Genomic DNA, 57,671 nt, shown 5'->3' on the forward strand with positions numbered 1-57,671 from the left:
CGGCAAACTACTATTAACAAATGTTGAATTTACAACGACGACGTTATGCAATATGCGCTGTGAGCATTGCGCTGTTGGTTACACGTTACAGCCGAAAGACCCAAATCCGCTTCCGATGGATCTTTTATTAAAACGATTAGATGAGATTCCTCATTTACGTTCTTTAAGTATTACTGGCGGAGAACCTATGCTTTCAAAAAAATCCGTCGACAACTATGTAACACCACTCTTAAAATACGCCCATGAACGAGGCGTTCGCACTCAAATCAACTCTAACTTAACTATAGATTTAGCACGTTACGAACAAATTATTCCTTATTTAGACGTGTTGCATATCTCTCATAACTGGGGAACAATTGATGACTTCGTTGAAGGCGGATTTGCAATGATGGAGCGTAAACCTACTTACGAACAACGTGCAAAATTATTCGAAAGAATGATTACAAATAGTAAGGCTCTATCAGATGCAGGTGTACTTGTATCTGCCGAAACAATGTTAAACAAAAGAACTCTACCACATATTGAACATATTCACCGCCAAATCGTCGAAGAGATGGGCTGTAAACGTCATGAAGTTCACCCAATGTATCCAAGTGACTTCGCGAGTAATCTAGAGATTTTAACAAAAGCTGAAATTCGTGATGCGATTGAGCATTTACTAGAAATTCGCGATGAAAATGTATGGATGTTATTTGGAACTTTACCTTTCTATGCTTGTAGCGATGACGAGCGAGACATTGCCACATTTAAAAAATTACAAGAGAGCAAAAATGTAACCGTTCGTAACGATCCAGATGGCCGTTCTCGTTTAAATGTAAATATTTTCGATGGAAATATTATTGTGACGGACTTTGGTGATGTTCCACTTCTAGGAAACATACAAACAAACACATTACAAGAAGCATATGACAAATGGAGTGCTTCAAAAACAGCAAAATCATTAAGCTGTCACTGTCCTGCAGTAAAATGTCTTGGACCAAATGTTCTTGTAAAAAACAGCTACTATCCGACAGAAGATTTCTTATCAAAAACAGCAAACATTACATTATAAAAAAACGTCAGCTTATAAGCTGACGTTTTTTTATGTTATTGCGAGTGGGAAGAAGAAATGAATTTAAAAAATAAATGATCATGAATTGGAATCGCCGCTCCAATTCCTTGAGAAGTAATATTTTTCACAACAAGTCTTTTTTGATTTCCCTTTAATACAAGATACACTTCTCCAAATGTTACTTTTCCCTTTTCATTTACTGCTGGTGTATAAGCGTATAAATATCCGAGTTGACTCGGACTAATATTATACACACGCTCATGTCCAGTACCATAACCAATAGTTGTTTTAAACGAAAGGGGCAATTGTACTTTTTCAAGCGCTTTGAGAAGCATCATTTTTTTCACATCTGCAGCATCTTTCATATCTGCTGTTAAATCGCCTTCAACCGTCTTTTGTGTTTCTTGCTTATAGCGAAGTGGATATAAACGGTCTCCTCCGCGATTATCATACACATTTCGATTCACTTGTTTATATTCCCAATTAATCGATGTGTCTACTGATTCATAATGTAAAGCCCATTGACCTAAATAAATTTTTGCCCGGTACCCTACTGCAAGCGGCGCATTTGAAATTGTCGTTTCATTAAACATCCGAATTAAGTCTGGATTTTCAATTTTAATATTAGCTGTTTTCAATAGTTCTTGAGCAAACTTACTTGGCTGTAAACGTGGCAAATCTTGCGCATCATTTGGAAATGTATTGTCTTTTGAAATATTTAAAACAGATGAAGGCATTTTTGTTCCTACTGTTGTCTTTGCAAAACTCATGTTAGGAAATAATAAAATAAACGAGACCATAGTTGAAAGACATATGCTGTATACTCGTTTCACCTGTCTGGCTCCTTCCTATGTAAAGGTATATATACTACTTTGTTTATTGTTTTCTCTGAGCACAATTGTTATGCCTATTTTTCATAATAAATAAAAACCAATTCCCATAATGACATACGCCGCTAGTAAAGTGCCGCCTTCAAACCAGTTTGTATCTCCATCATTTGAAATCGCAATCGTTAAGAAAACGGCTGTAATCATAGATACAAGTTCTGGTATGGTAAATACTAAAGGCATCCTCTGCGCGAAGAACATAGATAGCAATACTAGTACAGGAGCAACAAACATGGCGATTTGTAATGTAGAACCTATTGCAATTTCGACTGCAATATTTACTTTATTTTTATAAGCCATAATAATTGCAGATGCATGTTCCGCTGCATTTCCAACAATTGCAACGATAATAACCCCTATAAATAATTCTGACCAACCAAATGATTTTGCAACAGTTTCAAAAGTATGCACGAGCGCCTCTGATACATAAGCTACCGCCAGTGTTGCTATCGCTAAAATAAGGAGTGCCTTCCCTTTCGACCACTCTGGCTCTTCTTCATGCGCTACTTCGTCACTTTTATGTTGATATACACCACGGTGCGTAACTAACTTAAATAGTAATGCAGCAATGTACATGATAATCATAATAATAGAAACACCTATACTTAATTGATACGTCTTGCCAGCGTCCATCTTCATTGAAAAAATCTCTGGAATAACAAAGGCCACGACAACAGCAAATATTAATAAAGCTGAATTATGCCTTGCATCGTAAACGTTAAAGCTTTGCCTTTTATATTTAAGTCCACCTACAAAGAAGGATAGTCCTCCTACTAATAATAAATTTCCAAGTACAGAACCCGTTAAAGAAGCTAACACCACTTCAATTAACCCTGCTTGAAGTGCAAAAATTGAAATGATAAGTTCAACAGCATTACCGAAAGTAGCATTTAATAATCCGCCTATTCTAGGACCAGATACAATTGCTAAACTCTCTGTTGCTCTCCCCATAAAACCAGCTAACGCGATAATCGTAATACAATACACAGCGAACATAATTGTTTCTGGCCAATGAAGTGTTTTTCCAAGTACAGATAGTGGTACACCTATAAGTGCTACTATAAGAAATATTTTATTAAACATGCTTTTCACCCTTCCATCGTATGTATTTCTCCTCAATATTATTATTATTCTTCTCCTAACTTGTCCGATTTCATCACAATTACGTTTAAAAAATCGACTTGAAGAAAACAGTATGAAAGATATTTAAATTATCTTGTTTAAACAGAGAAAATATAAATTAGGAAAAGAGGTAAAGAATATGCACTTAAAAGAGAAAATTGCAACTATTATCCAAGGACAACGTACCGGTGTATTATCCACAGTACGTAACGAGAAACCGCATAGTGCCTTTATGATGTTTTTCCATGAAGATTTTGTACTATATGTTGCAACAGATCGACAATCAAAAAAGATAACAGATATTGAACAAAATCCTAATGTCCATGTACTACTCGGACGAGAAGGAAAAAAATTAGATGAAGATTATATTGAAGTTGAAGGATTAGCTTCAATCGAGGAAGACTCAACATTAAAAAACAAGTTTTGGAATAATAGCTTAAAACGTTGGTTACTCGGTCCTGAAGACCCTAATTACGTATTGATAAAAATCAATCCCGACACAATTTATTACATCGATGGTGCCGGTACGACGGAGCCTGAGTTTTTACGACTATAAAATAAAACAAGCCCCCTTTAGGTGGGCTTGTTTTGTCGAAAAGTTCTTTTGAAAAAACAATAAAATAGGTGGAACTTTCTAAAGATTCTGTTATATAATAGCAGTAACTTAAATAAACTGTATTAAAACAGATTGAGAGGAGAAATAAAATTGATGAAGAGAGAAGAACGCAAAAATATGATTGAGTTTATTGAAAAGAAGAAAGGGATTGAGCGTGACGAATTACTGTTTATGACAGACGATGAAGTAGAGCATATTTATAATGTAACGTACTTTTTATATGAGGAAATTGCAGAGTAGCATAATAATCCCCACCTTATTAAAAATATAAGGTGGGGATTATTTCGTTATTTAGCCCACTATTTGCGGGCAGTAAAACTCCCACCTTAAAATTCAAGTGGAGCAAGAAGTTAAGTTGGAGTCATGCTTCCTATAAACCTTAATTACTTCAACTTTATACATGAGAATCATTTTCATGTATAATACTGTAAGATTGGAGGGATTTTACTATGAGTTCGTGGCTCTTATTTGCACTATTATCAGCAATTGCTGCTGCCCTTGTATCGATTTTTGGAAAGTTTGGTTTAGACGGAATCGATGCAAACGTTGCAACAACAATTCGATCTATTATTATGGCATTATTTATGATAGGCGTTATTATCATACAAGGTAAATTTCAAAATATCGGCGACGTACTGCTAAATAAAAAAGCACTGCTATTTATCACATTAAGTGGGATTGCAGGTGCTTCTTCATGGCTATTTTATTTTCTTGCCCTCAAAACAGGAAAGGTTTCACAAGTAGCTCCTGTCGATAAATTAAGCGTCGTATTTTCTATCATTCTCGCTATGATTATCCTCGGTGAAAAGTTAAACTTTATGACCGGTGTTGGTGTAGTCTTTATTACAGCTGGTGTATTATTTATTGCTTTCAGCTAAAAAAACCGCTATTAGCGGTTTTTCTTTTTCTTTATGTAAAACCATACAACACATGTAACAACTGCTGAAATTAATAAAATCCATATTCCATAATGATGTAAACTATACTCAACGAAGCGCCACTTCTCGCCTAACTTCCAGCCAAGCCCAATAAAAACACTTATCCAAATGAGCGCACCACCGTAAGCGTACAAACAAAAACGCCAAAGTGTCAAATTTGATACCCCAGCAAAATATGCCGTTAAATGACGTACTCCCGGTATAAAATAACCAATCATTAAAAGAAATGGCCCATATTTTTCAAATAAAATATGTGTTTTTTCAATGTGATGTTCTTTAATTCTAATTTTCGGCCCATATTTCTTTAAAACAGGGAGCCCAAGTTTTAAACCTAATATGTAGCTTAACGTAATCCCTAACATCGCACCAGCCATCCCACTTAAAAAAGCAGCAGTTCCTGACATAACTCCTTTTGAAACATTATAACCAATAAAGGTCAATAAAAACTCGTCTGGTATCGGTAATCCGACAATCCCACCAGCCAAAGCTATAACAATTCCAAAATAGCCATAATGCGCGATTAACTCGCCAATATGTTGTTCCATTCGGAAGACACATCCTATGCACGATCGTTATTCCACATTGTACCCTTTCTATCTTTAAGGCAAACATGGTATACATATTCACTATACATTGTTTTTATAATGAACTCTACTTCTATTCTTTCCTTTAACAGAGATAAAGTGAAACTTTAATCAGTGGGGCTTTTCTTCATCCTCTACTAATTATTAATCTACGCCAATCTTGCTTCTACAGACATCCCGACTCCCACATAACTCACTTACATTCACCAATTTTGAGAGTAGATTCTTACTGCCCGCAAATGACCCGATAAAAAATAAAAATTCATATGCGTGTTTTTTTGTTACAATAAAGGAAAGTTACTTTTCGCAACGGTTTAACTCTCAAGAAAAATGATATATCTAGCAAAAACATAGTTTGGTCTATATAATGCAACTTCTACCTATTAAAAGAACATGAACCCTTTTACATACAACATCATTTTTCTAAATTATACAGGGGGGAACGAACATGACCATTGAAAATCAATTTATTCAAAAAGTTTACTATAAAACATTTTTAACAGAAGAAACTTCTACTCCTGCATCGGAAGTACTCGGTGAAGCATATATAAATGAATCTAAAAATGAATTCTCCAACATTTCTAATATTCGATTTGCTCAAGGTGAATTTTATTATCAAAATAAAGATTTTGAAGCAGCTATATTTAAATGGGAAAAAGTAAATAATGCTCTTGCACTTTGGGCAACAAAAAATATTGCAGATGCTTATTTTGAACTAGGATTTTTACCAAAGGCAGAAGAAATTTATCAATCCATTCAAACAGAAGATACAACTCTTACGATGGAGGTTTCCTTACAACTTCTTTCTCTTTATATCGAACAAGATCGTTTAGGACTTGCTTTTAAGACGATTAGTGAAGCTGTTGCATTCCAACCGGATTACCCAAATATTACTGCAATTGCACGTTCTTTCTATGAAAAACAAGAAGATTGGAACAACGCTATCGAACTAGCTGTTCAAGAAGGTATTCGAACACAATCTTTACACTGGTTTGATACGTTAATAAATTACATAAATAAAGGATTTACAAAAAATATTAAGCCTGAATATTTCTATGAGTCTTTAAAAGCTCTATATGCTGTTGATCAAGCTCAATTTAAAGAACTTGTTATTGCTCTTTGGAATAGCTATCAACATGAATCCTTATACCTTCCTTGGATTCAAAGTATTAATCATTTATTCTTGCATATTGAAACAGACAATAATGACGATTGGAATGAAATTTCTACTCGCTATCAAGAAACATACTTTGCATTAATTACCGGAAATCATTTTATGCATGAATTAAACGGACTTGTACCAAATTTATTAACAAATTGGTTCAGTTTAACGAAAGCAAAAGATTCTCTAGTTGTCTCTGCAGCAGTGTTAGCATGGAATGAAGTCTCACCTACAACTTTAGAATCATTACTCGTAAAAAGTGCTGGATCCTTACTTTCTAATACATCTGCTGAAGCAGATGTAAATATGGAAACAGTTTCTCATTTATTCGAAACAATCGCTGTGTGGGCTGAGAAAAATGATGTAGATTTAAGTCATCAATTTACGCTACTCGTCCATGAACTATGCGATTTAAATGTCACGCCACTACTAATAGCTGGAACTAGTGACCATGATAAAACATCATTTGTTAATTCAATATTAGGAGAGAACATCTTAAATGAAACTTTAACAACTCCTATTCTATTTAAAGACGCTAGTCAAACTGAAATAACAGAATTTACCGCGTTAGATATACGAAGTATCCCTAACCTTAATGAATTCCATCAAATAACGGCTACATCTGCTCAGTCGGAACTTGAGAAAAGATGTATAGAAATTAAGCTACCAAGTAGGTTTTTAAGAAAAAATAAGTTTACATTTCTTATTACACCATCCATTCAAGGACAATTGGATAAAAACAATGCATACTTTGAATACTTACAAGCAGCAGATAGTCTTGTTTACGTATTAAATTCTTCTTCACCATTGCATAGTGAAGAAATTGATACGTTAATTTATTTACGTGAACAAGTATCAAACTTACAAATTCACTTCGTATTACACACAAATAATACGACTACTAATGAAAAACTAATTAGTAAACTTAAAGTGCATTTTCCAGATGCACAATTCTTCCCATACTCTCCTTCGCAAGAGAGTAGCCAGCAACTTGGAGATGTAACAGAATCTATTCTCTCTAATCTTGCAAAACGCGATATAGAAAAAGAACGTATAGAAAAGCTAATATGGTTTACGCAAAAGACGATTGCTTATCTCATAAACGAACGTGTGGAATTAGAAAATACATTAGTAAAATCCGTACGCTGGAATAAACACATCTCAGTGAAACTTACTGGATTTATTAATAACCTTACTGCTCTTGAAAAAGATAAAATTCGCTCTATTACCGAATCCTATCTTTTAACGAAAGAAGAAATTACACGAGATATACATTCTCAAATTCCTGAATTATTACAGAGCTGCTCTGATCTTGTTCAAGAAGATAGTGATTTCAAACTAGTTCATGAAGAATTAAATGCTGCAATGAATGAACGAGTTCAAAAGCATGTACAACAGGTACTTCTTCCTAAATTTACTGGGTCTATTCAAGAATGGATTGAAACAGCACATAATGAATTTATTCAAGCTCAAGCTTATTTAGATGAAATGAGTGAAACATTTAATAAATTATATAAAGAAGAACGTATGAAACTTCCTTGCGATTTCAAATTATTAGATGATTGGAATCGAGATGTTGTACGAATGACAAATCGAATTACAGTAACAAACATCAATATTTTATTACGCTTTACACCGACACAGTTTTTCTTAAAAAGTGCCGGAAAATTATTTGGTAATATGCAAAAAAACCAATCTATGCTCGCCAACAAATATAAACAATATATTGAAACAGAAGACTATACAGAAATTGCTCACACAATTTCAAAACAATTCTTCCTACAATTTGAAGTATTTGAAGGGGCATTAGAACGCGATATCATGATGTTCTTTAAAGATCCACTTAGCATATTGAAACAAAATGTGGATGCAGCTCAACTTGAGATACAGGAAGATGAACAAACATTAGCAACGCTAAGAAGCAATCCAGAAACATATCATGATCCTTTAGCGTTATTTAAACTACAATTGCTACAACATAAATTCGTTTTAAGTACTACAAAGAAACATGAAGATATCTTTGTATCTAACGAATCTCCTACTGTTTAACAGAAAAACCAAGCAAACTAAAATTTGCTTGGTTTTTTTACTTTATTATTTTCATATGTTCAAACGGATAATAAATGCCTGCTAACTTTCCTAACACATCTTCTCTATCAATAAAACCTAAACCATTTCTACTATCTTTACTTATTAGGCGATTATCTCCCATAACAAAAATCTTATTTTTAGGAATTGTAATCGGTCCAAAGTCCTCTGTTAAATTCATAAGTTTTTTTTCTGCTTGTTTTTTATTACTATCCAAATACTCTTCATCTTTCACTTCAGAATTTACATATAATTGATCATTTCTCATCTCAATAATATCTCCTGGCAATCCAATCACTCTTTTGACATAAAAATTATCTGTTTTCACAACAATAATGTCTTCTCTCCCATAGCTTTCAAATTGTTTTGCTAACTTATTAACAATCACCTTATCTCCATCTTGCAACGTCGGCCTCATGGATGCTCCTTTTACAGTCGTAGGGAAAAACACAAAAATTTTCGCCAAAAACACCAATAAACATGCAATTGCAATCGTTCCAAAAAATTCACGCCAACATTTTTTCCTTTGCATCATTTCACCATCTCATCATCTTTTTACTTTTATTATAAATAATACGACTGATATTTTTCTATAAAATTCTGAATTATTAAATTATAATATTAGAAATTTCAAAATAACAATACTGATCAAATTAAACAAGCAAAAAAGATACTCTCAAAATAGTCTATCCACTATTTTTGAGAGTATCTTTTTATAATCCCACATATACAATACACATTTGAGCAGCTACATATGTAAACCAAATCCAAAGTGGCTCATACTTCAATTTGCGCCCTCCGATATCTGTCACGCCAATAATAAAATCAGAAATCACAAACAGTAAACCACCAAACGCTGGTATCCACCATATTCCTGTATTTTCATAATATAAGGCGAATGCAAAGCACGCCATTCCCCCAACCCACAATCCATAAATTAGAGCTCCTATCGTAAACAATTTATCCTGTTTATCATTTCGGATAAAGAAGAACCATCCTACAATTAGAAAGAGCCCATATACAAGTAAGCCAATCCAAAAACCATTCCATGAAATTCCTGTTTGCAAAAATGCTTTTACATAAAAACAATGAGCAAGGGCGAAAGTAACCATCCCACCAATTAATCGATGACCAATTGGAATCAACCCAGCCATAAACAAATCTCCCACAGTCGATAAAGTCATACCAAGTGCAACCCACGTACTATACTCTACAGATGGATCTTGTAACCATATCCAAATTGCACTACCTGTTAAAGAAAAACTAAGAATAAGACGGATTGCTAAAGGTAACGGCATATTAACTTTCGTTCTTTTTGTCTGCCCTATTGCATAAATTGCACCAATAAAAAAAAGAAGTATTTGCCCAATTAACACCACGTAAAGTAGATTCATAATATGTTCTCCTCAATAAATGCTTTTTGTATCTTTTTTCGTTACACTTAGTCTATTATCCTTTTTCTAAAAAAGAAGAACAGCACTGTTCTTCCATTGTAATCGCTTTTCTGCTCTCTATGCCACTTGTTTTTCTTGCTCTATTTTTTGCTTAGCTGGCGTCCGATTTACCACAATAATTCCCGCGGCTACACATGCTAAACCAAGTAGCACAAATGAATGAATTGCTTCACCTAAAATCATGCTCGATAATAACACACCAAATACGGGTATAAAGAACATATACATAGATACTTTTCCAACCTTGTTGTATTTCATAATTGTATTCCAAATGCAAAAACCAGCTGCAGATAAGAAAGATAAATAAATCAGCATAAGTAGTGCGTGTAGACTAAATGTAAATGGCATTACTCCAACTTGTAAAGCCCCTATACATAATAATCCTATAGAACCAAAAATCATTTGGTATGCTGTCATATAGCCAACATCTAATATTTTACTACCTTCTTTTGCTAATATGTTTCCATATGAATACAGCATTGCTGCACTAAGAAGTAATAAGCTTCCGATTCCAAAATGAAATGATAAGCTACCATCACTCGGCACATTTACTAAAATGACGCCACAAAAACCAATCGATACCCCAATTAATTTTCTCATATTGAGAGCATCATCTTTATATACAAAATGGGCGAGTAAAATTTGAAAGAATGATGATGTCCCTGAAATGATAGCTCCTTCAATCCCCGAACTATAACTCATTCCAATATAAAAACAGATATATTGAAGAAACGTTTGGAATAAACCAATTTGTATTAACTGTTTCCCCGTTCCTTTTTTGAAGCTCATATTTTTCCCTAACACTTTAAAAAAGAATAAAAGCATTACCCCAGATAACAAGAAACGATAACCAGCAAATAATATTTGCTCTCCAACTTCTTGTGGTTGAATTCCAAGTTCAACATAACTTAATTTAATAAAAGGAAATGCGCTTCCCCATAAAAAAGTTGCTACTATTGCAGCAATAAATACGCCAATCGGATGGGTAAAAAATTTCTCTGTCTTCACTTGTTGTCTTCCTTTCCGATCTTTTATGAACAATATTCATATATACCAGAGGAATTGCGAAAACACAAGTTTTCCGTTTATACTTGAAACAAAACCGTACCATCTCATAAAAACATATGATATACTATAGAATAATTACAATATAATAACGATTAAAAACAGATTCAACAGAAATGCTGCTATCCATTATGGATGGCAGCTTTCGTCGTTTTATAGGGGTTTCGATTTTGATTATTTTTCTCAATAAGAATTCGGAAGGAGCGAGTAGTAATGAACTCAGAAGTAAAAACGTTACAGGCAAAAGAAGCAATTTCCCATCCCTCTTTATGGGACACATTAAAAAAACATTATGAACTTGTATTTGCAGTAGCATCTGGTATTTTTATTTTAGTTGGCTGGTTATTCACAAAGAACGATGCAATGAATGTAGGTATTACTTGCTATATCCTTGCTTATATAGTTGGTGGATATGCAAAAGCGAAAGAAGGCATTGAAGATACGATTGAAGAAAAAGAGCTAAATGTTGAAATGCTAATGCTCTTTGCAGCTATTGGTGCTGCAATTATTGGCTACTGGGCAGAAGGGGCTATCTTAATCTTTATCTTTGCGCTCAGCGGTGCTATGGAATCTTATACGTTAAGTAAAAGCCAAAAAGAAATTTCCGCTCTTCTTGACTTACAACCTGAAGAAGCATTACGTATTTCCAACGGAACTGAAGAACGTGTTCCTGTTGGAGAGTTACAAATTAACGACATTATTTTAATTAAACCTGGTGAACGTGTTCCTGCTGACGGTACGATTCATAACGGTGAAACAAATATCGATGAGGCAGCAATCACAGGAGAACCTATTCCAAATGAGAAAAGACATGGCGATGAAGTATTTGCCGGTACTGTAAATTTACGTGGTGCTATCGAAGTTAAAATTACGAAGCCGAGCGATCAAACATTATTCCAAAAAATTATCCGTCTCGTCCAAAGTGCACAAAGTGAAAAATCACCATCACAACTATTCATCGAAAAGTTTGAAGGAACATACGTAAAAGGTGTACTACTCGTTGTTGCGCTTATGATGTTCGTTCCTCATTTCTTACTTGACTGGAGTTGGAATGAAACGTTTTATCGCGCTATGATCTTACTTGTAGTCGCATCTCCTTGTGCGCTCGTAGCTGCCATTACACCAGCTACGTTATCAGCCATTTCTAACGGAGCGAGAAACGGTATTCTCTTTAAAGGCGGTATACATTTAGAACGCCTTGCTTCTGTGAAAGCAATCGCGTTTGATAAAACAGGAACATTAACAGAAGGTAAACCTACCGTAACAGATGTATATGTTCGAGAAAATATAACAGAAAAAGAAGTACTTTCTATTACAGCATCAATTGAAAGTCACTCTACACATCCTTTAGCTGAATCCATTGTTAAATATGCACAACATGCGTACGACATTACATTAAAAAAACCAGAAAAGGTTGAAGATGTAACTGGTTTTGGTCTAAAAGGAAGATTGGAAAACATCGCTTATAAAATAGGTAAAGCTGACTTTATCGGTGAAGAAACAAAGACATTTCATAATGGTATTTCTGCCTCACTTGAAAAAGAAGGTAAAACTGTCGTTTATATTAGTGATGAGGGAGGCATTCTTGGACTTATCGCTTTAAAAGATACGCTTCGCCAAGAAACAATAGCTGCTATTCGTGATTTACAAAGCATTGGTGTCGAAGCAATTATGATTACTGGAGATAATGAAGAAACGGCAAAAGCAATTGCCTCTGAAAGTAATATAAAGGAATATTACGCATCATGCTTACCAGAAACAAAAGTTGAAACGATTAAAAAGTTAAAAGAAAAATACGGTACAGTAGCAATGGTCGGAGACGGTATAAATGATGCCCCTGCACTAGCTACTGCTAGCATTGGTGTCGCAATGGGAGAAGGAACAGATGTAGCTTTAGAAACTGCAGATGTTGTACTGATGAAGAACGAACTATCTCGCCTTTCCCAAGCAATTCGTTTATCAAAACGAATGAACCGTATTGTGAAGCAAAACGTAATCTTTTCGCTAGCCGTTATTGCCATGCTAATTTGTTCAAACTTCTTGCAATTTTTAGCTCTTCCATTCGGTGTTATTGGCCATGAAGGAAGTACGATTCTTGTCATTTTGAATGGCTTACGATTACTAAAAGGAAGCAAATAAAACGGGTCCCTCATAGAGGACCCGTTTTTTTTTAATGATAGCTATTATGACCGTTCGCACTGCTACTCGTTTTATGCTTTGGATGCGAACTGCTCTTTTGTTTATTATTACTTTTATTATTATGGTTCTTTTTATTATTACTCATGAAATATCCCCCCTGTTCCTTTTTATTATGGAACAAGAGCTCATTATTCATTACGGGAATTATTGTCACCGGTTCTATAATGGTGGAGTAAACCATTAATTTCACCGCCAAGTAAAATTACCCATCCAGTTAAATAAAACCATAACATTAAAATAATGATACCACCGAGACCACCATATGTATTGGCGTAATTCGCAAACTTATCTACATAATAAGCAAATGAGTAAGACACCACAATCCATCCTACAGTAGCAAATAACGCCCCTGAAATAACTTCTCTTCTTTTTAACTTTCGATCTGGTGCAAATGTATATAAGAAACTAAACAAAGCAAATAGTACGAAGAAACTCGCTACTAATCGTGTAATGCTCCATACGAAAGAAAAACTATCTGATAAACCGAGTGCTTTAAACACTGCTGCTCCAATAACTTGTCCGAATACCGGAACAATTAACGCAAAGACAATCATAAAAATAATAGCTAATGTAAACACAATTGATAACGCTCTTGTTGTAATAAAAGAACGTGTTTCCTTCACGTCATAAGCTCGGTTAAAAGCATTCATAACCGCATTAACACCATTTGAGGCAAACCATAACATGGATAATAAACCAAATGATAATAAACCACCATTTTGCTGGTTTACAACTTTATCTACATTTACCTCAATTAAGTTCATTGCATCATCTGGTACATAAACCTCTAATAAACTAAGCACATCCTCTGTTTGAATGGGAATAAATCCAAGAAGCGTAATTAAGAAAACGAGCCCAGGAAAAATTGCAAGCAAGAAGAAATAAGCGAGCTGTGCTGCCAAGCCCGCTACATCATCGCGCATCGTCCGGTCATATAAATCTTTACCAAACGAATAAGTACGATTTCTTCTCACCTTTTCTAAAATTTTTCTCATATATGTTTAAACGCTTTTCTTCTCTTCTTTATCTTGCTTTAACTCAATGTACGCTTCAGTTTTTTTTTCCACTGCATTTGAGTCTTTTATAAATAATTCACGCGCTTCTTTCATACCACCATCTTCAGCAACTACTGGCTCTTCTTCTGCTTTCAGCTCATCTACCTTTGGAGATACAGCTTGAATTTCAATCGTTTCTGGCTTTTCTTCTGGCTCAACTTTTTTCTTACTAAAAATTTCTTTCGTTTCTTTTAACGTCTCTACAACAGATGGCGTTAATTTTTTAATTTCTGCTACTTTCGCTTTTACCACATTGAAATCAGCAAGTTCGCGTCCTTTATCTGTAACAGTTTGCACTTTTTCTTTGATCTTTGCATTTTCACCAATTTCAATCATCTTTGTTTTTGCTTTTTCTGCTGTATTTTTTACTTTTTCACGGTTTTCTTTCTTTAACATGGATACAGCTACACCTGCCGCTACACCAATCGCAATGTTTCGAGCAATATTATTTTTCTTTGCCATATTCCTTCACCCTTTCATTTCTTATGTTAGAAAGTATTTCTTTCTAAGCTTCCTCATATTCCTTGTTCATTTCGAATGAAAGCTAATAGCTTTGCACACCCTTCTGTTACAAGGTCATATACTTCTTGGAAATTCCCTGTATAGTAAGGGTCAGGAACGTCTGTCCAGCCACCGTCTGGAACAAAGTCGGACAGTCTACCAATATAGCCTCCAGTTTTACCTAAACTTTTTAAATCTGCTATATTCTTGTTGTCCATGGCAATAATATAATCAAACTTTGTTAAGTCTTCTTTTTCTACTTGCCTTGCTTTAATTCCTTCAAAAGTGACTGCATTTTCTTTTAAAATTTTTTGTGTTCCTTTATGTGGCGGATGGCCAACATGCCAATCTCCAGTTCCTGCAGAATCAATGACAATTTTCTCTTCGAGTCCCTCTTTTACGACAAGATCTCGAAAAATCGCTTCTGCCATTGGAGAACGGCAAATGTTCCCAAGACAAACAAACAATACTTGAACCATGTTTTTGTTTCTTCCCTTCTTGGTGCATTTCTTCATATATACTTATAGTATAAACAACCAATTATTAAATATAAAGGAAATCCCTACTAATTTAATAGGATTGAAAAGATTCATTAACGAAAATGATAAAAAATGTTAAGATAGCCTTATGTTATTTTAAAGGGGGACACTTCGGTGGATTTATCCGTAAAGTCAGAAGAAAACGTTGAATATATGGTCGAAGCTATTAAAGAAAAATTACGTATGGTTAATGCTGGAGCGATGAGAGCTGCTAGTTTTAACGAAGAAATGTACGAAGATTTACGTGACATTTATGATCATGTTATGAAACGTGAAACTTTCAGCATTAGTGAAATGCAAGCTATTACAGAAGAATTAGGTACATTAATTAAAAAGTAAAAAAGCCTCTCTTATATGAGGCTCTTTTTTATTTCCAACAAATTCATGACAACTCTTCTCTTTCCCTCAACCAACTGTAAAATATTGTACAATAGAAGTAGAACCTCATCTTAGATTTTTTCTCCATACATACTACTCACAAATAATAGCAACACTACCATTGCTAACTGTTTTTACTGGAGGTGCTTACTTATGAGCAATTGGTACAGTAAGACGAAAGATCAAACATTAATTGACCTAGAAACAAACGAACAACACGGTTTAACAGATGAGATTGTAAGTGACCGTTTAAAGCAATACGGTTCTAATGAATTAGCTACAAAACAAAAACGCACTTTATGGCAGCGTATTTTCGCCCAAATTAATGACGTCCTCGTATATGTCCTTATTATTGCTGCCCTTATTTCTGCCTTTGTAGGTGAATGGGCGGATGCCAGTATTATCGCGCTCGTTGTAGTTTTAAATGCTGTTATCGGTGTTGTCCAAGAATCGAAAGCAGAACAAGCTTTAGAGGCATTGAAAAAGATGGCGACGCCTAAAGCTATCGTCAAGAGAAATGGTGAACTAAAAGAAATTCCATCTGAGCACGTCGTTCCAGGGGATATCGTTATGCTCGACGCCGGACGATATATCCCATGCGATTTACGCCTTATCGAAACCGCAAATTTAAAAGTTGAAGAATCTGCTCTAACTGGTGAATCTGTCCCTGTTGATAAAGATGCAATCTACCACCCTTCCATGCAAAGTGATGAGCAAGTACCACTCGGCGACCAAAAAAACATGGCCTTTATGTCTACTCTTGTAACATACGGAAGAGGCGTCGGTGTTGCTGTTGAAACTGGAATGAACTCACAAATTGGTAAGATTGCTACCCTGTTACATGAAGCAGACGATGATATGACACCACTTCAAAAAAGCTTAGCACAAGTCGGAAAATATTTAGGCTTTGTTGCTGTAGCTATTTGTATCGTGATGTTTCTCATCGGCTTTTTACAAGGACGAGATACACTAGAAATGTTTATGACTGCTATTAGTTTAGCCGTTGCAGCTATTCCAGAAGGCTTGCCAGCTATCGTTTCCATCGTTCTTGCAATTGGTGTGCAGCGTATGATTAAACAAAACGTCATCATCCGTAAACTTCCTGCTGTTGAAGCTCTCGGGTCTGTCACAATTATTTGTTCAGATAAAACAGGCACATTAACGCAAAACAAAATGACTGTTACTCACTTTTATAGTGATAACACATACGATCACTTAGAACATTTGAATGTAAATAATGATACGCAACGTCTATTGTTAGAGAATATGGTGCTATGTAATGATGCGTCTTACAATAACGAATCACAAACCGGGGACCCGACTGAAATTGCTCTTCTGGTGGCCGGAAGCACTTTTAACATGCAAAAAGATCATTTAGAAAAAATACATGAACGTGTTAACGAGCTACCTTTCGAATCAGATCGTAAAATGATGTCAACCGTGCATACATACGATGAAAACTGCTATAGCATGACGAAAGGTGCTATCGATAAGCTCTTACCTCGATGTAACCATATTTTTAAAAACGGGAAAATCGAGATTTTAACTGATTCTGATAAAAATCAAATATTAGAATCTGCCGGAGCAATGTCTCAAGAAGCTTTAAGAGTACTTTCATTCGCATTTAAAAAATACAATTCAAACGATGTGGATATAAATCATCTTGAAGAAAATCTTATCTTTATCGGTCTTGTCGGTATGATTGATCCACCGCGAACTGAAGTGAAAGATTCAATTACAGAATGTAAAAAAGCCGGTATTCGCACAGTTATGATTACCGGTGACCATAAAGATACCGCCTTTGCAATTGCCAAAGAACTTGGCATTGCTGAAGAAATATCTGAAATTATGATTGGAACTGAATTAGATAACATTTCAGATACAGAACTAGCTAGCAAAATTAATCATTTAAATGTATTCGCTAGAGTCTCTCCAGAGCATAAAGTGAAAATTGTAAAGGCATTACGCGCAAAAGGAAATATCGTTTCTATGACTGGTGATGGTGTCAATGATGCACCATCTTTAAAGCAAGCTGATGTTGGCGTAGCGATGGGCATTACAGGAACAGATGTCGCAAAAGGAGCAGCTGATGTCGTGTTAACAGATGATAATTTCTCATCTATCGTGAAAGCTGTTGAGGAAGGTAGAAATATTTATCGTAACATAAAAAAATCAATTCTCTTCCTACTCTCTTGTAACTTTGGAGAAATTATCGCTTTATTTTTAGCGATTTTACTTGGCTGGGCAACACCCCTACGACCTATTCATATTTTGTGGGTAAATTTAATTACAGATACACTGCCTGCATTATCACTTGGGGTTGATCCTGAAGATCCAGATGTGATGAAGGAAAAACCACGACATGCGAAAGAAAGCCTATTTAGTGGTAGCGTTCCTTTTCTTATTTTCAATGGGGCTGTCATTGGGATTTTAACGTTAATAGCCTTTATCGCCGGAGCAAAATTCTATACTGGAGATACAAATTTATTCCCTCTTTTCCCAGAGCGAATTGATGAGGATGCTCTATTACATGCCCAAACGATGGCATTTGTCGTTCTTAGTTTTTCTCAGCTTGTTCATTCATTTAACTTGCGTTCAAGAACGAAATCGATTTTTTCAATTGGGATCTTTACAAATAAATATTTAGTCTTCTCCCTTCTTATCGGTGTTCTTATGCAAGTTTGTATCATCTCCATCCCGCCCCTTGCAAATATATTCGGTGTACATGCATTAACGATGCGAGATTGGGGATTTGTTCTCTTATTAAGTATCATTCCACTTGTTGTGAATGAAATTATTAAATTAGTGAAGAGAAACTAAAAGGCAATGAGGACTATTCCTCATTGCCTTTTCATTTATCCTTGTAATTCTTTTTTGATATTCTCTGTTAATGTAGCCATACGCTTGCGACTTTCTTCACGCTCACGTTTATTTTGTTCTTCAATTTGTTGTGTTTCTTGCATACCTCTTGAAATAATGTTCCAAGTTTCCTCAAGTGTTTCCATTTTAATACTAGAAGAACCTGATAATCTCGCTACTTCTACACTTTGCGTTGCGATATTTTGTGCATTTTTCTTAAGTAATTCATTTGTACGGCGATCAAGTTCAGCCATAGAATCTGCAACAAGCTTTTGACGTTTCGCATTTACTGCTTGAATGATACCATTTTTAAAGATAGGAATCGTCGTAATAAATGCTGTATTGATTTTACCAATTAATTTATTATTACCACGTTGAATCATGCGAATTTGTGGTGCTGTAAGTAGCGCAACCATACGAGCTTTTTCTAAATCATCAATACGTTGCTCTAAAATTTCAACCGAGTTTTTAAGCGACTCTAATTCAATACCTGCTAATTGATCATTATTACGCACGCGCTCTTCATACATCGGAACTAATTCTGTATTTAAACGCTCTAATAACATTTCTCCTGCTACTACATACTTCTCTAAGTCTAAATAATATTTTAAGTTTTGCTCATACAAGCCATCTAACGTACCAATTGATTTTTTCATCTCATCTTGGTACTTCGTAATTTCCACATAAACTTTATCAATTTCGCGGCCCATCGTTTGATATTTACTAAAGATTTGTTCTATCATTTTATCCGCTTTTTTGAACATGCGCGAGAAGAAACCACTTTTTTCTTCCGCAAAGTCTTTACTATCAAATCTGTCCATAATTTTACCAAGTTGCTTTAACAATTCACCAGAATCTTCTATCTTTGATAGAGACATTGTATGTAAAATTTGATCAGCGAAACGTGAAATTTCCATAGAAGGTTCTTTTCCAAGTTCAATTAATTCCAGTTGATCTTTAATATCTACTGCGTTATAAATACGTTGCACATCTGCATCTTGTCTAAGTTGCAAGCGAACATCTTGTGCGGTTTGCTCATTCAATTCAGTTTTCGAATCTAGTACGACTGGGTTATTCATATGGTATTCTCCCTTTCCTTATAAAAATGGACGAAATAGTCCTTTTATTGTTTGTGATAAATTTTTATAGGCTGATGAGCCATGAAACTCAAGATCGAAATTAACTTCTTCAAGCCAATGGGAATCGAATGCTCCTGCTTCAACATACGGTTCAATATCGTTTCTGCCCGTGGGATTGAAATGGAATACATCTACTCCAATTTGATTCAAAAATAGTAATAAAACAGCGTCAGAACGAGTTAATTCTCCACTCTTCTCATTATTAAATATAACAATTTTCGGTACATCTTGTGAATAATCAAATTTCTCAAGCTGTTCTAAAATATTAGGTGGTATTTGAGAAAGTTGTGCGAAAACATACAGTGCTACATCTTGTTTCGTTTCTTTCGCAATTGGTTTGCATATTTCACTTTCGCACGTATGGATAATCGCCTCTGCAATCCCATGTTGTAAACCTTCCGGTAAACGCTTATGCGGCCACCAATGGCTATTCATAATTAGATCAGGATGTAATTTCCCAGCTCGGTCCAATGCATCTCGATAATGATATTGGAAATTTGCTTTTTGCTCTTTCGTAAATGGGAATGTATTAATTAATAAACTGTTATCAAATGATGTAACAACCTTTAATCGTTGAAAATATTCTTTATCATTCTTTGAAACGCCTGATATTTTCGCAAATAAAGAAGGAATATAAATATGTTTATTTTCAACAAAGAATGTTGGACGTACAAATGCCTTTTCTTTCGTAATTAAAAAGAGTTCATCATATGTCGTTTTTAACGTACGTGCTACAGGTGTATACGAACGAAATTGCCACGGTTTATATAATAGTGAATTATCGTGGTGAAGTACTTGTTCAATTTCTTTCGAAGCTTGATACGCTACTGTTGCAACACGCTCACGTCGACGATCAGGGAATGGTTCAAGCGAAATGCGACCCGGATGAGATACAACAAAAGTTCTTCCCTCTTCATCAATATTTTCAAATCCATCTTTTCCTTCGGGGTGATAATAAAGCACATCACAACCGAGCATAATAAGAAAATATAAGAAATATATACGGCTTTCCTGTGCATCACCATACCAAACGATACGCGGCATTTGTTTCTTATAATTAATCGTAGAGAACCACTTCGCTACGTAATTTTCGCTTAGTTTAATTATGTCGATTAAGAAACGACGGAAACCTTCTGTCTTTAACGACTGATTATGTTGTTTCTCATATAATTTCAATACTGAAATGAACGTCGCATGTATGTAATGCTGTAAATCAGGATTGTCTACTTTCGGTAAAAGTTGTTTCCCAGATAAATGTGCAACTAGCCTATTTACTGTCAGACCATTTGGTGCTTCTTGATGTAATCCGAACACTTCTTGAATATGACGAAGCTTTTCCGAATCAATCACTTTGTTTAAATTTTGTTCGTGTAAAACTTCGATTCCTTTCGCTTCACTATAATCAAACAGTTCATTAAAATATTCATCTACATCATTAGGAACGCCAAGGATTCGACATGCTATATAACTAAATTTCATTTCATTCTCTGTCAGCTCATATTGTGGGCGTTTTTCTAAAAGTGTTTCAAATTGCTTTAAATCTGATTCATCTTTTAATGCATATGGTTGAAGTGTAAAACGTGAAAACACAACAGTTCACCTCCAAAAACATTTACGTTTTTTCTAAATCTTTCTTCTATTATAAACTATTTTTGGTTATAAAAAATGGGCGCTCGTAAAACGAGCAAACCCATTTCAATTATTTATTGTCTTCTTTAGTAGCTGCAACTTCTTCTTTAGCTTGTCCAGAATTCTTCATGTAGTGAATTATAAATGTTGCTCCAAATGCTACAACTAAAATAATGAAGAACAGTGTATGACTAATATGAATATCAATTAGAGACAATAGCATCTTCGATGCGATAATTAAGATTAAAATATATGCTGTCGTTTCAAGCTCTGGAATACGCTCTAACAATTTTAAGAATACACCAGCGATACCACGCATCATTAAAATACCTAGCATTCCGCCTAATAATAAAATCCAAACTTCATTAGATACACCAAATGCAGCAAGTACGCTATCTACAGAGAACGCGATATCCATTAATTCAACCATCGCAACTGTTCCCCAGAAGACACCGAACATTCTAAAGAAAATACTGTTTTGATTCATACCGTGAGCTTCGTCTTCTTCACTTGCACCTTTACGCTTATCAATAAAGTATTTTACTGATAACCAAGCAAGGTAAAGTGCACCAAGAAGTTTTACCCACCATAATTTAATTAAGAACATTCCAATTCCAATCGCAATAAAGCGGAACACATAAGCTCCAATAAGTCCATAGAATAATGCTTTTTTACGTTTTTCTTCCGGAAGGTGTTTTACCATTACTGCTAACACAAGTGCGTTATCGGCAGATAACAAACCTTCAAGTACAACAAGTGTACCTATTAATCCCCAAGATACTGGATCTTGCAACACTTTAATCCACATGTCCAAGTCGAAAAACTGAGCATACGTATCAAGGATTCCTTGCAAAATACTCATCTTACCTTTATCCCCTATTCTTTGCTAGATTTATAGAAAGGTCAAAAAAAGGAAACGAATATCGTTTCCTTTCTATGCATCCAAGCCATACGCTCTTACAAGCGCACCTAAACCACCTTGGAATCCACTTCCTACTGCATTAAACTTCCACTGTCCATTATGACGGTATAATTCACAAAAGACAACTGCTGTTTCAATGGAGAAATCTTCCCCTAAATCAAAACGAAGAACTTCTTCATTCGTCTCTTCATTTGCTAAACGAACAAACGCATTTCCTACTTGTCCAAAGTTTTGACTACGGCCTTCTGCATCATAAATCGTAACTGTAATAGCAATTCTGTGCACATCTGCTGGAACTTTCTTTAAGTCCACAACAAGTTGCTCATCGTCACCTTCACCTTCACCTGTACGGTTATCTCCTGTATGTAAAACAGATCCACAAGGAGACTGTAAATTATTATAGAAGATAAAATCAGTTTCCTTCGTACATTTTCCGTTTGCATCTAATAAAAAGGCAGATGCATCTAAATCGAAATCTGATCCACCGTCATAAGATTTAATATCCCATCCAAGACCAATTACTGCTTTTGTTAAACCAGGGCTTGTCTTACCCAAATCAATTTTCTGTCCTTTTTGTAATTGAATAACCATCTATATTCACCTCTATATTTTTATCTTTAAAAATATATCCATCGGTAAACATACATTTCACCGATGGATATATAAATTAAATCTATTACTCTACGTCTAAACCAAAGTTATTACATAGAGACGCTAATCCACCTTGGAATCCACTTCCGATTGCATTGAATTTCCAGTCACCTGCATGACGGTATAATTCACCTACTACTACGGCTGTTTCAATAGAGAAATCTTCTCCTAAATCGTAACGAATTAATTCTGCATTCTTTTCTTCATCTAAAATACGTACGAAAGAGTTAGAAACTTGTCCGAAGTTTTGGCTACGACCTTCTCCATCATAGATTGTAATTGTGAAACAAATACGTTCGATATGTGCAGGTACATTTTTCAAATCTACTTTGATCGATTCGTCATCGCCTTCACCTTCGCCAGTTCGGTTATCTCCTAAATGCTCGACAGCACCATTCGCACCTTTTGGGTTATTATAGAAGACGAAATCCTCTGCACCTGAAACTTTACCGTTAGCGCCTACTAAGAAAATACTAACATCTAAATCGAAATCGTTTTGTCCGTCATAACGATTCGTATCCCAACCTAGTCCTACAAGAACTTTTGAAAGACCCGGATTCGTTTTTGTTAAGTCTACCTTTTGTCCTTTTTTCAATGAAATTGATGCCATATTCAATTCCTCCTCGGTTTATTTTATTGATAACGTGATACAATCTCACTTAAGTTTTTATCTTGTGTGCCTTCTCCAACAGCTGAAAACTTCCATTCACTTCCGTGACGATACATTTCACCTGCAATTAGAGTCGTTTTGCCAGCATAATTATCCGATAAATTATAGCGTGCTAATTCTTCACCAGTTTGCGGGTTTTGAATACGAATATATGCATTACGAATCATCCCGAAATCTTGACGACGATTTACACAGTCATAAATATTTACAACGAATACTAAACGATTAATACGGCTCGGAACTTTATGTAATTCTACGAAAATTGTTTCGTCATCACCAGCGCCTTCACCTGTTAAATTATCTCCTGAATGAATAATACTACCACAAGTAGAAAGTTTATTTCCGAAGTAAACTAAATCATTTTTGTTTAAAAAACGATCTCCTTCTAACATAACAACAGATGCATCACAATCTACATTTGGTTTACTTCCAAATAATGAAGACAGAAATCCACCTGATTGCCCAATTGGATCCCAGCCTAAGCCAACCTGTAGTTTTGCTACTTTTGGTTGTCCTTTCGTTAAATCGATCTTTTGACCTTTTTCTAAAATAATAGGCATGAAGTTTCTCCCTTTCTACAAAGCATTTTCCAAATCGGAAAATATTGTATTCTTCTCTTATATTGTAGCATTATTTACCTAGCGATAAAAAGGATAAATTCTCAGTTATATGAAAACATTCATATAATTTACTTATGATGATGTAAGAAGTGGTAAATAGCACCAATCATTCCTGCACAATTACCGTTTTGTGCAAGTTCAATCTCACAATTATTATAAATCTCTTGATTTAAGTATTTACTGACCTCTTCTTTTACTTCTTTTAAAAACTCATTTCCTCTATCGGTAATTCCTCCACCAATAATAATCTTTTCTGGATTGAAAATATAAGCAAGATTACTAATTCCGATTGCCAAATGTTTAAAGAAGATCCTAACTGCTTGAGCAACTTCCCGATCTCCTTTATCATACAACTCGAAAATTAATCTCCCATTCCACTCACCTTTGCCTTTATATTTTCTGACAAGACGAATTAATCCTGAAATCGAGGCAACCTCTTCAAACGGTTTTCCTTCTATTAACATATTCCCCCATTCACCAGCACTAAATGAATGCCCTCGGTACAATTCTCCGTCTATAAAAATCGCTCCCCCAATCCCTGTTCCAAGGGTGAGCATAATAAAGTTCTCTTTCTCTCTTCCACTACCATTCCATTTTTCTCCAAACGCTGCACAATTCACATCATTGTCAATCGATACTGGAACTTTTAATATCTCTTGCAATCTATCAATAATAGGAATAGTACGATATCCCGGAATATGATCCGCACCTCCCGTCACAATTCCTTTATTAATATCAACAATCCCCGTGGTGCTAATACCAATTCCTGCAATAGTATGTTCATTCATTATTTTTTTTGATACATATATAAGTTTTTGAATAGTTTGTTCTCCGCCTAAATGAATTTCTGTTGCAACTGTTTTACGCTTTAATACTCTCCCTATTTCTGAAACAATGCCATACTTAATTTCCGTACCGCCAATATCAAACGCTATATACTCTTTCATCTACTGCCACTTCCTCTACCGTTCTGAATGTAAATTCTCCGCCTCTACTATTTGTAGGAAATCTACATTAACTCTTTTCTGCTTTGAGAAATACACCACCTTTTTCTATATATAGTTTTTTTTGCATAAAACTCTTTTTCCTAAGAAATATTACAAAGGGATGTATTTTAGATGGAATATTAATTTCTTAGGAGGAAAACCATGACGAAAATCTTCATTTTAGCATCAACACTCTCTTTATCTTTTTTTAGCGGTTTAAATATTGGTAATGCTGCAACTGAAAACTTCCGCCCATTAACAAACGCTATTGTACAAAATAGTGATCATTTTGCAGAAGGAAACTCAAAGGATAATAATAAACCTCCAGGAAATAACGGTTCTCAGAACGATAGTGGTTCTGGTGACAACGGTTCTGGCGGCAATGGTTCTGGCGGCAGTGGCTCTGGCGACAATGGTTCCGGCGGTAACGGCTCTGGCGGCAATGGTTCCGGCGGTAACGGTTCTGGTGGCAGTGGCTCTGGTGGCAATGGTTCCGGCGGTAACGGCTCTGGCGGCAATGGTTCCGGCGGTAACGGTTCTGGTGGCAGTGGCTCTGGTGGCAATGGTTCCGGCGGTAACGGCTCTGGTGGTAACGGTTCTGGCGGCAATGGTTCCGGCGGTAACGGTTCTGGTGGCAGTAGCTCTGGTGACAACGGTTCTGGTGGCAGTAGCTCTGGTGACAACGGTTCTGGCGGCAACGGTTCTGGTGGCAGTAGCTCTGGTGACAACGGTTCTGGCGGCAACGGCTCTGGTGGCAACGGCTCTGGTGGCAATGGTTCTGGTGGCAATGGCTCTGGTGGCAATGGCTCTGGTGGCAATGGCTCTGGTGGCAATGGTTCTGGTGGCAATGGCTCTGGTGGCAATGGTTCTGGTGGCAATGGCTCTGGTGGCAATGGCTCTGGTGGCAATGGCTCTGGTGGCAATGGCTCTGGTGGCAATGGCTCTGGTGGCAATGGCTCTGGTGGCAATGGCTCTGGTGGCAATGGCTCTAAAGGCGGTAATCGTGTTAAAGGCGATAGCAGTTCTCAAGGTGGTAATGGCTCTCAGGGCGGTAACCGTGTTAAAGGCGATAGCAGTGGAAACGGCTCTCAAGGTGGCAATGTAAAAGATAATGCGAAAAAACAAGGCGATAAGTTACCGAATACGGCAACACATTATCCTGCATCTATTTTAATGGGGCTTTCAACATTCCTAATTGGTATGTTACTATTTATTCGCCGTAAAAACGCAAAATAAAACACATCCTTCCATCTAAAAAATACATGAAATAAATTGTAAAAACTAAAAGGACTTTAGGTTGCATTTTATTATGCAGCCTAAAGTCCTTTTTATCACCTATCAGAAGGATTATTAATACGCTTTTCCCCAATACACCATTTGTTTAGCTTCTTTACCACAACAAATACATTCGTCAGCTAAATGCTCTTGCTCAAAAGGCATACAACGTGAAGATACTCCAACTTCTTCTTTTAGTTTCTCTTCACAAGCTAATTCTCCGCACCACATTGCCTTAATAAATCCTTGCTTTTCATCAGCTACTTGTTTCATCTCTTCAAAATTCGTCGCACTATACGTATTCTCATCGCGAAATACTTTTGCCTTATTAAATAAAGAGTCATGAATTTCCTCAAGTAGTGCTGGAATACGTTCTTCTAATTGATCCATTGATATAAATTCTTTTTCTTTCGTATCTCTTCTTACAAGTACAACTTGATTCTTTTCAATATCTTTAGGCCCAACTTCTAATCGAATTGGAATGCCCTTCATTTCATACTCATTAAATTTCCAGCCCGGTGTTTTATTACTAGCATCTATTTTCACGCGTGCAACTTTTTGAATATGTCCTTGTAACTCTGTTGCTTTCGCTAAAACTCCTTCTTTATGCTGAGCAATTGGTACGATAACAACTTGCACTGGAGCAACTTTTGGTGGCATTACAAGTCCATTATTATCGCTATGAACCATAATTAGCCCACCTATCATTCTTGTTGATACACCCCAAGATGTTTGGTGTACATATTGCCACTTACCGTTACGATCTAAAAATTTAATATCAAATGCTTCAGAGAAATTCGTTCCAAAGTTATGGGATGTTCCTGTTTGAAGTGCTTTCCCATCATGCATTAAGCTTTCAATTGTATAAGTTGCCTTTGCTCCAGCAAACTTCTCTTTTTCTGTTTTTTGTCCTTTAATAACTGGTATCGCTAAATAATCCTCACAGAAAGAAGCATATAAGTTTAAAATATTTAATGTTTCAGCCTGCGATTCTTCTGCTGTTTCATGGATTGTATGACCCTCTTGCCATAAAAATTCTGTCGTACGAAGGAATGGCCTAGTTGTCTTCTCCCAACGAACTACTGAACACCACTGGTTGTATAATTTTGGCAAATCATTATAGGATTGCACAATTTTTGAAAAATGCTCACAGAATAAAGTTTCAGATGTAGGACGTACACAAAGTCTTTCCGCTAACTTTTCATCTCCGCCATGCGTAACCCATGCTACTTCAGGAGCAAACCCTTCAACATGATCCTTCTCTTTTTGCAATAAACTCTCTGGGATAAACATTGGCATATATACATTTTCATGGCCAGTTTCTTTTAGCTTCTCATCCATCACCTTCTGCATATTCTCCCATAAGGCATAACCATATGGACGTAAAATCATGCACCCTTTTACACTTGAATAATCAACCAGTTCGGCTTTTTTTACAATATCGGTATACCACTGCGCAAAGTCCTCTTCCATCTTCGTAATGGCTTGCACTTGTTCTTTTGCCATAGTCAGTCTTCCTCCTTCTTCCAGAAAATACAAAAAAGCCCGCGTCCCTAAATAGGGACCGAGCTTTGCCGGCGTTACCACCCTGATTCATACACAAAAATTGTATATGCTCTCTTCTTGATAACGGGAAATTCCCGCTGCATATGCAGAACTCAAAGGCAGGTTCCATATTGCCTTTTTAAGAATCTTTCAGCCTGGCGGATTCTCTCTCTGCTAAAAAGGTTGAACATGTACTAGTCCTTTTTCATCGTTATAATGAAATAAATTTGTTGATTATCATAATACAAATTCTTTTTTAAAACAATAGCTAATTTTCTTATTATTATATATTCTTTTCGTTTTTTACAGTTTTATACGTAGCTTTTTCGAGAGATTTTTACAAGTTGATGTGCAATCATACCAATAAGTGTACCTAGTAGAACGAAGAAACCAATAAATCCATATCCCATTCCTTCCCACCCACCAATAACCATCATGGTAACAGGAAATGATGCTAAGCAAAGAAGTATTACAATCAGTGCAAATATAATATCAAACTGTTTGTCTGGAAAACGTTTCTTTAGTAAATATGAAATAGCAAATACAAGGAGAATTGTGATGCCACCAATGATGTAAAATATACCGAATCCATCTAACCAGTCCATACTATTCCCTCCGTCCGTAGATTCCCTTATACTTATTATATGTTTAATTTTTCTGAAAATAAACAATAAATTTTATTCGAAAACATATTTTTATTACTAGGTATTAATAGTAATATATAAGAATAGGTTTTATATAATTAGGAGGATTACTTTATCGATAAAGCATTAACGAATCGTGTCATTATTTTATCATTCGACTGTTTATCAGCTTTAGATTTTCCTATACTACAAAAACTACCTCATTTCCAATCTCTAATAAAAAAGGGCACGGTTGTCGAAAAAGTAGAACCAATTTATCCTTCTGTAACATATCCAAGCCACTCAACAATCGTAACCGGTAATTATCCTAACAAGCACGGTGTTGTTAGTAATACGTTACTTCAACCAGGACGTGAATCACCTGATTGGCATTGGTACCGAAAATCGATAAAAGGAACAACATTGTATGATGAAGCGCGTAAAGCAAATTTAACGACAGCTGCCCTTCTATGGCCTGTTACTGGGAGAGCAAACATTGATTACAATTTACCAGAAATTTTCCCCAATAGACCGTGGCAAAATCAAGTGTTAGTTTCCTTATTTAGCGGTAGCCCACTATACCAATTAGATTTAAATCGTCGTTTCGGCCATATAAGAAATGGTTTATCACAACCAGAGCTGGATGATTTCGTCCTCGCCTCTGCTGTACACACCATTCAGACGAAAAAGCCTAATGTTATGTTCGTACATTTCACTGATTTAGACACGCAAAGACATTATCATGGCTTTGAATCTAACGAAACAATAGCTGCAATTCATAGACATGATGAGCGGCTAGGGAAAATTATTCAAACTTTAAAAGACAGTGATCTATACGAAGAAAGTACAATTATTGCCCTTGGTGATCATAGCGCTTTAAGTGAAAACAAATCCATCCAATTAAATGTGCTATTCCATCAAAGAGGACTTATATCTCTTAATAAAAAAGGCAAATTAGTAGACTGGAAAGCCTATTGCCAAAGTTGTGATGGCTCTGCCTATGTATATGTGAAAGACAAAAATGATACGGATACAATTCGAGAAGTACAACTACTCCTTGAAGAACTGCTGCAAAATAAACAGAATGGAATTGAATTTATACTTCATGATGAAGCTGCGAAAGACTGCGGTGCAGATGGTAATTGTTTATTTATGTTAGAAGCGCAAGAGGGGTATTATTTCACTGAAAACTATACAGGAGATTTTATAAAAGAAATTACTGAAAAAGATGTTACGCCTAGTAAAAAATATACATTTGGTACGCATGGATACTCTCCAACAAAACCTAACTATGAAACAATTTTTATCGCTGCTGGAAAAGGAATAAAAACCGGCGTTACCGTCCCGTATATGAGACTTATTGATGAAGGTCCAACTATCGCTAGACTACTCGGTTTACACTTAGGCGAAACAGACGGAGCAATTGTAGAGGATTTACTCCAATTGTAAAGAACTGTGTATATATGTAAAAGTTATGTAAAATTCATCACTGTTTCTCTTTTTATAATTTTTATTTTTGTACACTGTTAGTAAAACAAATTTAAGGGGGAACATTATATGAAAAAAATGTCCAGACAAGAAAAAAGCTGGATATTATACGATTGGGCGAACTCGGTATATTCGCTCGTCATTACAACTGCATTATTTCCAATTTACTTTAAAGCAGCTGCAAAAGAAGCTGGACTATCCGGGGCAACTTCAACAGCATATTGGGGATATGCAAACTCGTTCGCTACACTTTTAATTTCTATACTTGCTCCTATTCTCGGCACAGTTGCTGATTATAAAGGATTTAAAAAACGATTTTTCACATTCTTCTTTGGACTCGGTATCGTATTTACAAGTATGTTAGCAGTCGTTCCAACATCTCAGTGGTACTTATTATTAGGATGCTATATGCTCGCCTTAGTCGGTTTTGCTGGAGCAAACATTTTTTATGATGCATTTTTAGTAGATGTCACTTCTGAAGATAGAATGGATCGAATTTCTACGCGAGGTTTCGCATTAGGCTATATTGGGAGTACTATTCCTTTCATCGGTTGTATCGCTCTTATTATTCTTTCTCAAAAAGGAACTATCCCTTTATCTGTTGGTATTGCTAGTCAAATTTCATTTGCGATAACAGCTCTTTGGTGGGGGTTATTTACGATTCCAATGCTAAAAAACGTAGAGCAAAAGCACTATATTGAACGTCACCCTAGACCAATTACAATGAGCTTCAAACGCCTTGCTGCTACTTTTAAAAATATTAAAGAATATAAAACTGTATTCATGTTCCTAATCGCTTACTTTTTCTATATTGATGGGGTCGATACAATTATTACCATGTCCACCGCTTACGGAACAGATCTCGGTATCAGTGCAACGAATCTATTAATCATATTATTTGTAACACAAATTGTCGCTTGTCCATTTGCTTTATTATATGGAAAATTATCAGCAACATTTACAGGTAAAAAAATGCTATATGTCGGTATCATTATTTATATCATCATTTGCATATATGCTTATTTCTTAAAAACGACACTTGATTTTTGGATTTTAGCAATGTTAGTTGCTACATCTCAAGGTGGTATTCAAGCACTAAGTCGTTCATACTTTGCAAAACTAGTACCAAAAGAATCTGCTAATGAATTCTTCGGATTTTATAATATCTTTGGTAAGTTCGCCGCAATTATGGGCCCGGTATTAGTCGGTGTTACAACGCAATTAACAGGAAAAACAAACGCTGGTGTTCTTAGTATTATTGTTCTGTTTATTATCGGTGGATTCTTATTAACTAGAGTTCCAGAAAATAATACATCCGTTACACCAACTAGTCCAAAGACTAAAACACTATAAGAAAAGATCCTCTTCTCATGAGAAGAGGATCTTTTTTATTTTTAACGGTGCGCCTTATAATAAACGACTCTACTGCTTGTACAAAAATAATTTATCAACAGTTGTTCCTAATACTTCAGCTAAACGGAATGCTAACGCTAAGCTTGGATCATATTTATTATTCTCAATTGCATTTATCGTCTGTCTAGAAACCTTGCATTTATCAGCTAATGCGCCTTGTGAAATATTATTTTCAGTGCGTAATTCATAGATTTGATTTTTCACACCATTGCTCCTAACCTGTAAAATCGTTTTTACAACATCAGTATATAATTGGCTCATATAGTTGTCAAAAGTTCCTCAAAGAAAAAGGGAGCAATTTTGCTCCCTTAAAATAGTTATTTCGAAGCTAACGAATTTGTTAGTTTCTCTTTATTAACGACATCTTCTTTCTTTATTTGCATACGTAGAACTGGCCCTATCGCTAATAAAACAAGTGCCATTGCTATACAAAACACAATAACTAGTGAAGTTAGTTCCTTTAATCCTCCAGCTAGTGAAGTTCCAATTAGCATTGCCCCCATAAACAGTGGTAAAATCGTCCCGTTTACTCTTCCAACCATATTTTCTGGTACAAGTTGAATCATAAGCGTACCGACAACGATATTAACACAAGCTAAACAAATACCTGTTCCAAATCTCATGAAACTAGTAATCCAAAATGATGTAGATAGCCCTTCTACTAAAAATGACATCGCTAATATGCTCATACCGAATACGAACATCTTTTTCGGATTCACTTTTGAAGCGAAAACTGCAGCAACAATACCACCGATTAACATACCTATTCCATCAGCTGCTGCTAAATATTGAACAGCTTCTTTTTCCATGCCTAAACGTTCAATTACAAGGAATACTTCTAATGGATTCGTTAATCCAACAGCTAAACCCATAATAGTAAAAGTGATCGTAATCATACGTAAATTTTTCGTGTGAAGAACGTATTTCCATCCTTCTTTTATATCATTTTTTAATGAATCTCTTGCCACTTTCTCTTTTTCAACCCATTTTGGTAAAAATGAAAGGGCGATAGCAGATAACAAAAATAAAATGATTAAGCTATATAGTGACGTAAATAAACCAAGTTGTGTATACACAAGCGATCCTACCACTGGCCCAAAAATTAGAAATAATGACTGTAATGTTTGGTTAAATGCAATCGCATTTGCTACCTCTTCTTCTTTTACATAGCGCTTAAATATACGCGAAGATGAGGGCTGAGAAAACTGACCTACAATCGCGGAAATGAGTGTTGCAAAAAATATAGCCTGCCAATAATCCAGCTTTAACAACAGGACAATTCCTATAATAGACAGTACACTCAACACATCTCCAGCGACCATTGTTCTTTTCGGATTCCAGCGATCTGCTAATGCACCACCAATGAACGAGAAAATAAAGATAGGTGCATACTCCATGACAGATAATAGAGACACTGAAACTGGATCATTATTTGTCCGCTCCATTATGAAATATAAAAGAGCCATATTTCTGATCCAAATTGCAAATTGTTGTAAAATATCAGATGCCATAACGAGCATAAATGCTCGGTTTTTAAATAAAGCTTTCACTTTCATTCCCCTTCCATAAACCGACCGTTCGGTCTAATTTGTTTTGTAAGAAAAGCAACTGACTTATTATTCAGCTGCCATTCCTTTTAACAATACATCTATTGCCTTTTTATAAATACGTTTCAGCTCTTTATAATCTAACTCGTAGTAAAGTACTCCAAGCCCTGATAATAATCCGTTCACAATATACATAAGATCACGAGTATTATCTTCACGGAACTCTCCAGACTGTATACCTGCTTCAATTAATTTTTCAAACATAACATATGATTCTCTAGTTAAAGCTAACAGTTCATCCAGAATCTCTTTACTTACAACTTGGCTCATAGAGAATTCCTCTATTGCATTTGAAATTGGTTGCTGTATGTCCTCTACATGATATTCCGCGAGACCATATAGTTTTTCAGTACTAGTACTATACAACTTCTCTTTTTCATTCCATTTTTCAACCCAATCATACGTATGCTGTTTCACTACAAATAAAAATAATTCTTCTTTACTTTTAAAGTGATAATAAATACTTCCTTTACTTCGCTCTGTAATTTCACAAATCTCTTCCATAGATGTAGCTGCGTAGCCCTTCTGTGAAAATAGACTTTCTGCTTTATATGCAATTTCTTTCTTTATCTCTTCTGCGCTTCTTCTCATATTCACACCTCTTTAAACCGACCGTTCAGTCTAATAATAACAAATCAAAAACCTCTATCGCAAGAGGCTATATTCCTTATTTAAGAAAATGTACTTTCAAACCAAGTTCGAATCATATGTATTGTTCCAAATTTAAATGTTAATTTAACAAGAAATACGCCTCCCGCAGCTAATAAAAATAACACTACTTTCCCCTTATTTTTCACTCTCGGTTCCCTTTTCATTTCCATTCCCCTTAGTATGTTAAAAATATTAATCAAACGTTTGTTTAACTGTGTTTATGCATATGTAAGCCAACTAATCAAACGTTTGTTTAAAAAGAAATACGCCTATATAAGGCGCATTTTCATCAATCACCACCACCGCAGCTTCCCCCGCTATCTCCCCCAAAAGACCCTCCACAATCATGTGAACCGCCATCATGCGAGCTATCATTATCAGATCCAGCAAAGAAAAATAATGGTGATGAGCTGTTAGATGAATTATGGATGTTATTTTGTTTTGTAAGATTTACCTTCTTTTTGTTCGATCGAACTGCTGTTACGATTATTCCAACTACAACAAATAATAGTATGACGATAATAAATTCCATATAAAAGCCTCCCTTATTCCTCGAATAATTGAATGGTTCTCTCTAGATTTTCAAGTGAAATGAAGCGCGATTCTCGAAGGATCTCTTTTCCATTATAAAATAATAAAATTGTCGGTCCTGTAAATACGGCATATCGCCCCGCAATCTCTTGCATGTCTTGTAGTAATATCTCTATTTTCTCTACGTAATCATAATTCTCTAATACGCAATTTACTTTTCTTAGCATAACATCACAAACACCACAATTTTCCGTTTTAATAAACAGAAGTACCAATTGTTGTTCTTCGATATAGGTCGCTATTTCTTCTATCGTTTTAAATGTAGTCATCTTATCCCTCTTAGCGTAATTTACGAAATACTTTGTCTTGATACATACGAAAAGCTGAACTATCTTTAATCTTTCTCTTTTCCATTACCTGCTGAAAACGTAACGTTTTTATTGTTAACTCTTCTCGTAATTTCTTTCTCTCTTCTTCATCATAACAGCAGGCAATTAGATCCTCTATTTTTAATATATCTTTTTGTAGTTCCATCTCTGGTGGAATCATTCCCGCATTTTTTAAAATTTTATAACTCATTCTAAGTTCTGGAGGTACCATTGAAAAATCTTCTAATTGTAGTGGTTTTCCTTTTCCCGGAAGATAATCAAGATCACCATTCCGTATTGCTTGGCGAATTTTTTCTTCAGCAATGTTCAAAAACACATCCACACTATTCCCTCCTTTACATATTTTTACTATTATTTTACATGATATTTCCTTATCTTTCTACGTCTTTAATAATTGGCTCCATACAATTTTTTCTCAAATTTATTTATAATGAGCTATTTCCTCCCATACCGACCTTTCGTTTTCATATATAGTTTGTATTCAAGCCTTTTTGTATTGAGAAAGTCTTTTTCAACTTAATAAAGCGTTTACACTAAATCTTACATTTGTTACGATTTAATCACCCCCAGCTCCCTTGTATAGACTTCGTGATGTCTGATCATTTTATCTAGACGTTTCATACGTCTAGATTCATTTTGATTTATTGGCGTATGCCTTTAAATATATCTTTTATTTTGAAAGGAGAAATGGCTATGAGGTCTCAAAAATTCACACTGCTATTACTATCTCTACTACTTTTCTTACCTCTTTTTCTCACAAATTTTATTACTCCAAATCTCGCATTAGCAGATTCACCAAAGCAAAGTCAAAAAATTGTTGGGTACTTTCCTTCGTGGGGCGTTTACGGACGTAATTATCAAGTTGCTGACATTGATGCATCAAAACTTACTCACCTTAACTATGCTTTCGCGGATATTTGTTGGAATGGAAAACATGGAAATCCTTCTACCCATCCGGATAATCCAAATAAACAAACGTGGAACTGTAAAGAATCTGGTGTACCATTGCAAAATAAAGAGGTTCCTAATGGTACTCTCGTACTCGGTGAACCATGGGCTGATGTTACCAAATCGTATCCTGGCTCAGGTACAACTTGGGAAGATTGCGATAAATATGCCCGTTGCGGAAATTTCGGAGAACTAAAACGATTAAAAGCTAAATATCCTCATTTAAAAACAATAATTTCCGTTGGTGGCTGGACTTGGTCTAACCGCTTTTCTGATATGGCCGCTGATGAAAAGACAAGAAAAGTATTTGCCGAATCTACAGTAGCTTTTCTTCGCGCATATGGATTTGATGGCGTAGATTTAGACTGGGAATATCCGGGCGTTGAAACAATTCCTGGTGGTAGTTATCGTCCTGAAGATAAACAAAATTTCACTCTTCTTCTTCAAGACGTCCGAAATGCTTTGAATAAAGCAGGTGCTGAAGATGGCAAACAATATTTACTAACAATCGCGTCAGGTGCAAGTCAACGCTACGCTGATCATACAGAGCTAAAGAAAATTTCTCAAATACTCGATTGGATTAATATTATGACATATGATTTCCACGGTGGATGGGAAGCTACTTCTAATCATAATGCAGCTCTATACAAGGATCCAAATGACCCAGCAGCAAATACGAATTTTTACGTAGATGGTGCTATAGACGTTTATACCAATGAAGGTGTTCCAGTGGATAAACTAGTATTAGGCGTACCTTTTTACGGACGTGGCTGGAAAAGTTGTGGAAAAGAAAATAACGGACAATATCAACCTTGCAAACCAGGTAGTGATGGGAAACTTGCTTCTAAAGGTACTTGGGATGATTATTCTACCGGTGACACAGGTGTGTATGATTACGGTGATTTAGCAGCCAATTACGTTAATAAAAATGGTTTTGTACGCTACTGGAATGACACAGCTAAAGTACCTTACTTATATAATGCGACTACAGGCACATTTATTAGCTACGATGACAATGAATCTATGGAATATAAAACAGACTATATAAAGACGAAGGGTTTAAGTGGAGCAATGTTTTGGGAACTAAGCGGGGATTGCCGTACAAGTCCAAAATATAGTTGTAGTGGTCCAAAATTACTTGATACGCTAGTAAAAGAATTACTTGGTGGACCTATTAGTCAAAAAGATACTGAGCCACCAACAAATGTTAAAAATATTGTAGTTACGAATAAAAATTCAAGCTCAGTTCAATTAAGTTGGACTGCATCCACTGATAACGTAGGCGTTACTGAATACGAAATTACTGCCGGAGAAGAAAAATGGAGTGCAACAACAAATAGCATTACAATTAAAAACTTAAAACCTAATACGGAATACACATTTTCAGTAATTGCCAAAGATGCTACTGGAAATAAATCACAACCTACCGCTCTTACTGTCAAAACAGATGAAGCTAATACGACACCTCCTGATGGAAATGGCACTGCTACATTTTCAGTCACTTCGAATTGGGGCAGCGGTTATAACTTCTCGATTATAATCAAAAATAATGGAACGACCCCTATTAAAAATTGGAAATTAGAATTTGATTATAGCGGCAATTTAACACAAGTTTGGGATTCTAAAATTAATAGTAAAACAAATAATCATTATGTAATTACGAACGCAGGATGGAATGGCGAAATTCCTCCTGGCGGATCTATTACAATTGGTGGTGCAGGAACAGGTAATCCTGCCGAACTTTTAAATGCCGTCATTAGCGAAAACTAGACGTAATATCCATTAATTATTTCACTAAAGTTTGAATTTAGGTTTGAGCAATACCTCCTAAATTCAAACTTTTAATTTTATGAAAAATAAAAAGCATCACAATAACCTATTATAATTAATTTCTAATATGAAGTTGATATGAAGTTAATTTGAATTTTACATGAATTTCCTTTAATTTCCATTGTCTTCCTATAATATCCACATTATTCTTTACATATAGGAATTATTTTCATTCCACTTTGAACTATCTATATATATAAAGAAAGATAGTCACCTGTTAGGGAAAGGCTTTCGTATTATTATAAATATAACAAAAGAAAAAGCACGCTTATAAGCGCACCATAAGAGTGCTTCTTCATACAATTCTCATGTAAGAGTTCTCGAAAATCATGTTAATCACAAAGAAAAGACATTAGCTCATAAAAGCTAATGTCTTTTCTTTATTCATATTGTTCAGCATTCCACTCTTCTATATTCCATACTTTTGTTATCCACGATTCATAGAAAGAAGGTTCATGTGAGACAATTAAAACCGTTCCTTTATATTGTTGTAACGCTTCTTTTAAAGCCATCTTAGTTTCTACATCCAAATGATTAGTCGGTTCGTCTAAAATTAAAACATTGCTTTTCGTTGCGATGAGTTCACATAAACGCACTTTCGTTTGCTCTCCACCGCTTAATAAATGAATAGGTTTTAATACATGTTCTTCTTTCAATCCACACTTCGCTAATGCTTGGCGCACTTCTTTCTTTGTCATATCTGGTCGCTCTGCCCAAACTTTCTCTAATGGTGTTATTTCTGAAGCAAACTCTTCCTGTGCAAAATAAGCAGGATTTACTCGTTCCCCAACAAAAATTGAACCGCTTAGCGGCTTTATTTGACCTAATAACGTCTTTAACATTGTCGTTTTTCCAATACCGTTATGACCAACAACAGCTATCTTTTCTCCTTTTTTCACTTGTAAATTCAAGCCTGGAAATAACGGCTCACTATAACCCACTCTTAGTTTCTCAGCCTGTAATATACGACTTACTGGTTCATTATAAACAGTAAAAGCAAAACGGGACCGAGGTATATTATTAACCTTTTCAACCCTTTGCATTTTCTCCAATACTTTCTCTCGACTTTTTGCCTGTTTTGCTTTTCGAATCTTATTTTGTAACTACTCAGCTTCTTCAAATAAAAAAACAGGCCAAATACATGTTTCCGATTCGAAAACATGAAAAGAAAATACTCCAATCAGAGAAAGAATCTATGCCAAATAGAGAAATTCTCTTATGAAGTCGTGTTATTCCAAGGAACCGTTCTAGTTTCTATGACTTGGTTTATCGCTTGTAAGACCGATTGTTTTTGTTTTTTCATGGTACTCATAAAGCTTCGTATCTGACAAAAAGATTCTGCGCCTTTCTTACTTCGGAAAGTCCCAGACACTTTCTGTTTTACTTTCGTCATCCGAATATCCCGTTCTGCTTGATTGTTATCAAATGGAATGGCTGGATGTTCTAAAAACGCTAGAATTCTGTCAGAATACTTGACGAAGCGATTCCATAAATTTTGAGAAGGCGTCTGCTTTCCTTTCTTCTTTTGTTTCGTGGAAAGAATCTGTTGTTCTTTCAATATGGATTGATACATAATAAACAGATTCTTTTGCGTCGCTTTTGGCATGGTACCTTCGGATTGCTTTTTCATCGTCAACGCTTGCGTTAGAAATTTCTGCATCTGTTGTGCCCATTGTTCTCCAGTACTATCTATAATTCCTTGTAAATCTCGTAAGAGATGGGCATTACATAAAACGTGACGACAATCTGTATACGCATCATACGATTTCCAACCATCATGCATCGCAATTCCAGAAAAAGATGGCAAGATTTCTCCAGCATCCATTGCTTCTTTTCCACGTTTTTGATGAATATGTTGCAATGTCACCTCCGGTGTACTGGCAGTATGTAACCATTGTGTTTTGTTTTCTACACGCATACCAGTTTCATCAAAATGGACAACAGGAGACTGCAGAATCTTTTCCTTTACTTCTTTTATGAATGGCTGCAATTGAGAAGCGAAAGCCTGTGTATGATTTACCAGGGTTCCTTCGCTTATAGAATGTCCAAAACAATCCTGAAAGAATTCTTTTGTTCGCTTCAAAGAAATGCATTGATAATGCGTTAAATAGGGAATCAGTCTTTTTATATTTGGACCATATTGAACAGGACGAGATACTGTCGAAGGAAATTGGGCTTCTTGGATAGAATGGCAATGTGGGCATTCTTTCTGTTCTACTTTATGTTCTGTCACTTCGATCTGAATAGGTGGTAAGTCATACACTTGGCGAATGCGATACCCTTTTACAGGCTCGTGGTTCAAGGAAGTATGACAACAAGTACAATATGTAGGAGAATGTGTAATCGTATGATCTGGAGTCGCTGTCAAACCAAGAGTATGTCCCTTGTGGCCCAACTGGCCACCCGTTTGACGATGAGACGGTTTGCGCAAACTTTTTGTAACGGGCTTACCCAAACCATCTGTAGAAGGTGGCTTATGACTATTTTTGGAGTTTTTTTTTGAAGCATTTTCTAGTTCTTGTATACGTTTTTCTAACTTAGAAAATGTTTCTTCAAATAAAGAAATAACAGCTTCAGGTCCTTTTTTATATGTATCTAAAATAATTTTTCGATCGACCATAAGATTCACCTCCCCTGTTTGATATACTCAGTATTTACAAATGGGAGGCATATGAAACTAGTAAAATTTAAAAAAGACACCGAAAGGTGGCTGAGTAGTTACCTTATTTTTTTGAATAAATGTTTCTAACTGAGCAATTTCTTTTTGTTGTTTCACATACGCCGATTGTAATTGTTTCCTTTGTACTTGGTAACTTTGTAAAAACTTTTCATAATCCCCTACATATCGCTTAACTTTTCGTTCTTCTAGATGGTAAATGACATTCGTAATATTGTTCAAAAATACTTCATCATGCGAAATGATAATATAAGCTTTTTCGTACAGTTTCAAGTACGATTGCAACCATTCTATATGTGCTGTATCTAAATAGTTCGTTGGTTCATCTAGCAATAAAACATCAGCTTTTTCTAGAAGAAGCTTTCCTAGTAATAACTTTGTCCGCTGTCCTCCACTTAACTTTGAAACATCCTTTTCCAATCCTATTTCAAACAGCCCTAAACCAATTGCCACTTCTTCAATTTCTGTATGAATTTGATAGAAATTAGAGTTTTCCAATATAGTTTGTAACTCTCCATACCTTACTAACAATTTTTCTACTTCTACTGCTTCAGCCATCTCTTCTGCAATTTTTAACATTTCATATTCAATCGCATACAAGTTAGAAAATGCACTTTGCAAGTATCCTGCAATTGTTATTCCTTCTTGTAAATCTATATGCTGCTGCAAAAATCCAACCTTTACATGTGGAAACCATTCAATGTTCCCATCATCATGTATAAGTTCTCCTGTTAAAATTCTTAGCAGTGTTGATTTTCCAATCCCATTTTTCCCTACTAACCCAACATGCTCCCCCTTTAATAATCGAAAGCATGCATTATATAAGATGGTTTTCTCACCATACGAATGACTTAAATTTTCTACTGTTAATATACTCATTTTTTTCTCTCCTTTACTTATCGTCCATAAGCTAAATAGAGAGACCAACAGTATGAATCCTTATTTAATTATGCATATAAAAATGGGTAAGGTGAATACACCTTACCCATTACATATTATCGTAAAAAAGGATTAAGGTTCTTTACCTGCTGTCTTCAATTTAGCTTAATCTTAAAAAATGGGCAGACTTCTCCCATATCAAGCTAAAACCATTTGAAGAACAGTTGATAAAGTCATTTTATCCTTTCACTCCTTTAACATTTGTTATATTAAGAGTATAAACTACTCTGTTATATTCTATTCTCTATTTTCCCTTTTGTTCCTTCTCCATCTTTTCATATTCTAAAAAAAGCCTCTTAACAGTAATTATACTAACAACTGTTAAAAGGCTTTTTCTATTTTTTCATATAAGGAGCTAACACACTTAAAATCTCTTCTTTATCCTTTTTTAATTCGAGTGATGTTAACATATCCATCGTTCTCGGTCTAGGTAATTTCACTTGTACCTCGCCAACAATTGACGCTGGTCTTTGAGATAAAATAAATACGCGATCTGAAAGCAAGATTGCCTCATCTAAGTCATGTGTAACCATAACGATTGTTTGCTTCTCTTGATGCCAAGAGTTTAAAAGCCAGCTATGTACTTCCATTTTTGTAAATGCATCTAACTTTCCAAAAGGCTCATCAAGCAGCATAATTGGCTTTTCACATAAATATGTGCGCAGAAAACTAATTCTTTGACGCATACCACCAGACAATTCATCTGGATAATGGTCTGCATATTCATCTAGTTCGAACTGCTTTAATGCTTCCATTCCTTCTGTCAGCCTTTGTTTTTTCGGCTTTCCTTCAATTTCTAACGGAAGAACGATATTTTGCAAAGCTGATCGCCACGGTAGTAATAAATCTTGTTGTGGCATATAACTAACAACATCTTGCTCTTGTACTTGCTTATCTTTATACATTACGTTCCCGCTTGTTGGTTTTTCAACATTTGCAATCATGTTTAATAATGTGCTTTTCCCGCAACCACTCGGTCCTACAAAGGAAACAAACTCTCCCTCTTGTATAGAGGCACTAATATTCTCTAATACATTCTTTCCGTCGAAAGATTTCACTATATTTTTTATTTGTAATCCGCTCATTTTTCACTTGGAAGGAATTCATTTGTAAAAGCATCTTTTACATCGATTTTCTTTTTAATAACTTTGTTGTCATATAAGAAATTCATGTAATTCGTCCAAATTTCTTCCTTCTGTACTCCCCATGCTTTCGCATCATCTTGATACTTCGTACTTAACCATTTCTGGCTTTCTTGAACTAAATCTTTATTTACATCTGGAACAGCTTTAATTAGAATATCAGCAGCTTCTTTCGGTTCCTTAATTGCAAAATTATAACCTTCTGTTGTTGCACTCATAAACTTTTTCACAAAGTCTTTATCTTGCTTCGTATGTTTTTCACTCGTAATAATAACAGGACTATAGAAATCAAGCGCTGGATCTAAGTCCTTCACCATAATCGTATTTAACTCTTTTCCTTGGCGCTTCGCTTCAATACCATCCCAACCGTAATAAATCCATTCGAAATCTGCATCACGACCGATTGATTTAAAGAAATCTGTTTGTCCTAAGATGATTTTTTCAACTTTATTAAAATCAGCTTGATGCTTATCCATAATCGTCTTTAATGTCGCTTCTTCCGCTGGTCCTCCCCAGCCGCCATAACGTTTACCTTCAAAATCTTTCGGTGACGTCATATTATCTTTCTTAAGCGATGCAAACGCTGAAGTGTTATGCTGAATAATCGCTCCTACAGATACAACAGGAATTCCTTCCACACGAGCTAATGTTACATTTTCTTGTGCGCTTATTGCGAAGTCTGCTTTTCCTGATGCTATCATTTGCTCTGCTGTTACATTGTCACCCGGTTGAATAATTTCTACATCTAATCCTTGCTTTTTGTAATAATCTTTCGTTTGTGCTACATATAAGCCAGTATGATTCGTATTTGGAAACCAATCTAATACTACTTTTACTTTTTGATCTTTACTTGCACTTTCTTCTTTCTTCGCCGGATTACATCCAGCCACACCTACCGCTAATAAGGCAGCTAACATAACTTTCAAACCTTTTTTCATTTTCTGCCGTCCTTTCTATATATCCATGGTGCTGTTATTCTTGCCATAAACTCTACGATAAAATACAGGCACAATGTCACCATAACGATGATTGCTGCAACACCAAATACTCGAGCAGTCAAAAATGATTTTGTAGCCCTCGTAAGCATAACGCCTAATCCTTCACTTGCACCGAGCCATTCTCCGATAATTGCCCCCATTACGCTATATGTAACTGCAATTTTTAAGCCTGAGAAAAAGTATGGAAGCACTGCTGGAAATTTTACTTTCTGGTAAACTTGCCATTTCGTCGCCTTCATTGTTTGTAACAGCTTCAACATGTTTTTATCTACTGTTTGAAAACCTTCTAAAATACTAAGCGCAATTGGGAAGAAACAAACGAGTATTACGACCATTACTTTCGGCAACATCCCATATCCAAACCAAATAATAAATAGTGGTGCAAGTACAACAATTGGAATTGTTTGCGAAATAACGAGCAATGGATTTATTAAAATACGAAATAACGGTATAACGTCCATAATAATTGCGATGCTCGTCCCCAATAAAATTGCAAAGAATAGTCCAATTATAACTTCCTGCAGTGTTTGCATCGTATTTGGTAATAGTAAATCTTTCATCCCAATTAATTCTTGAACAATGGCAGAAGGCTTTGGTAAAATCCACGGTTCGATTTTAAATAATGAAACAGATCCTTCCCATATCGCAATGAGAAGGATAAGCCAAATAGTTGTAATAAGTTTAGATTGCTTCTGGTTTTGCATATTCATCACGGTACTTCCAAACCTTTTCATCTATCGTTACACCAGTGCTTGGACGATAATGGATTTTAATAGAAGTAATCACTTCTTCTGCTCCAGCATCGACGCAAGCTTGTTGTGCACGTTTAACGACATCAAGAAGTACATCTAATTCTCCTTCCAAAGTTGTTTCCATTGCCCCTACTTCATAACGAACTCCCGATTGTTGCACAACTTCAATTGCTTTATCGACAACAGAATATACATCTTTCGTTTTCGCTTGTGGTACTACTGAAAATGACATTGTAACTTGTTGTGACATAATAAAATCCCCCTTATAAAATTAAATTTCAAAAATAAGAAAAGGCTTTCCTACTGCGTAGGAAAGCCTTGTATGCAAGTTATTATAGAATAACATATGCTACATCACTTTAAGTAACTCCCTACGCTGGCATTATCCAGATCAGGTTGAGGGTCGATGTTTACTTACATCCTCTCAGCCAATTGGCTCCCCGGTCCTTAATTCGTTTTCATTGTAGCATGATTTATTTTATTGAACAAACAAAAGCATGCATAATCATTTCATTATTTTTGGAAAATAACCAACTTTTTCACCATGAGCTAATAACTGCTGTATAAATTCTTTATTAATTGCTGGTACTTTCAATTCTTTTTTCTTAATCCATTCATTCGTTCTACGCGTACCCATTACAATTTCAGATTGCTGCGCTCCATCTCCTGCAACTTGAGAAGCAATTAACTCTGCTATTACTTCATTTCCCTTTGCTAATTCAAGTCCGGCATTTTCATATTCTGAAAGTGTAACCAGTTCAAGATTGTATCCACACTCTCCAATTAGCTGTATAAATTGTTCAAACTCAATTTGATGTGGATGACAGATGTGCAATGTTTCTCCATCTATTTGTGAATCTTGTACATACGTTACAATTGATTTACTAGCAAAATCAATTGGTGTGAAATCAACTTTCCACTTCACATTTGGTGCTTTTCCAATTAATAGCATTGTTTTAATAAGACGATAAAATGCGTTTCCTTCAATATTTTGTTGGAACGAACCTGTTTCTGAATGACATGCTAAATTACCTGCACGATAAATATTTCCACGCAAACCATTTTTCATTGCTTCACGAACAATGTTTTCCGCTTGTAGTTTACTATTTGAATATACATTCTCTAAGTCTACACTGTAATTAAAATCACCAGTTTTCATGTATGTATCCCATTGATCTACTGCTAATTCTAACGGGATACCAATCGTAGAAATAAAATGGAATGTAGCATCTTTTTCCACTAATGCTAGCATACGGCTAGTTCCTTGGACATTTATATTTTCAAATTGTTTTACATCTCCAAAATGTCTTACATCTGCACCGCAATGAATTATCGTATCCATCTTAGAACTGATGAACATAAATTCTTCTTCGCTCATCCCAAGATACTCTTCTCCCAGATCACCAGCTACGGCCTGTATACGCTGTAACCATTCTTCACATATATCATTAAAGTAAGCTGTTAATGTATCTATAATTCTTTGCTGCACATCTTTGGTTGGTCTTACTAAACAATAAATAGTAGCAGATGTATCTCTCAGCAATTCATATAATATGTGTGATCCTAAATAACCAGTAGCTCCTGTTAAAAAGACATTTGAAATCTGGGTTTCTTCCAAAACGTTTGCATACGTAATAGTATCCGGTTCGTGAATCACTTTATATTCACGAAATACTTCTTCTTTCTCTACTTTTACTTCTCGCTCAATTCGAGCTAATCCATATATCGTTCTTTCTTTAAAGAAATCTTGAATTGTTAAATGTGAGAAATCTTCTTTTAACAATGTTAAGACTCGTAATACTTTCAATGAATGTCCACCAATTGTAAAGAAATCATCATGCACTCCAACTTTTGAAATTCCTAATACTTCCGCCCAAGCGCGCGCTATTTGTTTTTCTGCTTTATTAGAAGGTGCAACATATTCTTGTAGACGAACCGGTTCATACTTTTCTTCTACCTGAGCTAACTTCTTAACATCAATCTTTTTATTAGGTGTAAGTGGTAATTCATTAATATAAATTAGTTTAGATGGCACCATATAATCTGGTAATTGCTCTTGTAACTGATAAACTAATTCTGGTATTTCTTTTTTATTTAAAGTTGTATAGAACGCGATTAAATATTGGCTACCTTCCTTACTCTTCTTAGCAAAAACAGCATTTTCTTTTATATTATGATTTTGAGAAATTTTACTTTGGATTTCTCCTAGTTCAATACGATGTCCTCTAATTTTTACTTGATCATCTTTCCGATGTAAAAACTCTATATTTCCATCCTCTAGCAACTTAACAATATCACCTGTTTTATATATATTAACTATAGGATTAAAAGGGTTCGGAATAAAAGCTTCAATTGTTTTATTAGGTTTATTAAAATACCCTTTTGCTAATCCTACTGAATCTATATATAATTCACCAGGTACACCAATTGGACAAAGATTCATATTCTCATCCAAAATCATAACTTGATAATTAGAACATGGTTTACCAATGGGAATACTCGCAACATCCTCATTTAACTGACTAGGTATTTTATAAGTTGTCGTCACTACTGTACATTCTGTCGGTCCGTATACATTATGAATTTCAACATTTGTACCTATTCTTTCTCTCCACAATTTAATAACCTCTACAGGCAACATTTCACCGCCAATCGCAATTCTTTTTAGGGAAGCTAGCTTATATATATCTTCTTCTGCTAAATAAGTTGCTACTTGTCGAACAAAAATTGTTGCTAATGCCAAGATCGAAGTTGCTTTCACTTTATAGATTGCATGTGCAAATGCTTCTACAGACAATCGCTCTTCCTCTAATAATACATACAAGTTTCCTCCACAGAATAAAGAAGCAAATGACTCCCATACAGAAGCATCGAAACTAAAGGAAGGAAATTGGGCAAATACATCCTCTTCTGTCAATTCATATTGCTTTTGCATCCAAATGTACAGATTAACAACGCCTCTATGTGCTAACATCGTTCCCTTTGGATTCCCTGTTGAACCAGATGTATAAATCATATAAGCTACATCATCACAATGAATAGACAACTTTACATCTATATCTTCACAAGTTTCACTATCATACATTGAAACTGTTTGAACCCCATCACATGTTATAGGCGTCTCTTTCATCAATATAACTTTCGCTTGGCTATCTTGAATAATGTACTGTATTCTACTTTCCGGATAATCTGGATCAATCGGAACATACGCTGCACCAGCTTTTAATATAGCTACCATACTTACTACTGTGTCTATGCTACGTTTCATAAATATTCCAACATAGTCTCCTAATTGGACGCCGTTTTTAATTAACATATGAGCTATTTGATTACTTTTTTTATTTAGCTCCTCATAAGTTAAAGTACCTTCCCTTGAAGATAAAGCTATACGATTTGGAAATTGAGTAACAGTATTATAGAACATATCGACGATACTTTTCTCAGGATATACTGCTGTCGTATCATTCACTTGACTATAAAGTGCCATCTCGGCCTCTGTAATAACATTAAAATCATTTATATAATTATTATTATTTTGTAATGTATTGATTAAAACACCTTTTATTTGTTGTGCATAACGAGTAATCGTTGTCTCTTTCCAATTAACACTATTAAATATTATTTCTACGCTTTGCATATTTTTACTGAATACAAATTGTAATGTATTCGTGTCTTGTAGCTCATAATATGTTTCACCAATAATAATAGGTGACATTTCATATAATGTATTACCGTTTTGAAACTCTTCTATTTCTTCCTCATTCATTTCTTTAATTTGTTCCAGTTGCTCTTCAATCTGTAAATTCAAACTTTCATAGGAGAGAAAATTAGAAATTTCAATAGTAATCGGAAATAAACTTCCTCTTACATGATAAAGCACGACAATATGTTTTTCTTTAGAAATATGATATAACCACGTTGCAGTCGCTCCTATTAAATCTACAATGTGAGTCAAATTTGGAAATAGTTCAGTTTTTCTTTTTACCCCAAATTCTGTTCCTTGAACATCTTTAGGTATTTTAATACTTCCTTCTACTTTTCCTAAAAATTCTTTTACCATCTCATTATAAGAAATTGCTAATTTCATATTTATGTAAATTCCTCTCTCAAATATAATAAAGGTGTGAAAATTCACACCTTTTTCATCCCTTATTAACGGGCAAATTAGTTCAATTCATAATCAAAGGGGGATCCCCCTTCGATTAGAATTGATCTTTCTTCTTATTCACTTTTAAACTCACCAATTAGCTCTTGTAATTCCTGAGAAAGCCAACTTAAAGAAGTCGCTAATTCTGCAATATCTTGTACTGATATTTCTTGCTCTTTCATGCTTTCTTCAACATTACTACTGCTGTTGGCATAAGTATTTGCAATATGTGATAATTCATTTACGACTTGAACAATATTCTGGCTATTTTGTAAAATGTCACTCGAATTACCAGAGACAGCTTTTACTTGATCTGTAACAGATTGCGCTGATTTTGAAATTTTTTCAAAGAAATCTCCACTACTTTGAACAAGTGAAATTCCAGTTTCTACTTCTTTTGAACCTTTTTGCATTGAAACTACAGCATCTTCTGTCTCAGCTTGTGTTTCACCAATTAATTTCGCTATATCTTTTGCAGACGCTTCAGTTTGTTCTGCTAATTTTCGTACTTCATCAGCAACAACTGCAAACCCTCTTCCAGCTGCTCCAGCACGTGAAGCCTCAATAGAAGCATTTAAAGCTAATAAATTTGTTTGATTTGAAATACCTGTAATTACAGTTACGATATCACTAATTTCTTTTGACCTTGTTTCTAACGAATAAATGATGGAAGATAAATCCTGTACTGCATTTTGGATTAAACTCATTTGATTAATAATTTGTCCAATCACTTCATTACCTTCAATTGAATGTTGCTCCATACCTTCAGAAGCAACCGCAACTTGTTTTGCAGCCCCAGTTATCTCTTCTACCTTATCTTCCATTCCATGTACAATTCCTAAACATTGTTGTACTGAAGTTTTTTGAGACTGTGCCCCTACTCTTAAACCTTCAATAGAACTTGCAATCTCTTGAACTGCCATACTGTTTTCCTCTGTACTCGCCGACAATTCTTGTGAAGAAGAAGAAACTTGCTCAGCAGTTTGCCTTACTTTATCTATAATCCCTTTAAATTTTTCAATCGTGTTATTGAAATAAACATTAATAATTCCAATATCATCTGGTCTTTCTTTTAATTTAATACTTAAATCACCTTCACCAATTTTACGTAATCCTTCTCGTAAATCTTTTAATGGAGCTAGCGAGTGACGCACGATAAAGAATTGAGTAATAGTCGCAATTGCTAATGAAATAATGATAAAGAGTAAGCCCTGTATCATAAACTTCTCTTTTGTAATAGGAACAATGGAAGCATCTAAGTCAGCCGCAATAATTGCAACAATATTGTTTTCTCCATCTGTAATTGGTTCTAATATTGTCACCCACGAACCTATTTCATCTTCATATACTTCTGTCATTTGGGCCTTTTTCGTATCAATGACCTTATCGTACGCCTTCATCCAATGAGCGGGTTGTTCATAATAATCTCCCGGCTTTATAGGGAATGCATTTGTTAACTCTGTAGTCAAACCAACGAGTTGTAATTCCCGCTTTTCATTCGGCTTTGCTCCTGTAACATACGTTTGTCCAACACTTTTCAATTCTTTTGACACTTCATCTAATTTCTCTGTTAACTTTTCTTTTTTCACTTTTTCGGCTGTAGGATCTTTCGCCATGTCTCTAACTAATTCTACATCCAATTTTTTCAACACTATTTCTCCTGTTTCAATAGACTGTCTTTCAAATAAAGACATCATACTATTTTGAAACATGTTGAAACTTAACGCACCCATACTTCCAACAAGTGTCAAAATAACTAATACGGTTAATAAGACGTTCTTTTGAAGGAACGATAACTTATGCCAATATTTTTTCATTAATATCCACCTTCCTTAATGATTCTAAACAAAAAAAAACAAAATATATGAATATTTTGTTTAAAGATGTTTCTCAATATGTTCGAGAATAAAAAAAAGCCAATGTAAAAGCATTGGCCAAGACCAACCCTATCCGTCCGGTAACTGGCTAGCATAGCCTTTCGACCTTAGCTCCTGTAGTTTTGCGTCCTCATGTTTCCATCAGTTTGCCTTTCTCGCTGAACGAGTTGAACGATATGGGAGTTCTATGAGAATCATATATTCTCTATCAAAGGTTACAACATATAAATCAAAATGTCTACTTATTTAGAGATATAAATACAAATTTTTAACGAATTGCTTTTTCGAAATAATTTCAAAAAGTACGTGAATGTTACTTTTTTTGTGTTATATAATAAAAAATGTATAAATAACAAGGATTTCTTCGGGTATTCATTTAATTTTCATTCAAATTAAACTATTCGAATATATCTTAACTAATGAATTTCGGAGGTAGTTTATCATGTTTTGGCTACAATTTCTTACCTTGTTACTCTGTATTTTTATTGGTGCACGCCTAGGCGGAGTTGGTTTAGGAGTAATGGGTGGAGTTGGTATGGCAATACTCGTTTTTGTCTTCCACTTACAACCAACCGCGCCTCCTATCGATGTAATGCTTATGATTTTGGCAGTAATTACAGCCGCTGGTGCTTTGCAAGCTGCTGGAGGAATGGACTATCTTGTTCATCTAGCTGAAAAAGCATTGCGAAAAAATCCAAAGCGTATTACTTTTTTTGCTCCAATTGTTACTTATTTATTCACACTATGTGCAGGTACTGGTCACGTTGCCTATTCTGTACTTCCTGTTATTGCAGAAGTCTCTCGTGAATCAGGGATTAGACCGGAACGCCCAATGTCGATTGCCGTAATCGCTTCTCAGCAAGCAATTACAGCTAGTCCAATTTCAGCTGCCACAGTTGCTCTTTTAGCAATGTTAGCTGACTATAAAATCACTTTATTAGATATTTTAAAAGTGAGTATTCCTTCTACTTTCATTGCTTGTATGTTAGCAGCATTCGTTGCTAGTAAGATGGGAAAAGAATTAAATGAAGACCCTGAATACTTGAAACGATTAAAAGAAGGAATGATTCCTAAGCTTGAAGAGAAAAAAGAATTTGTAGGTATAAAGGGCGCTAAATTATCAGTTATCCTTTTCCTAGTAGGAACCTTCCTTGTTGTACTTCTTGGTTCATTTGAAACACTTCGCCCAGGATGGATAGTTGATGGAAAGTTAGCTCGTCTTTCCATGCCGAACACAATTGAGATGGTTATGTTAACTATCGCGGCTCTTATTATTATTTTCTGTAAACCAAATGTAGAAAGCATTGTGTCTGGTAACGTCTTTAAAGCAGGAGCAACAGCAGTTGTTGCTATTTTCGGTATCGCTTGGATGGGAGATACTTTCTTTAATGGAAACTTAAATATGATTCAAGGATCTATTCAGCATTTAGTAACAAGTGCACCTTGGCTATTTGCCATCGCACTATTCATTCTATCTATTTTACTGTACAGCCAAGCAGCAACAGTACGTGCCTTAATGCCACTTGGACTATCCCTTGGTATTCCACCAGCGCTACTGATTGCGATGTTCCCTGCAGTAAATGGATATTTCTTCATTCCGAACTATGGAACAATCGTTGCTGCCATTAACTTTGACCGTACTGGTACAACAGGTATCGGTAAATACGTATTAAATCATAGCTTTATGATTCCAGGCTTAATTGCAACATTTACTTCTATCGGCATTGGAATGCTTTTAATTTCTATTATGTTTTAAAGAAAAAGCACAAACCCTTATTTAAAAAGGTTTGTGCTTTTTTAATCAAATGTTTGTTTAAATTTTTTGGGCAGTCTACTTCTCGATGTAGCACTTAAAATACTACATGTCCTTTTCTACAAACTTCTCTTTACTTCTTCAGCTAATTTTCTCGTACTTTCATACGCAGATTCAGCTAAACTAATTGCTGAAATAACTGAAACACCGTCCGCACCCGCTTCTATAACTGCCGCTGTATTTTCAATTGTAATCCCACCAATACCAACGATTGGCACTGTAATTCCTTGTTCTCTAAAATAAGCTAATCCTTTCGTTCCTTGAACCGCTTTCGTATCTTTTTTCGTACTCGTTGGAAAAATAGGTCCAACGCCTAAATAATCTGCTCCATTTTCGATTGCAAAGCGTGCTTCTTCAATTGTATGAGCAGATACGCCGATAATTTTATCTCCCATTTTTTCACGAACAGATGTAATCCCTTCATCATCTTGTCCTACATGAACACCATCTGCATCTAATTCAATGGCTAATTCTACATCATCATTTACAATGAAAGGAACACTATATTCCTTACAAAGCGTCTGCAATTCTTTTGCAAAGCGCACTCTATCTCCTCCGATTAAAGAACCTTCCCCCTTCTCGCGAAACTGAAAAAGTGTCACTCCACCATCTAACGCTTCTTTCAATACAGCTAAAGGATCCTTCGTGCAGTTATTACTTCCCATAATAAAATACACTTGCAATAACTTAGACATTTTCTTTGTTTCAATGCGCATCGTATGTTTCATCCCCCTTACTCTAACTCCTCAATCTTCCCATACTTCTCAATATCAGCTGAAGTTGTATTCGCTAATTGATTTAAAAATTCAATTTGGAAACTACCTGGCCCTTTTTCTACTGTTTTAACAGCTGCCAGTTCCGCAGCTACACCATAAAACGTTAATGCGGCTACTACTGCTTTTACATAATCTTTTTCTACTGCTACAAATGCTCCTATTACCGAAGTTAGTAAACACCCTGTTCCCGTAACCTTTGTTAAAATAGGATGACCATTTCGAATAAGAACAGTTCGCTCTCCATCTGTAACAACATCTTCTTTTCCAGTAATGACAGCAACTGTATTTAGTTCATCTGCTGCCTGCCTTGCAATACTTACAACATTGCCATTTCCAGTACCAGCGTCTACCCCTTTAATTTCCCATTTCTCATTAATAACGTTTGCTATTTCAGCCGCATTGCCGCGGATAATTGCTAAATCTATTTCGGCTGGAATATGTCTCGCAACTTCTGTTCGATACGAAGTTGCTCCTGCACCAACTGGATCAAATAGTACTGGCACATTGTTCACATTTGCTGATTTACCAGCAAGTAACATCGCTTCTACTTCCTCAGGACGAAGTGTTCCCATATTTAATACTAACGCTCCAGCAATGCTAGCCATTTCTGCTACTTCTTCTTTTGCATACGCCATTACAGGCGATGCCCCAAGTGCCAACAAACCGTTAGCAGTAAAATTTGTTACAACAACATTTGTAATATTATGAACGAGCGGATTAGATTCTCTCACCAAATCCACTACTTTACTAATTTCTTTCATATTCATCCTTTTCATCTCCTAACTATAATGATGGGAGATACACAAAAAGGCACTTCGCGCGTACGCAAAGTGCCTGAACATGTGCTTTTACACTCTCCCTACGCTGGCATTATCCAACAGGTTCAAATGGTCAATGACGGACTAGTAGCCATACTCTCAGTTTGTATCCACAAACTCCCATGTGTTTCTTATTCATCTACTTCAAAGTCTACTCTTATTCTAGTAAAATAACAAGTTCTTTACTTTTCTATATAAAGTGAAACTTTAATCAGTGAGGATTTTGTTCATTCCACTAAAAACAGCTCAAATATGAAGCGAAACTGAATCTCAAGAAGATGTATGCTATATTTAACTTATGGAAATTTGAAAGGATGTTTTTAATATGTCAAAAAGCGTTGTAATCGCTGAAAAGCCTTCCGTTGCACGAGATATTGCTCGTGTACTGAAGTGTGATAAAAAAGGAAACGGCTATCTTGAGGGTAGTAAATATATTGTAACTTGGGCTTTAGGTCATCTCGTTACATTAGCAGATCCAGAAAGCTATGATGTGAAATATAAACAGTGGAATTTAGAAGATTTACCGATGCTACCAGAGCGTTTGAAATTAACGGTTATTAAACAAACTGGTAAACAGTTTAATGCTGTAAAGAGTCAGCTACTTAGAAAAGATGTAAATGAAATTATTGTAGCAACAGACGCTGGACGTGAAGGGGAATTAGTCGCACGCTGGATCATCGATAAAGTTAAGCTAAACAAACCAATCAAACGTTTATGGATTTCTTCTGTAACCGATAAAGCAATTAAAGATGGTTTTGCAAATTTAAAACCAGGTAAAGCCTATGACAATTTATACGCTTCAGCAGTTGCACGTTCAGAAGCTGACTGGTATATCGGTCTTAATGCAACTCGCGCTTTAACGACTCGCTTTAATGCTCAGTTAAATTGCGGTCGTGTACAAACGCCTACTGTCGCTATGATTGCTAGTCGTGAAGATGAAATCAAGAACTTCAAAGCACAAACTTACTACGGCATCGAAGCTCAAACGATGGAGAAACTCAAACTTACTTGGCAAGATGCAAATGGCAATAGCCGTAGTTTTAATAAAGAAAAAATTGATGGTATTGTAAAAGGTTTAGATAAACAACATGCTACTGTTGTGGAAATTGATAAAAAACAGAAGAAGTCATTCTCTCCTGGTCTTTACGATTTAACTGAATTACAACGTGATGCAAATAAAAAGTTCGGTTACTCTGCGAAAGAAACATTAAACATTATGCAGAAGTTATATGAACAACATAAAGTGCTAACGTACCCTCGTACAGATTCACGCTACATTTCATCTGATATCGTTGAAACACTTCCAGAACGTTTAAAAGCATGTGGCGTTGGAGAGTACCGTCCTTTAGCACATAAAGTATTACAAAAGCCTATCAAGGCTAATAAATCATTTGTTGATGATAGTAAAGTAAGCGATCATCATGCGATTATTCCAACAGAAGGATACGTTAACTTCTCAGCATTCACAGATAAAGAACGTAAAATTTATGATTTAGTTGTAAAACGTTTCTTAGCTGTTTTATTCCCAGCATTCGAATACGAGCAACTAACATTACATACTAAAGTTGGTAGTGAAACGTTCATTGCACGCGGAAAAACAATTTTACATGCTGGTTGGAAGGAAGTATACGAAAATCGATTTGAAGACGATGATGTAACTGATGACGTAAAAGAGCAGCTTCTACCCCACATCGAAAAGGGCGATACATTAACTGTAAAGTTAATTATGCAAACATCAGGTCAAACGAAAGCACCTGCACGCTTTAATGAAGCAACTTTACTTTCAGCAATGGAGAATCCTACAAAATATATGGATACGCAAAATAAACAACTTGCTGATACGTTAAAATCGACTGGTGGATTAGGTACTGTAGCGACACGTGCAGATATTATCGACAAACTTTTCAACTCTTTCTTAATTGAAAAACGTGGTAAAGATATTCACATTACATCAAAAGGTCGTCAATTACTTGATTTAGTACCAGAAGAGTTAAAATCCCCTACACTAACTGGTGAATGGGAACAAAAACTTGAGGCTATCGCAAAAGGTAAGCTGAAAAAAGAAGTATTCATTTCTGAAATGAAGAACTATACGAAAGAAATTGTTTCTGAAATTAAATCGAGTGATAAAAAATATAAACATGACAACATTTCAACGAAGTCTTGTCCAGACTGCGGTAAACCAATGCTAGAAGTAAACGGCAAAAAGGGAAAAATGCTCGTATGCCAAGATCGTGAATGTGGTCATCGTAAAAATGTATCCCGTACAACAAACGCTCGCTGTCCGCAATGTAAGAAGAAACTAGAATTACGTGGTGAAGGTGCAGGTCAAATCTTTGCATGTAAATGTGGCTATCGCGAGAAATTATCAACATTCCAAGAGCGACGTAAAAAAGAATCTGGAAACAAAGCTGATAAACGTGACGTTCAAAAATATATGAAACAACAGAAAAAAGAAGAAGAACCATTAAACAACCCGTTCGCAGACGCATTAAAAAAACTAAAGTTCGATTAAACAAAAAGGTTCCTACCGCTCTCGGTAGGAACCTTTTCTTAATGAATGATTTTACTTCCTTTTGCATTCTCAACAAATTTTTCACTTGATTTGTTAATTGGTGTTTTCAGTAATAACGCAGCAACAATCATAACTACTACGAAAACACTTAACACAAGTAAATCTCGTGTTACGATATCCCAAAGCATTCCGCCAACTGTTTCACGAATTGCACTAATTGCATACGTGAACGGTAAGAACGGATAAATTGCTTGGAAGAACGCTGGTGTCATTTGAATTGGGAATGTTCCGCCCGATCCTGCTACTTGCAGTACAAGTAAAATGATCGCCATCGATTTCCCAACGTTTCCGAAAATAGAAACGAGTGAGTATACGATACAAACGAAGACTCCACCAATAAATAAACTAAATAACACAAACCAGAACTTATCGACTACGTACGTACCGAGTAAGAATATATCTCCCATCGATACGATAAACGCTTGTGAAAGACCTATCGTTAAGAATGTTAATAAACGTCCGAAGTAAATTTCATGGCTCTTATAATTCGCGCCCTCTTCGTGTACTTCTACCGTTAATAATGAAACCATTAATAATGCGCCTACCCATAATGCAAGCACTGTATAGAATGGTGACATTGCTGAACCGTAGTTCGGCATCGCAAATAATTTATTCTCTTTTAAATTTACCGGATTCGCAAAGTAATCACTTTGCTTCTCAACATCATTTTTCAATAAGCGTATGATGTCTTTTAAATCCTCTTCAGATTCAAAATCACGAATTTTATCTGCTAATTCTTTAATCTTTTTCTCAGTAGCTGGCATTTCAGCTTTAATGTCTGCTAATTTCTTTTTACCATCTACTAAACCTTTTGATGAATCTTCTAGTAATTTTTTAACATCTGGAAGCTTTTTGTCTGCCTCTTTTAAAATTTGAGATGTGTTTTTAGACATCTCTTTTGTGCGAGCAATTGCTGCATTGAAATTTGGAGTGATTTCTGAGTCATATTTAGCTAAAATGTCACCAATTTGGCCCGAAACACTTTTAGACACTTGATTAATACTTTCAATAACATCTGCTGCTGGTTTTTGACCTTTATTAATAGCGTCAATTCCTTTATCAGTTAAATCCATTCCTTTTTGCAAACCATCTTTTGCTTTATTTAACTTAGAAATTGTACCATTAAGGTTTTTATCACTATTCACATCAGCTAACACTTTATTTGTACTTTCCAGAACTGGAATCATGTCATTAACTAAATTCCAACTTGCTTTAAACTGCCCATTTAATTCATTTAAGGCTACTTTTGTAGAATCTAAGCCGTTAACACCTTTATTACTTAAATCTTCTTTTGCCTTTTCAAGACTGGTTTTTAGTTTTGCATAATCCGCTACAGCCTGATCATAGTTCTCTCTACCATTGTTTAATATCTCATTAGCCTTATTTATATCTTGATTTAAATTGCCTCTAAGCTGCTGAGCATCTTCTTTTACATTGTCAGCCTTATTTTTCAATTGCTCAGCTGTGCTTACTGCTTTTTCAAAATCTGCTACAAACGTCGCATTATAATCTGCTTCTGCTTGATTTACCAAGTTATTTATTGCATCTAACTTTTTATTAGCAGCATCTCTGACATCTTGTTTCACTTCTTGCCCTGTACCAATAATATTAGCGATATCTTTAACGCCGCCATTTGCATTTTCTATAGCTGATTTAAGATTCGTTAATTTATCTATTCGTTTTTGGAAGAAGTCTTTTCCAGAATCAGTTGGTGCAAATTCCTTAAATTTAGTAAAGACATC

The 57,671-nt window shown here is 35.4% G+C and carries 49 protein-coding genes, 2 pseudogenes, 3 riboswitches and 1 other annotated feature (2 of these 55 only partly in view); of the genes and pseudogenes, 14 read left to right on the forward strand and 37 right to left on the reverse strand.

From position 1 onward, the window contains the following. On the forward strand, window positions 1–1,051 hold the 3' portion of the coding sequence (gene yfkAB, locus MHI28_RS15505; protein WP_000156022.1) for a radical SAM/CxCxxxxC motif protein YfkAB. Its footprint begins 77 nt before the window's first position; the window shows 1,051 of its 1,128 coding nt (coding positions 78–1,128); its start codon lies off the left edge, out of view; it ends in the stop codon at window positions 1,049–1,051. Between the two features lie 35 nt (window positions 1,052–1,086). On the opposite strand, the gene MHI28_RS15510 is transcribed toward yfkAB, so the two are convergent. Together MHI28_RS15510 and cax are read right to left on the reverse strand one after the other, a co-directional pair. Further along, the gene (locus tag MHI28_RS15510) at window positions 1,087–1,884 is read right to left on the reverse strand and encodes a YfkD famly protein (RefSeq protein ID WP_002083605.1); all 798 of its coding nucleotides are present in this window, start codon (window positions 1,882–1,884) and stop codon (window positions 1,087–1,089) included. An 81-nt stretch (window positions 1,885–1,965) separates the two neighbouring features. After that, entirely contained in the window at window positions 1,966–3,021 is a 1,056-nt protein-coding gene (gene cax, locus MHI28_RS15515; RefSeq protein WP_000482131.1) for a calcium/proton exchanger, read from the reverse strand. Between the two features lie 178 nt (window positions 3,022–3,199). On the opposite strand from cax, the gene MHI28_RS15520 reads away from it, so the two are divergent. The 3 genes from MHI28_RS15520 (at window position 3,200) to MHI28_RS15530 (ending at window position 4,554) form a co-directional block, all read left to right on the forward strand. Continuing rightward, window positions 3,200–3,616 carry a pyridoxamine 5'-phosphate oxidase family protein gene (locus MHI28_RS15520; RefSeq protein WP_000550220.1) on the forward strand — a complete coding sequence of 139 codons (417 nt, stop codon included), beginning with the start codon at window positions 3,200–3,202 and terminating at the stop codon, window positions 3,614–3,616. Window positions 3,617–3,769: 153 nt separating this feature from the next. Next, entirely contained in the window at window positions 3,770–3,916 is a 147-nt protein-coding gene (locus MHI28_RS15525; RefSeq protein ID WP_000817786.1) for a BH0509 family protein, read from the forward strand. Between the two features lie 209 nt (window positions 3,917–4,125). Beyond that, window positions 4,126–4,554 (forward strand): EamA family transporter, encoded by a 429-nt coding sequence (locus MHI28_RS15530; protein ID WP_000100295.1) that lies wholly within the window; start codon window positions 4,126–4,128, stop codon window positions 4,552–4,554. Between the two features lie 11 nt (window positions 4,555–4,565). Here the strand turns inward: MHI28_RS15530 and MHI28_RS15535 are convergent, their stop codons facing one another. Continuing rightward, on the reverse strand, window positions 4,566–5,159 hold the full coding sequence (locus tag MHI28_RS15535; protein WP_000434870.1) for a DedA family protein: 594 nt from the start codon (window positions 5,157–5,159) through the stop codon (window positions 4,566–4,568). 487 nt (window positions 5,160–5,646) lie between these two features. Here MHI28_RS15535 and MHI28_RS15540 point away from each other — a divergent pair, with 487 nt between their 5' ends. Further along, on the forward strand, window positions 5,647–8,409 hold the full coding sequence (locus MHI28_RS15540; protein ID WP_000151407.1) for a tetratricopeptide repeat protein: 2,763 nt from the start codon (window positions 5,647–5,649) through the stop codon (window positions 8,407–8,409). Window positions 8,410–8,446: 37 nt separating this feature from the next. Here MHI28_RS15540 and lepB read toward each other — a convergent pair whose 3' ends face one another. The 3 genes from lepB to MHI28_RS15555 all read right to left on the reverse strand — a co-directional run bounded on the left by lepB (window position 8,447) and on the right by MHI28_RS15555 (window position 10,910). Continuing rightward, complete coding sequence (gene lepB / locus MHI28_RS15545) at window positions 8,447–8,983, reverse strand: signal peptidase I (RefSeq protein WP_000983696.1); 537 nt, start codon at window positions 8,981–8,983, stop codon at window positions 8,447–8,449. Between the two features lie 178 nt (window positions 8,984–9,161). After that, window positions 9,162–9,842 carry a lysoplasmalogenase gene (locus tag MHI28_RS15550; protein WP_001051075.1) on the reverse strand — a complete coding sequence of 227 codons (681 nt, stop codon included), beginning with the start codon at window positions 9,840–9,842 and terminating at the stop codon, window positions 9,162–9,164. 117 nt (window positions 9,843–9,959) lie between these two features. Continuing rightward, window positions 9,960–10,910 (reverse strand): DMT family transporter, encoded by a 951-nt coding sequence (locus MHI28_RS15555; protein WP_000845709.1) that lies wholly within the window; start codon window positions 10,908–10,910, stop codon window positions 9,960–9,962. Between the two features lie 270 nt (window positions 10,911–11,180). Here MHI28_RS15555 and MHI28_RS15560 point away from each other — a divergent pair, with 270 nt between their 5' ends. After that, window positions 11,181–13,106 carry a heavy metal translocating P-type ATPase gene (locus MHI28_RS15560; RefSeq protein WP_001083768.1) on the forward strand — a complete coding sequence of 642 codons (1,926 nt, stop codon included), beginning with the start codon at window positions 11,181–11,183 and terminating at the stop codon, window positions 13,104–13,106. Window positions 13,107–13,294: 188 nt separating this feature from the next. Here the strand turns inward: MHI28_RS15560 and MHI28_RS15565 are convergent, their stop codons facing one another. Genes MHI28_RS15565 through MHI28_RS15575 form a run of 3 tightly spaced genes read right to left on the reverse strand, consistent with a single transcriptional unit; the run spans window position 13,295 to window position 15,201 of the window. Then, window positions 13,295–14,161 (reverse strand): YihY/virulence factor BrkB family protein, encoded by an 867-nt coding sequence (locus MHI28_RS15565; protein WP_001226536.1) that lies wholly within the window; start codon window positions 14,159–14,161, stop codon window positions 13,295–13,297. Window positions 14,162–14,167: 6 nt separating this feature from the next. Further along, window positions 14,168–14,683 carry a DUF4075 domain-containing protein gene (locus MHI28_RS15570; RefSeq protein ID WP_001085387.1) on the reverse strand — a complete coding sequence of 172 codons (516 nt, stop codon included), beginning with the start codon at window positions 14,681–14,683 and terminating at the stop codon, window positions 14,168–14,170. A 53-nt stretch (window positions 14,684–14,736) separates the two neighbouring features. Then, the gene (locus MHI28_RS15575; protein WP_000250910.1) at window positions 14,737–15,201 is read right to left on the reverse strand and encodes a low molecular weight protein-tyrosine-phosphatase; all 465 of its coding nucleotides are present in this window, start codon (window positions 15,199–15,201) and stop codon (window positions 14,737–14,739) included. A 174-nt stretch (window positions 15,202–15,375) separates the two neighbouring features. Between MHI28_RS15575 and MHI28_RS15580 the strand changes: the two genes are divergently transcribed. Continuing rightward, window positions 15,376–15,600, forward strand: coding sequence for a DUF1128 domain-containing protein (locus MHI28_RS15580; protein WP_000366196.1), 225 nt, complete (start codon window positions 15,376–15,378; stop codon window positions 15,598–15,600). 192 nt (window positions 15,601–15,792) lie between these two features. Next, a complete protein-coding gene (locus tag MHI28_RS15585; protein ID WP_000073683.1) occupies window positions 15,793–18,459 on the forward strand; it encodes a cation-translocating P-type ATPase in 2,667 nt (888 codons plus the stop codon). Window positions 18,460–18,494: 35 nt separating this feature from the next. Here the strand turns inward: MHI28_RS15585 and MHI28_RS15590 are convergent, their stop codons facing one another. From MHI28_RS15590 to MHI28_RS15620, 7 genes are all read right to left on the reverse strand, one after another. Further along, window positions 18,495–19,577: a toxic anion resistance protein gene (locus MHI28_RS15590; RefSeq protein ID WP_001064413.1), complete on the reverse strand. Its 1,083-nt coding sequence runs from the start codon at window positions 19,575–19,577 to the stop codon at window positions 18,495–18,497. Between the two features lie 18 nt (window positions 19,578–19,595). Then, window positions 19,596–21,227 carry a YceG family protein gene (locus MHI28_RS15595; RefSeq protein WP_000492853.1) on the reverse strand — a complete coding sequence of 544 codons (1,632 nt, stop codon included), beginning with the start codon at window positions 21,225–21,227 and terminating at the stop codon, window positions 19,596–19,598. A 109-nt stretch (window positions 21,228–21,336) separates the two neighbouring features. Beyond that, the gene (locus MHI28_RS15600) at window positions 21,337–22,128 is read right to left on the reverse strand and encodes a TerC family protein (RefSeq protein ID WP_000025702.1); all 792 of its coding nucleotides are present in this window, start codon (window positions 22,126–22,128) and stop codon (window positions 21,337–21,339) included. Between the two features lie 72 nt (window positions 22,129–22,200). Next, a complete protein-coding gene (locus MHI28_RS15605) occupies window positions 22,201–22,779 on the reverse strand; it encodes a TerD family protein (RefSeq protein WP_000236653.1) in 579 nt (192 codons plus the stop codon). 85 nt (window positions 22,780–22,864) lie between these two features. Further along, window positions 22,865–23,449 carry a TerD family protein gene (locus MHI28_RS15610; protein WP_000146729.1) on the reverse strand — a complete coding sequence of 195 codons (585 nt, stop codon included), beginning with the start codon at window positions 23,447–23,449 and terminating at the stop codon, window positions 22,865–22,867. Window positions 23,450–23,472: 23 nt separating this feature from the next. After that, on the reverse strand, window positions 23,473–24,069 hold the full coding sequence (locus tag MHI28_RS15615; protein WP_001121586.1) for a TerD family protein: 597 nt from the start codon (window positions 24,067–24,069) through the stop codon (window positions 23,473–23,475). A 128-nt stretch (window positions 24,070–24,197) separates the two neighbouring features. Next, window positions 24,198–25,076: an ROK family protein gene (locus MHI28_RS15620; protein ID WP_000666101.1), complete on the reverse strand. Its 879-nt coding sequence runs from the start codon at window positions 25,074–25,076 to the stop codon at window positions 24,198–24,200. A 201-nt stretch (window positions 25,077–25,277) separates the two neighbouring features. On the opposite strand from MHI28_RS15620, the gene MHI28_RS15625 reads away from it, so the two are divergent. Continuing rightward, the gene (locus tag MHI28_RS15625) at window positions 25,278–26,351 is read left to right on the forward strand and encodes a cell wall anchor protein (protein WP_340828071.1); all 1,074 of its coding nucleotides are present in this window, start codon (window positions 25,278–25,280) and stop codon (window positions 26,349–26,351) included. Between the two features lie 114 nt (window positions 26,352–26,465). Here MHI28_RS15625 and proS read toward each other — a convergent pair whose 3' ends face one another. After that, on the reverse strand, window positions 26,466–27,896 hold the full coding sequence (gene proS / locus MHI28_RS15630) for a proline--tRNA ligase (RefSeq protein ID WP_001040982.1): 1,431 nt from the start codon (window positions 27,894–27,896) through the stop codon (window positions 26,466–26,468). Between the two features lie 50 nt (window positions 27,897–27,946). Continuing rightward, window positions 27,947–28,153 (reverse strand) — a binding site (T-box leader). A gap of 93 nt (window positions 28,154–28,246) precedes the next feature. Next, window positions 28,247–28,540, reverse strand: coding sequence for a YesK-like family protein (locus tag MHI28_RS15635; RefSeq protein ID WP_000383860.1), 294 nt, complete (start codon window positions 28,538–28,540; stop codon window positions 28,247–28,249). A gap of 153 nt (window positions 28,541–28,693) precedes the next feature. On the opposite strand from MHI28_RS15635, the gene MHI28_RS15640 reads away from it, so the two are divergent. Both MHI28_RS15640 and MHI28_RS15645 read left to right on the forward strand, forming a co-directional pair. Then, window positions 28,694–30,007 carry an alkaline phosphatase family protein gene (locus MHI28_RS15640; RefSeq protein ID WP_000356443.1) on the forward strand — a complete coding sequence of 438 codons (1,314 nt, stop codon included), beginning with the start codon at window positions 28,694–28,696 and terminating at the stop codon, window positions 30,005–30,007. A 108-nt stretch (window positions 30,008–30,115) separates the two neighbouring features. Next, window positions 30,116–31,399, forward strand: coding sequence for an MFS transporter (locus MHI28_RS15645; protein WP_000738826.1), 1,284 nt, complete (start codon window positions 30,116–30,118; stop codon window positions 31,397–31,399). A gap of 69 nt (window positions 31,400–31,468) precedes the next feature. On the opposite strand, the gene MHI28_RS15650 is transcribed toward MHI28_RS15645, so the two are convergent. The 7 genes from MHI28_RS15650 to MHI28_RS15680 all read right to left on the reverse strand — a co-directional run bounded on the left by MHI28_RS15650 (window position 31,469) and on the right by MHI28_RS15680 (window position 34,959). Next, window positions 31,469–31,720: a helix-turn-helix transcriptional regulator gene (locus MHI28_RS15650; RefSeq protein ID WP_002023181.1), complete on the reverse strand. Its 252-nt coding sequence runs from the start codon at window positions 31,718–31,720 to the stop codon at window positions 31,469–31,471. Window positions 31,721–31,776: 56 nt separating this feature from the next. Beyond that, complete coding sequence (locus tag MHI28_RS15655; protein ID WP_000645357.1) at window positions 31,777–33,009, reverse strand: MFS transporter; 1,233 nt, start codon at window positions 33,007–33,009, stop codon at window positions 31,777–31,779. Between the two features lie 66 nt (window positions 33,010–33,075). Beyond that, entirely contained in the window at window positions 33,076–33,657 is a 582-nt protein-coding gene (locus MHI28_RS15660; RefSeq protein WP_001254448.1) for a TetR/AcrR family transcriptional regulator, read from the reverse strand. 80 nt (window positions 33,658–33,737) lie between these two features. After that, on the reverse strand, window positions 33,738–33,881 hold the full coding sequence (locus tag MHI28_RS15665) for a hypothetical protein (RefSeq protein WP_000817987.1): 144 nt from the start codon (window positions 33,879–33,881) through the stop codon (window positions 33,738–33,740). Window positions 33,882–34,006: 125 nt separating this feature from the next. Beyond that, entirely contained in the window at window positions 34,007–34,249 is a 243-nt protein-coding gene (locus tag MHI28_RS15670) for a hypothetical protein (protein WP_000394363.1), read from the reverse strand. A 13-nt stretch (window positions 34,250–34,262) separates the two neighbouring features. Continuing rightward, a complete protein-coding gene (locus tag MHI28_RS15675; protein ID WP_000206513.1) occupies window positions 34,263–34,577 on the reverse strand; it encodes a thioredoxin family protein in 315 nt (104 codons plus the stop codon). A gap of 10 nt (window positions 34,578–34,587) precedes the next feature. Next, window positions 34,588–34,959, reverse strand: coding sequence for a DnaJ family domain-containing protein (locus MHI28_RS15680; protein WP_000382370.1), 372 nt, complete (start codon window positions 34,957–34,959; stop codon window positions 34,588–34,590). Window positions 34,960–35,330: 371 nt separating this feature from the next. Between MHI28_RS15680 and MHI28_RS15685 the strand changes: the two genes are divergently transcribed. Next, a complete protein-coding gene (locus MHI28_RS15685; protein WP_001257482.1) occupies window positions 35,331–37,355 on the forward strand; it encodes a glycosyl hydrolase family 18 protein in 2,025 nt (674 codons plus the stop codon). Between the two features lie 440 nt (window positions 37,356–37,795). Here MHI28_RS15685 and MHI28_RS15690 read toward each other — a convergent pair. From MHI28_RS15690 to MHI28_RS15730, 9 genes and pseudogenes are all read right to left on the reverse strand, one after another. Next, window positions 37,796–38,515: pseudogene (locus tag MHI28_RS15690) on the reverse strand (ATP-binding cassette domain-containing protein); the annotation flags it as partial. A gap of 116 nt (window positions 38,516–38,631) precedes the next feature. After that, window positions 38,632–40,035, reverse strand: a complete 1,404-nt coding sequence (tnpC, locus tag MHI28_RS15695) for an IS66 family transposase (RefSeq protein ID WP_100910632.1) — start codon at window positions 40,033–40,035, stop codon at window positions 38,632–38,634. Window positions 40,036–40,134: 99 nt separating this feature from the next. Beyond that, a pseudogene (locus MHI28_RS15700) lies at window positions 40,135–40,971 on the reverse strand (ATP-binding cassette domain-containing protein); the annotation flags it as partial. A gap of 395 nt (window positions 40,972–41,366) precedes the next feature. Beyond that, the gene (locus MHI28_RS15705; protein WP_000016079.1) at window positions 41,367–42,116 is read right to left on the reverse strand and encodes an ABC transporter ATP-binding protein; all 750 of its coding nucleotides are present in this window, start codon (window positions 42,114–42,116) and stop codon (window positions 41,367–41,369) included. Next, complete coding sequence (locus MHI28_RS15710; protein WP_000715556.1) at window positions 42,113–43,111, reverse strand: ABC transporter substrate-binding protein; 999 nt, start codon at window positions 43,109–43,111, stop codon at window positions 42,113–42,115. The genes MHI28_RS15705 and MHI28_RS15710 overlap by 4 nt, the downstream gene beginning before the upstream one ends. Next, window positions 43,108–43,881, reverse strand: coding sequence for an ABC transporter permease (locus MHI28_RS15715; RefSeq protein WP_001057166.1), 774 nt, complete (start codon window positions 43,879–43,881; stop codon window positions 43,108–43,110). The genes MHI28_RS15710 and MHI28_RS15715 overlap by 4 nt, the downstream gene beginning before the upstream one ends. Next, entirely contained in the window at window positions 43,853–44,173 is a 321-nt protein-coding gene (locus tag MHI28_RS15720) for an MTH1187 family thiamine-binding protein (RefSeq protein ID WP_000082906.1), read from the reverse strand. Before MHI28_RS15720 ends, MHI28_RS15715 begins: the two co-directional genes overlap by 29 nt. Window positions 44,174–44,274: 101 nt before the next feature. Next, window positions 44,275–44,376, reverse strand: a riboswitch (TPP riboswitch). A 52-nt stretch (window positions 44,377–44,428) separates the two neighbouring features. Then, a complete protein-coding gene (locus tag MHI28_RS15725) occupies window positions 44,429–48,010 on the reverse strand; it encodes a non-ribosomal peptide synthetase family protein (protein ID WP_000761458.1) in 3,582 nt (1,193 codons plus the stop codon). A gap of 134 nt (window positions 48,011–48,144) precedes the next feature. Next, window positions 48,145–49,887 carry a methyl-accepting chemotaxis protein gene (locus tag MHI28_RS15730; RefSeq protein ID WP_000761081.1) on the reverse strand — a complete coding sequence of 581 codons (1,743 nt, stop codon included), beginning with the start codon at window positions 49,885–49,887 and terminating at the stop codon, window positions 48,145–48,147. A 136-nt stretch (window positions 49,888–50,023) separates the two neighbouring features. Next, window positions 50,024–50,108: riboswitch (cyclic di-GMP riboswitch) on the reverse strand. Between the two features lie 281 nt (window positions 50,109–50,389). On the opposite strand from MHI28_RS15730, the gene MHI28_RS15735 reads away from it, so the two are divergent. Beyond that, window positions 50,390–51,703 carry an anaerobic C4-dicarboxylate transporter family protein gene (locus tag MHI28_RS15735; protein ID WP_000498703.1) on the forward strand — a complete coding sequence of 438 codons (1,314 nt, stop codon included), beginning with the start codon at window positions 50,390–50,392 and terminating at the stop codon, window positions 51,701–51,703. A gap of 116 nt (window positions 51,704–51,819) precedes the next feature. Here MHI28_RS15735 and thiE read toward each other — a convergent pair whose 3' ends face one another. After that, the gene (gene thiE / locus MHI28_RS15740) at window positions 51,820–52,488 is read right to left on the reverse strand and encodes a thiamine phosphate synthase (RefSeq protein WP_043311671.1); all 669 of its coding nucleotides are present in this window, start codon (window positions 52,486–52,488) and stop codon (window positions 51,820–51,822) included. A 5-nt stretch (window positions 52,489–52,493) separates the two neighbouring features. Continuing rightward, a complete protein-coding gene (thiM, locus tag MHI28_RS15745; protein WP_001056107.1) occupies window positions 52,494–53,303 on the reverse strand; it encodes a hydroxyethylthiazole kinase in 810 nt (269 codons plus the stop codon). A gap of 72 nt (window positions 53,304–53,375) precedes the next feature. Further along, window positions 53,376–53,488: riboswitch (TPP riboswitch) on the reverse strand. A 191-nt stretch (window positions 53,489–53,679) separates the two neighbouring features. On the opposite strand from thiM, the gene topB reads away from it, so the two are divergent. Continuing rightward, on the forward strand, window positions 53,680–55,869 hold the full coding sequence (gene topB / locus MHI28_RS15750) for a DNA topoisomerase III (RefSeq protein ID WP_000047318.1): 2,190 nt from the start codon (window positions 53,680–53,682) through the stop codon (window positions 55,867–55,869). A 38-nt stretch (window positions 55,870–55,907) separates the two neighbouring features. Here topB and MHI28_RS15755 read toward each other — a convergent pair whose 3' ends face one another. Beyond that, window positions 55,908–57,671 carry the 3' portion of a YhgE/Pip domain-containing protein gene (locus MHI28_RS15755; protein WP_000810077.1) on the reverse strand. 1,182 nt of this gene lie beyond the right edge of the window, so 1,764 of the gene's 2,946 nt are visible here — the last part of the coding sequence; its start codon lies beyond the right edge, outside the window — the gene reads right to left on this strand; its stop codon occupies window positions 55,908–55,910.

The organism is Bacillus sp. FSL K6-0268, assembly GCF_038005425.1.
Classification (GTDB): Bacteria; Bacillota; Bacilli; order Bacillales; family Bacillaceae_G; genus Bacillus_A; species Bacillus_A thuringiensis_S.

Excerpts from the sequence above, each read along its gene's own strand:
- MHI28_RS15585 (WP_000073683.1), top strand. The coding sequence starts at position 15,793 with ATGAGCAATTGGTACAGTAAGACGAAAGATCAAACATTAATTGACCTA.
- MHI28_RS15675 (WP_000206513.1), bottom strand. The coding sequence starts at position 34,577 with ATGACTACATTTAAAACGATAGAAGAAATAGCGACCTATATCGAAGAA.
- MHI28_RS15565 (WP_001226536.1), bottom strand. The coding sequence starts at position 14,161 with ATGAGAAAAATTTTAGAAAAGGTGAGAAGAAATCGTACTTATTCGTTT.
- MHI28_RS15605 (WP_000236653.1), bottom strand. The coding sequence starts at position 22,779 with ATGGTTATTCAATTACAAAAAGGACAGAAAATTGATTTGGGTAAGACA.
- MHI28_RS15660 (WP_001254448.1), bottom strand. The coding sequence starts at position 33,657 with ATGAGAAGAAGCGCAGAAGAGATAAAGAAAGAAATTGCATATAAAGCA.
- topB (WP_000047318.1), top strand. The coding sequence starts at position 53,680 with ATGTCAAAAAGCGTTGTAATCGCTGAAAAGCCTTCCGTTGCACGAGAT.
- MHI28_RS15615 (WP_001121586.1), bottom strand. The coding sequence starts at position 24,069 with ATGCCTATTATTTTAGAAAAAGGTCAAAAGATCGATTTAACGAAAGGA.
- MHI28_RS15665 (WP_000817987.1), bottom strand. The coding sequence starts at position 33,881 with ATGAAAAGGGAACCGAGAGTGAAAAATAAGGGGAAAGTAGTGTTATTT.
- MHI28_RS15620 (WP_000666101.1), bottom strand. The coding sequence starts at position 25,076 with ATGAAAGAGTATATAGCGTTTGATATTGGCGGTACGGAAATTAAGTAT.
- MHI28_RS15530 (WP_000100295.1), top strand. The coding sequence starts at position 4,126 with ATGAGTTCGTGGCTCTTATTTGCACTATTATCAGCAATTGCTGCTGCC.
- MHI28_RS15730 (WP_000761081.1), bottom strand. The coding sequence starts at position 49,887 with ATGAAAAAATATTGGCATAAGTTATCGTTCCTTCAAAAGAACGTCTTA.
- MHI28_RS15525 (WP_000817786.1), top strand. The coding sequence starts at position 3,770 with ATGAAGAGAGAAGAACGCAAAAATATGATTGAGTTTATTGAAAAGAAG.
- MHI28_RS15720 (WP_000082906.1), bottom strand. The coding sequence starts at position 44,173 with ATGTCACAACAAGTTACAATGTCATTTTCAGTAGTACCACAAGCGAAA.
- MHI28_RS15575 (WP_000250910.1), bottom strand. The coding sequence starts at position 15,201 with ATGGTTCAAGTATTGTTTGTTTGTCTTGGGAACATTTGCCGTTCTCCA.
- MHI28_RS15710 (WP_000715556.1), bottom strand. The coding sequence starts at position 43,111 with ATGAAAAAAGGTTTGAAAGTTATGTTAGCTGCCTTATTAGCGGTAGGT.
- MHI28_RS15650 (WP_002023181.1), bottom strand. The coding sequence starts at position 31,720 with ATGAGCCAATTATATACTGATGTTGTAAAAACGATTTTACAGGTTAGG.
- MHI28_RS15685 (WP_001257482.1), top strand. The coding sequence starts at position 35,331 with ATGAGGTCTCAAAAATTCACACTGCTATTACTATCTCTACTACTTTTC.
- MHI28_RS15600 (WP_000025702.1), bottom strand. The coding sequence starts at position 22,128 with ATGAGTATTTTGCAAGGAATCCTTGATACGTATGCTCAGTTTTTCGAC.
- lepB (WP_000983696.1), bottom strand. The coding sequence starts at position 8,983 with ATGATGCAAAGGAAAAAATGTTGGCGTGAATTTTTTGGAACGATTGCA.
- MHI28_RS15535 (WP_000434870.1), bottom strand. The coding sequence starts at position 5,159 with ATGGAACAACATATTGGCGAGTTAATCGCGCATTATGGCTATTTTGGA.
- MHI28_RS15520 (WP_000550220.1), top strand. The coding sequence starts at position 3,200 with ATGCACTTAAAAGAGAAAATTGCAACTATTATCCAAGGACAACGTACC.
- MHI28_RS15715 (WP_001057166.1), bottom strand. The coding sequence starts at position 43,881 with ATGAATATGCAAAACCAGAAGCAATCTAAACTTATTACAACTATTTGG.
- MHI28_RS15560 (WP_001083768.1), top strand. The coding sequence starts at position 11,181 with ATGAACTCAGAAGTAAAAACGTTACAGGCAAAAGAAGCAATTTCCCAT.
- proS (WP_001040982.1), bottom strand. The coding sequence starts at position 27,896 with ATGGCAAAAGAACAAGTGCAAGCCATTACGAAGATGGAAGAGGACTTT.
- MHI28_RS15540 (WP_000151407.1), top strand. The coding sequence starts at position 5,647 with ATGACCATTGAAAATCAATTTATTCAAAAAGTTTACTATAAAACATTT.
- MHI28_RS15610 (WP_000146729.1), bottom strand. The coding sequence starts at position 23,449 with ATGGCATCAATTTCATTGAAAAAAGGACAAAAGGTAGACTTAACAAAA.
- MHI28_RS15625 (WP_340828071.1), top strand. The coding sequence starts at position 25,278 with ATGACGAAAATCTTCATTTTAGCATCAACACTCTCTTTATCTTTTTTT.
- MHI28_RS15590 (WP_001064413.1), bottom strand. The coding sequence starts at position 19,577 with ATGAATAACCCAGTCGTACTAGATTCGAAAACTGAATTGAATGAGCAA.
- MHI28_RS15670 (WP_000394363.1), bottom strand. The coding sequence starts at position 34,249 with ATGGAATTTATTATCGTCATACTATTATTTGTTGTAGTTGGAATAATC.
- MHI28_RS15725 (WP_000761458.1), bottom strand. The coding sequence starts at position 48,010 with ATGAAATTAGCAATTTCTTATAATGAGATGGTAAAAGAATTTTTAGGA.
- cax (WP_000482131.1), bottom strand. The coding sequence starts at position 3,021 with ATGTTTAATAAAATATTTCTTATAGTAGCACTTATAGGTGTACCACTA.
- MHI28_RS15735 (WP_000498703.1), top strand. The coding sequence starts at position 50,390 with ATGTTTTGGCTACAATTTCTTACCTTGTTACTCTGTATTTTTATTGGT.
- MHI28_RS15645 (WP_000738826.1), top strand. The coding sequence starts at position 30,116 with ATGAAAAAAATGTCCAGACAAGAAAAAAGCTGGATATTATACGATTGG.
- MHI28_RS15550 (WP_001051075.1), bottom strand. The coding sequence starts at position 9,842 with ATGAATCTACTTTACGTGGTGTTAATTGGGCAAATACTTCTTTTTTTT.
- thiE (WP_043311671.1), bottom strand. The coding sequence starts at position 52,488 with ATGAAACATACGATGCGCATTGAAACAAAGAAAATGTCTAAGTTATTG.
- MHI28_RS15570 (WP_001085387.1), bottom strand. The coding sequence starts at position 14,683 with ATGGCAAAGAAAAATAATATTGCTCGAAACATTGCGATTGGTGTAGCG.
- MHI28_RS15705 (WP_000016079.1), bottom strand. The coding sequence starts at position 42,116 with ATGAGCGGATTACAAATAAAAAATATAGTGAAATCTTTCGACGGAAAG.
- tnpC (WP_100910632.1), bottom strand. The coding sequence starts at position 40,035 with ATGGTCGATCGAAAAATTATTTTAGATACATATAAAAAAGGACCTGAA.
- MHI28_RS15635 (WP_000383860.1), bottom strand. The coding sequence starts at position 28,540 with ATGGACTGGTTAGATGGATTCGGTATATTTTACATCATTGGTGGCATC.
- thiM (WP_001056107.1), bottom strand. The coding sequence starts at position 53,303 with ATGAATATGAAAGAAATTAGTAAAGTAGTGGATTTGGTGAGAGAATCT.